Raw genomic sequence first — 57671 nt, forward strand, 5'->3', positions numbered from 1 at the left:
ACATTCTTATCCACCACAATGGCACTACCATTACACTCTGGGCACACTTGGCCGTTCTGTTGAGTCGCTTCAGCAATCGCGGTCGCACATAAAGCAGTTAACGCTTTTTCAGGGTAAACACCACGCCAATCTTCCATTAACCGTAATGTTTCACCTCTGGTCGCTATTTGGAGCTGTTTAAGTGCATGAACATCTCTTAGCCCTTCAACAAACAGTACCAACCACCCTACTGGCGATTCATGCCAACATAGCCCGACTACCGCCAATTGTTCTTCTGCAGACAATAACGCTTTACCACCACCAGACTGAGGATCATAGTTGATTCCTTTAATCGCAAATTTACTCAACAGGGTTTCGATTCTCATGCTGGTTGTGTTCCTTTGTTAATTCTAAAACTTGACCAATTAAACGTTACCCACTTACCGTCTTCCATAATGCGGTCGACAGCTGCGCGGCCTAAAGTTGTTATAAGTTCATCACTCTGAAGGTTGGTAATCACCCCTGTTGGTTTTTCTAAGGTATAACGTTCATCTATCACCAGCAAATCGACATTACTCAAAAAACGAATCAGTGCTGTTTCACTGGTTGCTGAGTCTTGACGGTAAGTATCACGAAATTTAAGCATCAATTCGGCAACAGTGATCACTACCACTGATCGGCGTTGTTGAAGTGCTTGATTGGCAATCGTACACGCTAAGTGGTTTTACCTGTGTGATGTACCCGCAACGTGAACAAGCACGTAAACGCGCCCAACGTTTGAGAGATAAACGCAAAACCAATGGCGTGACCAGTTTCCCTCTCCCATTAAATAATATGGAGATCGAACGGCTAAATGAGATCTGTAAATTCTTCTCTTATCCCAATGCAGCTTGTGATAACGCTGAAGCATTACAACTAATGATCCATCGTATTCATGGTGAGATGGAACAAATCAAACAATCACTAGGTACTTGCCAACATTGTGGTGAGTCATTACCGGAAGGATGTGCAAAATTAAAGACGGGAGGCTTATTTAAAGGTGATGCCCGTTGCTGGCACACCATGAATCGGGTTCGTCTTTCTAATTTTGTTAGTACAACATGCGAATAAGGAATCAAACATGTTCGATTACAACAGCTACCCTACTGTAAACATCTCATATACCACAGAAAACAGCTTAAACGTGACACCGTCACACTATAAAAGCAACTACCTGATTCACCGCCACCAGCAAAAACTTATGCTGAACTTAATGAGCAATCAACGCATCTTTTAATTAGTCACATTGAAGTATTAGAGATGTTTCAAATCACAAGCCGAGCAACAATCTATAAGTGGCGACAAACACGCGGCTTCCCTGAGCCAATCACACTGATGCCCTTACGTTGGTTACGTTCTGCTGTTGAAGAATGGAAAGATAATACCAGTCGGTTTGGAAAGCGGTTTTAGAAGCAAAGCGATCTTGGTGAGAGATCGCTTTGTTGTTTTGGTAATAACAGTCAGGAATAAATTATGGCAAGTATTAACTATGAACATTCATTCGATGATATTCAAGAAGCATTATTTTCGATTTTTCTATTAGCCTCTTTAAAAACCTAATTTTTTCATTGTTACTAATTGTATTCATACTAATTCCAATAACGCTTATAACACCCAATTAAAATGTGTGCCACGCTACTACTGCACTCAATTTGGACGCCGTAAACACTTAACTAAACTCAAAATGCCAAGCGTGGGTAGTCACTCTTCAATTGATTGTTAATACGCCGCATTGCAATAATGAAACTCATAACGAGTATAATTTTGAATCGAACATAAGGACGATTTCTTTGAATTTTCTTACCTGAACGGAACTTTTCACTTCCTTTAACACCTCATCAATGACTATAGCTTCATTTTGGTATGTGTACTCTAGCGGCACAGTTACCAGCAATGTACGTTCGTCATCGTAATTCTTATCATGCTTTTTATTAATTGAAAGAATTATACGCTCAGCTAACGAGTCAATCTCTCTTTTTAAGTGTGCTAAAACTTTCAAAGGCAAAACACTAATTCCATTGTTTCGTGTTGCAATGAAGTATGAAAAGTCATTTTTTGGAGCGCCCGATGTTACCTCAATAATTAGTTCATTTTCGTTATCGGTAATTTTTGCATCATAATTTTCACTTTGAATACCTAACTTAATATATGCATCTTCAGAAACACCTCTAGCCTTAACAAATTGAAATAATGGAATGAATTCTTCTCTCAGGTATTTGTTACACCTATATTTATTAGAAAAATAACCATTTGAGCTAAATCGATAAATCAAATCCTCGGATGACTTCATCTCTATATAGTCTTTAATTATACCTTTAAATTCAGACACGGTAACAGGTTGTTCAAAAACTGAAAGTTCAAAGTCTTCTTTCTGATATGTTTTAATTTTTGGCGGCGCATATTTCAAATTAACATCTAGTTCGAACGACTCTACCAAGCCAACATACACCATCATTAAATCTGGGGCGAAAATGTTATTAAAACCTTCCCTGTGATTATTTATTAAAATATCACCACCAAACAAAAAATACCTTTTAAATATGTTCGTTAATCTTAAAATTAGAATTTCACTCAGTTCGTCTCGTTTAATAGCATTCTCTTGAAAAAAACTAAAGCCCCACAGGAAAAAGTTCTCAATATTTATAACTTCATGCTCGTAAACGTAAACTTTTACATCAAATTCTCTCTTGATATTATTTAAACAGTCATTGATATCAGCATTGAATAAGCGATACTTTTCCCAACCTAACATGCAATATGGTGGTCCTTGTTCAAACAATACAAACGAATGAGACTGTTTGACTTCTTTATCATTGAATTTGCTAATATCGAACACTTACACCTCCTAAGTGTAATAACTTTTATACTATATATATATATTTCTAACTGACTGCTAACAACTTATTAATAAATCCTCCTACTTTCACGTAAAAGAATGCCTCTCAGCACCACAATCATACTCAATTTAATTTATAAACATCATGATATTGATAACGTTTTTATCTTCCAAATGCTTTTTAAACAATGTAGACAGTAATAAATATATTTAATCAGTCTTATTAAAAACGGAACTCAAGCGATAAAATTACTATATTTCATTATAACTGTTTATATATACAACAAATAAAACTAATCCAACACGGCTTAAATCAATAACTAACAAACCTACTTCAAATAACTATCCAACTTCTCAGCATACAACTCATAGCCTTCTAACTGGTCTTTCAACCAATCATGTTTGTTATAAACCGCTAATACCCCACCCAATTCATGGCCAAGCATCTTCTCAACCACATGCGGCATTACGCCAAGTTCTGATGCACCGGTGGATAGTGAACGTCTAAAATCATGAGTGCGCCAATCTTCAATGGGTAAACTATCTCTGATGCGGCGGATATAACGGTTAGCCGCTGAAATGGTTATCGGCTTATCCAGATCACCACCGGGGAAAAGTACATCATCGTAAGTTGCCATTACTCGTTCTAATATCGCCCTTGCTTTAGTGGGAATTGGGCGTCTGATTGGCGTATTGGTTTTACTGAGTTCTTTCGGTACCGTCCATATACCCGCTTCCATATCAAAGTGGCTACGACGCGCAAGGCGTAACTCTGAAAGACGACTACCCCACAACATGGTTAGCTGATGTAATGCTTTATTGGATGAGCTGGCGCGGCTACGTTCGATGGCCAACCAAATCATGCTGAGTTCTGAAAACGTTGGCACTCGAGTACCAACTTCTGGCGCTTTACCTACATGCTGTCTGTTAATGCGGTCTAAGTCTGTTTTCTCAATAATGAACTTACTCTTACAGAAATTTAAACAGGCTCTGAGCTTGGTAAATAATGAATTAGCTGTTTTGGGTTTATCAAGGCTAATGGTATCTAACCACTGCATCCATTCTCTAGCCGGTATCGTTTCTACGTTACGTTCTGGAAATGTGCCAATAAGATAATTTTTGGCAAATGAGCGATAAAGCGCCTGAGTACCCGCTTTTAATTGAGGGACATAATGTTTAAGCCAGTACGCGACACAATCATCTAAGGTGATGAATTCAAGCTCACCCGTTATAGCAATGTTGGGATTTCGACCAGATTCTCTTAATTCCATCATTAATTTATGCTTTCGCCTTGCCTCTTTAAGGCTAGTTACGGGATACTTACCTATACGAATTCTTAAGCTTTTTTTATTAAAGCGGCAACGGTAATGAAAATAGATTTTAGCTTGAGGTGTTATGCGGACAACGAGCCCTTCACCATCACTAATTTCAGCTTTACCGTCATAAGTGTCTTGCTTTGATATAAGATTAAGTTGTCGGTCTGTCAGGCTCATTACGCTATTCCTTTAAAATAGGACACAGGCTCGGATTTTAGGACACGCATTCGGACATTAATGCAAATCCCACGCTGAATTCAATTGGAATTAACTACTGTATATACGAACAGTATATCACAAAAAGCCATAGTTATAACAATCACTTAATACAACACACATGGCTTCTGGAAAATACTATGAACAAGAAAAACGAGCCAACACTATACTGGATTGATTACGAAACCTTTGGTGCCAGTCCAGCGAATGATCGCCCTTGCCAGTTTGCAGGGGTGCGTACCGATATGGAAATGAACATCATCGGTGAGCCTTTGGTGATCTATTGTAAGCCACCAGCCGATTACCTTCCTTCACCTGAAGCCTGTTTGATTACGGGGATCACGCCACAAGAAGCAATGGAGAAAGGTTTATCAGAGCCTGAGTTTATTGCTCAAATTCATGCAGAACTGTCAAAGCCAAATACCTGTGTCATTGGTTATAACAATGTTCGCTTTGATGATGAAGTTACCCGTTATACGTTATACCGTAACTTTTATGACCCGTATGGCTGGGCATGGCAAAACGGTAACTCTCGTTGGGATTTACTCGATATTATGCGTACCTGTTATGCATTGCGTCCTGATGGGCTTAACTGGCCAACAGATGATGAAGGTCGTCCGAGCTTTAAGCTTGAGAAGCTCTCTATCGCCAATGGCATTGAACACGCGAATGCCCATGATGCTATGGCTGATGTGTACGCCACGATTGAGCTGGCGAAGATTTTAAAGCAAAACCAACCTAAGCTGTTTGATTACCTGTTTGAGTTGCGTCATAAGCGTAAATTACAAGATCTGATCGATATTGTTGATCTCACCCCGATTGTGCATGTATCAGGTATGTTCGGTACTGAATGTGGCAATACCAGTTGGATAGTGCCGATGGCGTGGCATCCTGACAATAAAAATGCGGTGATCTGCGTTAACCTTGCCCAAGATCCTACCCCTTTGATTGAGCTTGATGCCGATCAACTGCGTGAGCGTTTATATACCAAACGTATCGATCTTGGCCCTGATGAGTTACCGGTACCGATTAAAGAAGTGCATTTAAATAAGTGTCCTGTGCTTGCACCAGCGAAAACCTTAAAAGCTGAAGATGCGGCGCGGTTGGGAATTGATCGTGAGTTATGCCTTAAACATTTGGCGTTATTAAAGCAGCACCCTGAAATACGCACAAAGTTACTTGAAATGTTCAGTGTTAAACGTGAATACGCCAATAATGGTAACGTTGATACTATGCTTTATGATGGTTTTTTCTCAACAGCTGATCGTTCTACGATGGATATTATTCGTGAAACACCCGTTGATGCACTGGCAACACTTGAAATCAATGTTGAAGATGAGCGTATTAAACCGCTGTTGTTCCGCTATCGTGCGCGTAATTACCCCTTAACGTTAACCTATCAAGAACAGCAACGTTGGAAACATCACTGCCAAGATTTCTTTGAAGAAAACATGGCTAAATATATGGAAAACTTTGAAGCCGCAGCATTAGATTGCCAGTCTAATGAAAATAAAATGAAGATCATGAAATCATTGTATGACTATATTAATAAATTGATGTAATCCATCTAGTTACAGGCTTTCAATGATATCTAGCTCATCATACCCATCGTGTGATGAGCTTTTTTATTATTAATAAGACCCTCTATTTGATGATTATCGAAATTCCGTCAACACTTAATGCTATCGAATGAGGTTGTGTTCGAAGGGTTTACAAATAGGTGACATGATGACGACGAAAACAAAAATAAAATGTTATCGATTTGAAGGCATTGATTTTATTCCTGAAAATAGACAACTTCGATGGCACGACAATCAACAAACACTATTAACTGATGACGAATCCCGCTTTTTAGCCTCATTGTGTTACCTTGCAGGGGAAGTGGTCAGCACAGAATCGATATATCGCTATACCTTTACCTCCCCTAACGCCTACGAAGAAAGCGGAGATCACCATTACGATCTCAATATTTTACTGCTATCACTATCAAAGAAATTACTCCGTAACGGTAAAATGGCGATACCTATCTATATTATTCCGAGTTATGGCTTTCGAGTATCGCTGCCTAATACCACATCAATCCGCAATGAATCCCCGCCACTAAAAACCCGATCTTCATGGCCTGATCGCGTCAAAAAGAGAGCAAAAAAACCGTTTCCTCAAGTTATTAAAACTTATTACCCTATCATCACCACGGCAGTAATCGTTACACTTTCTCTACTGATTGGCTATTTGATTCTGACAACAAGATAACATTAATGCTTGTTTTATAAACTCAAACAAATATAGTTCATTACTCACCGCAAATTAGTGTGACAATTATCATGTTTATTTGTATGATGAATAAAACATTTAAGAGTCGTTGTCACATGAATTACATTCGCTCATTTGCAATCGTTATGATCTGTTTCTTTTTAGGACAAGGTATTCAGCATTTCTCTGGATTACCCGTTCCTGGCAGTATCATTGGTTTGTTTATCCTCTTTTTTGGTCTTGTCACTGGTATCTGTCGTACCGAGTGGGTTGAAAGCACCTGTAACCTATTAATTAAACACATGGCGCTATTATTTGTGCCTGTTGGTGTTGGTTTAATGAATTACTTAGGGGTGATTGAAAACAACGCAGCAATCATTTTTGCAAGCACCCTTGGCAGCACAGTTATTGTTTTAATTGTGATTGGCTTAGCGGTACACCATAAGGAGAAAAACTCATGATCTGGCTAGTGGCAACGTTGGTGTGCTTCTATTCTGCGCGCTATTTGGCAATGAAAATCAAAAACCCTTTTTTCAACCCTCTTTTGATCACCCTTATTGTAATGATTGTGGCACTGAAATGGTTAGATGTGCCTTACCAAACTTATTTCGCTCAAAATGAAGTGATTAACTATTTATTAGGCCCTGCCGTTGTTGCATTAGCGTTTCCTTTGTATCAACAAATTGGACTTATTCGCAGCAAGTGGAAAACTATTTTAACGTCTTGTTTTGTGGGTAGTGTGTTATCTATGACCTTTGGTACTGCAATTGCGTTCTCAATGGGTGCTGATGCTCAACTGGCGGCCAGTATTTTACCAAAATCAATCACTACTCCTCTTGCGATGGCGGCTTCTCAGCAAATTGGGGGGATTCCTGCGATCACTTCTGCGATGGTGATTATTGTTGGGTTATTTGGCGCAGTATTAGGTTACCCGATCATGAAGTTATTCCGCGTTAAGCATCCATTAGCGAAAGGCTTATCGATTGGTACGGTTTCACATGCGCTAGGCACAGCAAAAGCCGTAGAAGAAAACTATCAAGAAGGTGCATTCAGTTCATTAGCATTGGTCATTTGCGGCATTATGACCACACTATTAGCCCCACTGATGTTTCCTTTATTATTACGTATTTTTGGCCATGCTTAATAAACAACACGCTACCGAACACAAAACAAACAAAATGGTCATCTTTTACTAAGTCATTGAAATATTGTATACTTTGTTACAGAAACAAGTGTGACGCCACTCCCAGTAATGTAATAGGTGCAATGGCAAAACAAACAGTGTGATCAAGATCACTTCTAATGAGTTGTGATTCACATAGAATGTTTTGCCATCAACAATGAAGGAGTAACACCCAATGCACGCACGTGTTATAAAAGCATTAAGCTTATTACCTGCTGAATTGGCGTCAGCTTTAAAGCCTATTATCGAAGATTCAAATTTCGACTCAACGATCAGTCCTGAGCAATTCGAATGTTTATTATCAACAACGCAAATGACTGATACTGAACTTCGCTTGGCCCTCCTTCCTCTTGCTGCTGCTTATGCTGTTGTGCCTATTTCTAATTTCTATGTTGGTGCCATTGTTCGTGGCACATCTGGCCGCTTATATTTTGGGGCTAACATGGAATTTGAAAACGCGAGCATGGCTTGTACTATTCATGCCGAGCAATCTGCCATTAGCCATGCATGGATCAAAGGTGAAGTCGGCATTAAAGATGTCACTATCAATTACAGCCCTTGTGGTCACTGTCGTCAGTTTATGAATGAATTAACATCGGCTAACGATATGATTATTCAACTGCCACAACGCGAACCAATGACATTGCAGCAATACTTACCTGATTCATTTGGTCCCCTTGATTTAGGCATTAAAGATGGCTTATTAAGTGACATTGATAATGGTATTAATATCGCAGAAGATTCAGATCTAGCTGCTTGTGCTTGTAAAGCAGCTAATCGTTCACATGCACCTTATTCAAAAAACTTCAGTGGTGTGGCATTAAAAGCACAAGATGGTCGTCTTTTTGAAGGTATGTATGCAGAGAATGCGGCTTTCAACCCTAGCCTACCGCCGTTGCAAGTTGCATTGATTAATATGAATATGTCTAATTATTCACTCGCTGAAATTGCAGAAGCAGCACTAGTAGAAAGTGCTGAAAGTAAAATTAGTCAATTAGCCCGTACGCAAGCATTATTAGAAGCACTTAATCCCGATATACAATTAACGTATGTTGCTTATTAAGTCAGCTATTGATTTAAAAATACTAAAGAGACCGCCTAAGTGGCGGTTTTTTATTGTCTAAACTTGATCAATGTTGGCTATCAAACATCAAAAGCGTATCATCTCGCCACCTATTATTAGAAGCCAATGACAATGACTCAAACACATAACCCTTTGCGAGGCGCTGCATGGATGCTCACAGCTGGTCTCGCGTTTGCAATAGTAAACAGCTTAGCGCAGTACCTTAGTATCAAAATGCATGTTCCTTCCACGTCTGTTGCATTGATCCAATACTTTATTGCATTAATCGCAATGTTGCCTTGGCTACGCACATTAGGTATTCGACAATCGCTTAAAACCAATCACTTTTGGTTACACTGCTTACGGGTGTTTTTTGCGGTTATAGGTATTCAGTTATGGTTATGGGCATTGGCTTACCCTGTTCCAATTTGGCAAGGTATTGCATTGCTGATGATTTCCCCGCTGTTTGCAACAATTGGTTCAGGGTTAATTCTAAAAGAAACCGTTGGTAAAGCGCGTTGGTTAGCAACGTTAGGTGGTTTTGTTGGTGCCATGATTATTCTTGAACCATGGTCTGAAGATTTTAACATCGCGACATTGTTGCCTGTAGGTGCTGCCTTTTTCTGGGCGGCTTATTCATTGATGGTGAAAAAACAATCAAGTAATGAATCACCAACCACGATTGTGATGTACCTGCTCATTCTAATGACACCGTTTAATCTTATTTTAGCTGCGCCTGACTTTACGATGCCAACAGTGAGTTTTAGCTGGTGGTTATTAATTATTGCGGGCTTATTAACAGGCTTAGCGCAATGGGCTATTGCCAAAGCATATGCAGTAGCTGATGCCTCGTTTGTACAGCCGTTTGACCATGCAAAATTACCACTAAACGTGTTAGGCGGTTGGCTAGTCTTTGGTTGGGCTCCACCGGGACGATTATGGCTTGGCGCGGGAATTATTATTCTCTCAGTCGCCTTTATCACCCATTGGGAAAACCGCAAAAAATAACCTTTTTAAAGCCGCTTATGATAAGCGGTTTTTTATTACCTCACGCTATGCTCACACTATGCTCACGCATTAATCACATCAATAGCAAACGATTGCGCAAATGCGGAAATAAGGTATTATTAGTTTTAGATTTCACCTTCTAATGACAAATCGTAAGGAATATCAATGTTTGGTACAGCTACTTGTTCTGATGCAACCCGTGTATTACTGCTTGGCTCTGGTGAGTTGGGTAAAGAAGTTGCTATTGAGTGTCAGCGCCTTGGCCTTGAAGTGATTGCCGTTGACCGTTATGAGAATGCGCCAGCGATGCAGGTAGCACACCGTAGTCATGTGATTGATATGTTAGATGGCGATGCACTTAAACGTATCATTGCCCTTGAAAAGCCGCATTTTGTTGTGCCTGAAATTGAAGCGATTGCTACTGATACTTTAGTTGAACTTGAAAGCCAAGGTGTGAATGTGGTGCCAACCGCAAACGCGACTAAATTAACCATGAACCGTGAAGGTATTCGTCGTCTCGCTGCTGAAACATTAGCAATTCCAACCTCCCCTTACGAGTTTTCAGATCAATACGCTGATTTTGAAGCTTCTGTGCACCGCATTGGTATGCCATGTGTGGTTAAGCCGATCATGAGTTCATCAGGTAAAGGTCAAAGCGTGATCAAAACCACAGCCGATATTGAATCAGCTTGGCAATATGCCCAAGAAGGTGGTCGCGCTGGTGCGGGTCGTGTGATTGTCGAAGGCTTTGTTGATTTTGACTACGAGATCACGTTACTCACAGTACGTGCAGTTGATGGTGTGCATTTCTGTGCCCCAATTGGCCATCGCCAGCAAGATGGTGATTACCGTGAATCATGGCAGCCACAACAAATGTCTGCTGCTGCTCTAAAAGCCGCTGAGGACGTTGCTCAGAAGGTTGTGAATGAATTAGGCGGTTATGGCTTGTTTGGTGTAGAACTGTTTGTTAAGGGTGATACAGTGCTGTTCAGTGAGGTATCCCCTCGCCCACACGATACGGGTATGGTGACACTGATCTCTCAAGAGTTATCAGAATTTGCATTGCATGTCCGTGCTTTTCTAGGAATGTCGATTGGAAATATTACTCACTATGGCGCATCTGCATCTGCGGTTATTCTTGCCGAAGGTATTTCTACCAATATTCGTTTTGATAATCTTACCACTGCGTTATCGCGCCCACAAACTCAAGTAAGACTGTTTGGAAAGCCAGAAATCAATGGCCGCCGTCGTCTTGGGGTTGCGCTTACACGCCGTGATGACATTGACACAGCCGTCACTGATGCCATTGCTACAGCAGCAGACATTAAAGTCATTCTATAGCCTTAGCAGCGCAATAAAGACAACAAATCAAAACAACAAAGGCGTCATCATAACGCCTTTTTTTTCATCTACCTTATTTCAAGCCAATTAGACTTCAATCAGCCACACTTCTTCAGCGAAATGCTCAACACCACGTTGACGACGAGGGTGAGTTTCATCCGCTTCATCTCGTTCTAAATGGGTGATCTTACAACCACTGAATAACATCTCTATTTCAGCCTTAGGCACTGAGAACGGAGGCCCGTCCATTTGTGATTGTGGATAATCTAAGGTTACTAATAAAATACGTCCACCAGGCTTCATCAACTGCAATAAACGCTCAACATAACGTTCACGCATTGATTGCGGCATTGCGATTAATGCAGCGCGATCATACACCACATCAACGGGCTCAACAGGAACAGTAAAATAATCACCTTGGTAAATGGTTATTTCATCAAACGAATACACATGTTCACAGCCGATCCCTGTCACCAATGGCGTATAGAGGTTTTCTGCAAAGAATGCTTTGACGGCGATATCACTTAGCTCAATGCCGACAACATTATTATGACGCGCTGCGAGCCATACCAAATCTTCTGATTTACCGCACATCGGCACTAATACTCGATCATCGCGTTGAGCATTAACACGAGGCCAGTATTTTATTAATAATGGATTAACGTCGGTTAAGTGAAAACCAATCCGATCTTCAGCCCAACGGCTATGCCAAAATTCAGCGTCCATGAATTACCTTTTTTATTATGTTCTCTAATTTGGCGTTAGTTGACCATAACTCGGTATTAATACTCAAGGGTTAAGTGTAGGTAAAGCAGGAAGAGTAGGAAGTACAGGAAGTACAGGAAGTACAGGTAAACAAGGTAAACAAGGCAAACAAGGCAAACAAGGCAAATATACCACTTCACAGTAATCAACAAAAAAGGGATGCCGCAGCATCCCCTTTTTATTGACCACGCTGAGATAGCTAGATCAAAAATCTGTTTTTCAATTTTTCTATCGGAGAGTCATTGAATAACGATTGGAAGCCACTCAGGTTATGAAATTCTGAATAGTTTAATCGAATCACGACGAACCGTTACACCACGGAAAGTTACTGGCTCTAACAACGTCATTAGTTGCTTAGAAACAAAAAACTTACCGCCATAGCTACGATCACCGCCACGATTAACCCAATCAGCAAATTCATCAGCCAGACTGAACATTGAGTTACCGACTAATAAAACTAGAACTTTAGCCACTTCGCTATCGTTCTGACGGTTAAACTCTGCGTCACGAACTTTTTTACGATATTCGTCGACAATTCTTTCAAGGCACTCAAATCTGCTCATATACACCACCATAAAAATCGAGGCGTGGATACTACTGCTCAACTCTCGTTAAATCAAGCCATCTCGGCATGTTTCTTGTGTTTCATCATTAAATTTTGCATTTTAATAACATTATTAATACTAATTGACTAAAACAATCTGTCTTTATCTTCATATTTTGTCATTTTGATAAAGTTTTATTTAAAATACATCTTTATCCGCGCTAGAATAATTCCTTTTACTCATATCGGTAATAAAACATGGATAAGGACGCTAACTTTCATCTCTTGGGTCAACTAAATACTGAATTTAACACCATAACGGCAATGATAGATCTTTATTGCTTACACCATCACCAACCCAATACTGGTAAATTTCAGCGCTGTGCTGATTGTGAACAATTTAGAGCCTACGTTAAACAACGTCTCGACCGCTGTCCTTATGGTGAAAAAAAACCGAGTTGTAAACAGTGCCCTATTCATTGCTATAAGTCACAACAAAAGCTTAATTCACAAACAATCATGCGCTATTCTGGCCCTAAAATGCTAGTTAAACATCCTATTATGGCGATTAGGCACTTAATTCATGATAAACGAGCAGTACCAGAAAGAAACAAACAAATGACATCTAATTACAAAACGAGAAAAGCATTAGTAAACAAGATATAATAAATAAAAGCTGCTTAATGATAGTCTTATCGTAAGCTGTTTTAGTTACGGTAAAAATCAATCACTTCAATTTTTACTGGTGTATTCTTTTTGGTTAGTTCAACGGTAAATTGATCTTCATCAACCACTTTTGCATCTTTTGCCCCTTCACCAACAACACTCACTCCTTCAATTTTGGTGTACAGTTTACTGTAATCATAGTGCATAGTGACCGTAACTTTGGTCGGTGCTGTCGTTGATAATTCAAAGGTACAAATACCTGTTGGGCAAAATACATCAATATCATCAGGTGATGTGACTGACACCGTATCAACGTTTTTAACAGGTGTCGCTGTAACTGTTGCTTCACTACATCCAGCTAATAGCATTGTAGCCGCGACCACAAGAAAACCTAATTGACTTTTTTTCACCGATTCATCCTCGTTTAATTTTATATGCTGTGATACCTATTTAAGGTAAAGAATTCACACCATTGATTGTATTTTTTATTGGCCTAATGCCTGAATTTCATCAACCGTTAAATAGCGCCATTGGCCTTCGTTAACATCTAATGTCACGCAACCAATAGCCTCGCGATGTAAGCCTACAACTTTATTTCCAATGCTTGCAAACATCCGTTTTACTTGATGAAATTTACCTTCAGTAATCGTTAATAACACTTGTTTATCATTAACAATTATTAACGTTGCAGGGGCTGTCAGTTGTGTTTCGCCTTGCAACTTAATACCTTGAGCAAACAACGGTATTGCACTTTCGTCAATCGATTGACGCAATTGAACGCGATAGACTTTAGGGCATAATTTATTGGGAGAAGTAATATTAAATGACCATCGACCATCATCGGTGATCAGCACTAACCCTGTTGTATCAGCATCTAGCCGGCCCACAATATGTAATTCTTGTGGGCGTTCTATATCAATGTAATTGAACAACGATGGGTACACTTCATCAATATTAGAACAAATTGTCTGTGCGGGTTTATGCATTAATAGATAACGAAATGGACGTGGATAAAGACGCTCACCATTCAATGCCACATCATTATTCTCATGTACTTGAGTGGCAATGTCGGTAATCACTTCACCATTAACCGTTACATCACCTTGAGTAATAAAGGTAATGGCTTGCGTTTTCGTGAAGGCGGTACTTTTACAAACAAATTTATCAAGCCGCATAAAAACATCGCTATTTTTAAAGCGATTATTATCCTTGTCCGTCAGTAATAAGCAACACTTACCCCTATATTTAGCAGATCAACCAGCTATCTCGCCTCATAACCATCAAAATAATACTGTTACACCAACATAGTACCTTTTAATACGGTTACAGCTTGACCACTCAGCATAACGCGCTGATTACCCAATAGTTCAACCTTAACTTCACCACCTCGAGATGATGCTTGGTAGCCTGTCAATCGGGTTTTATTTCGCTTATTCCCCCAAAAAACGGCTAATCCACAATGCGCAGCTCCCGTTACAGGATCTTCATTAATCCCGACCCAAGGCCCAAAGTGACGAGAGATGAAATCAGTCGTATCCTGCATTGACGGTGAGGTAACGACCACGGCTGATAACCCTGTCACACTGTTCAATCCATCAAAATTAGGGGTTAATGCCAGTAAATCGACTTCATGAGCAATCTCAATTAATGCTTTACCATTAAAAAAATGACTACTTAGCACTTGGTCTGGTGCTAACCCTAAGTGAGTCAATAATGCTGATGTCGGGGTAAAAGTTGAATCAATTTTTGCGGCAGGAAAATTCATATCAATACCAGTGGCAGTGATCGTTACCACCAGCTCTCCTGATAATGTATGAAAAACCAGTTGTTCGCCCTGTTGAACGTTATAGTGCTGCTGAAGAATATGTGCAACAGCCAATGTACCATGGCCGCATAACTTCACTTCAACTGTTGGCGTAAACCAGCGTAGGTTAAAGTCATCAAGAGATAAAAAAGCCGTTTCTGGCAATGCCATTTCAGCAGCAATTGATAACATTAAGTCATCATTAAGTGCTGTATCAGTAATACATACACCAGCAGGATTGCCTTTAAAAGGCTCTGATGTAAAAGCATCAACTTGATAAATTTCGAGTTCCATACGTTATCCTTAACTAAAGCAATTAGCGTACTACTACACCAGAAAAATCATCTAATAGCTACCAAGCTAAACAACTCACATTTTATTCTCAAGCAGAATAAATCACGATCTACTTCAATAATTTTATTAATTTATTAAATATTGTTTGTTGCATTAGTAAAGCTAGGCTAATATCGCGCAACTTTGGTAATAGAACCATTACCATAATCAAGATAATCTCTTTATAATCATTAGGTTAACAATGTCTTATAACGCTTTATACACTGATTTATCTGGCTACTATGATTTAATGTGTGCTGATATCGATTACCAAGAACAAAGTAATTGTATCCGTAGACTCCACCAGCTATTCGGCAATCAAGGTACTCATTATCTGGATCTTGCTTGTGGTACTGGTCCTCATGTTGAACATTTTATTGGTTATGGTTATCAAGCGAGCGGCTTAGACATTAATCAGCCGATGCTAAATATTGCTCAACAACGCTGCCCACAAGCGACTTTTGTTCAACACGACATGTGTAATTTTACTGTCGATACACCATTAGATTTAATTACCTGTTTCTTATATTCATTGCACTACAACGCTAATATCGAAAAACTGATGCAATGTATTGAAAGTGCCTTTAATGCATTAAGTAAAGACGGTGTTTTCTGTTTCAATGCCGTCGATAAAGATAAAATCGACAATAGCTCTTTTGTGCGCCATACCACTGAGTTTGAAGATAGCCACTTTATGTTCCAATCAGGTTGGCACTACAGCGGTAATGGTGAAAACCAACAATTACAGCTGCAGATTGAAAAAACATGTGACAATGTAACGCAATCTTGGCGTGATAATCACCCTATGGTGGCGATCAATTTTGCTCAACTACAGCAATTACTAACGCCATTTTTTGATGTCACTATGTTTGAACATAGCTACGATAAAATCGTACCTTGGAATGGTCAATCAGGTAATGCTATTTTTGTTTGTGTAAAAAAAGAAAATACTATTATCAACCACGTTATCGACCAACAAGCCGCATAAAAAAAGCCTCGATCAATATATTGATCGAGGCTTCTCTGCTTAACGAATAATATCAGTCTAATACGGTGCCGCTATAACACCGTATTTAGCGAACGACTATTATTTGTTGTTTTCAGCAATAACTATATCAGCCGCTGCTTCTGCAGATGCTTCTTCTACTTTAAGAAAGTTTTCTTTATCACGCTCGTTTAATTCAGAACGGTGAGCAAGTGGTTTTTCTTTTTTCTTGATAATTTGACGCTCTAAACGAGAAAATGCTGCGCTTAGTGCTTCGCTTAATTCTTTTTCATCAGCTGATGCTTCAATATCACCAACACTAGTCTTAACCGCAATTTCGACAATAAATTGACGGCCTGGTTCTAGTTTCATAAATACATTACGGCTATGAAATACAACTTGGAATTTATCGAATTTAGCAAACTCAGATTCAATATGAGCTTCCATGTAATCAGGTAATTCAAAACCTTTAGCAGTTACTTTTAAAGTCATTTTTTCCACCAATAATTTATTAAGTTATTTATTGTTTGTGCTATTAAGATGAACCTAAATTAAAAAACAAAACGTGACACAGATCACACTTTAGAATCATCACGCTCAACGCTGTTCCTAACAATACTCATAAAATCAATTACAAGCGTCACAAAAACGAACAAATAACAATCAATATATATATTTAAAGTTTATAAAAAACACTATATTTATGTCTTTTAATCGAATTTACTCCAGTGAAAAATTTAAATTAATAAAATAAGATCAAAATGTTTAATTTAGTCTATGGTTTATTGCACTAGCCTTTAAATATGACTTAATAACCTATTATGAAAAATTGATTACATATATTTGAGTTTTAACCTTTAGGTTTTAGCTAATGACTTAAATCATAGGCAGCAATAAAATTCTGTTATTGTTCGATGCATCACATTATATCTCTTTAATAAGATGCTCATGCTTTAGCGTTTTTAAATTTAAATTATCATTTGGTATAGAATTATGAATCAGACCTATCCTCTTTTAAAAGGCAATTGGCTTCCTAAAAATAAAGCACACATTGCAGCTTGGATTAAAGATTTAAAAACACGTACGCATTTAACGTCCCATTCAATCGCTCAGCCGATTACAGAATTTAAAGAATTAGTTGAAAGTGATCCTGTACTTCTACGTCTTTCTCAAGATATGTTCAGTGAAGCGAAAAGCCACAAAGAATTAACGCCTTTAGAAACACCTGAAGTTAATGACTTTGATGAGTTTTTAGTTTTACTTAATCATATTATGACCCAAGCACCAGAATGTACTGAGTTTTTAGATCCTAAAACAGGTGCACTTGAGCCTTGTGGTTTAATTGGCTTTCCAATTAATGCCCTACTTGATTGGCCAATGGCAACAGATTCAGGTTATGCGTTCTTTGCTAACGAACTTGTTAACCAACAATTTAAGAAGATTCTGAGTTACTGGAGCTTATACCTTTCATCTCCAGCATCTCGTTCCGTATTGATTGAAAACCATCCAGATCGCATCCCAAAAGTGTTTGGTTGGTTAAGTGATAATGCACAAAAAGAAATGGTTACTGTTGCTTGCCAAGCTGAAGTAAGTGGTTCAGAAAACTACAGTAAACCTTTTGAGCACTTCTTCAATTGCGATCCAACAGATAAACATTACGGCTTTAAATCTTGGGATGATTTCTTTACCCGTACTTTTAAAGACGGTGTAAGACCGGTTGCTGAAGGTGATGATGTTATTGCTAACGCCTGTGAATCAGCACCGCTACAAGTTGTTACTAATGTTGCTAAGTCTTCAAGCTTCTGGCTTAAAGGTCAGCCTTACTCATTAGAAAACATGATGGATTTTGATCCTTTAGCTGAGCAATTTGTCGGTGGTACTGTCTACCAAGCATTCTTGAGTGCATTAAGCTATCACCGCTGGAACAGCCCAGTCAGTGGTACAGTTAAGAAAACTTACATGGTTAACGGTTCATACTACTTAGGAAATCGTTACCAAGGCTTTAATAACCCAGACGGTGCTGATGATAGCGCGCCAAATAATTCACAACCATTCTTAACCGCAGTGGCAACACGCGCAGTGATCTTTATTGAATCAGATAATCCTAAAATTGGTTTAATGTGTTTCATCGCTATTGGTATGGCTGAAGTGTCTTCATGTGCAGTAACGGTTGAAGAAGGCCAACACATTAATAAAGGTGACGAATTAGGCATGTTCCACTTTGGTGGTTCAACACATTGTCTAATCTTCAAACCAGATGTAGAGCTTGAGTTTGATTTCCACAATACAGCGCCAGGCCTTGATGCAACGAATATCCCAGTATGTTCTCGCATTGCGACAATAAAGAATAAATAATTCTGTAGCGTACGTATTTATAAAGACGACTTCAAATACCAAGGCAGCCTAATTATAGGCTGCTTTTTTTATGCCTTTACCTGCCAACCAGAACGCGTTTTAATGAAAATAACTTGCTGCTGGTTACTACTGATATCCCCTGCTTTATAGTGTCCATACTCTATTGAGAGCGCATGTAAGCCTAAACCTGAATCACGCGTATCTTCTTTGATCTTATGACTCTCTTGATTTTGAAGAAAGCGAATGTCGTAACTCACCTCTGCTATATATTGATCATATTTTTTATATCCACTGACTTTAGCAAAATTATCAACGCTCAAGACTGTGCTCGCTTTAGAGGATAGTGCCGCAGAATAAAAGGCTTTTTCTAATGTGGTGTCATTAGGGATCTCTGTACACCCAGCCAAGACAGGAAAAATTGCGAAACTAATATACTTTTTCATACCAACATCCTTTGTCAGCAACAAATACGAAATATAATTCATATTAAATGACGATACTCATAATGACAAAGGAAAATTGATTTTATACTCCTTTTATGTGTCACAAACACGAATAATGATCAATATCTCGGTAATCCCACCCACTGTAACCGATACCACAAAATACTTTAGCTTATCAACCATTCTATTGAGTCACTCAGCAATGTTAAATTATACCTCTTTATTTAACATTGATATTAAGTGTAATTATTTGCATGTTAAATATGTTTGGTTTCAAAACATGCTTCTTTATGTGACCCATGTTTTAAAACAATACATTTAGTGTAACCGCTACCACTAACTTGTAATTGATCACAGTCAGGGCCTCAATATCAAGTAATAATAAGAAAAAATAAAAAAGGCCCTACATCATGTCATCACAATCTATTAGCTTAAAAACCAAATTCAGTTACGGAATTGGCGCATTAGGAAAAGACTTTGCTTGTGCCCCTATCTATATCTTTCTTATGTATTACTTCACTGATATTGCTGGAATATCTGCAGCATTTGTCGGTACTATTTTCTTAGCCGCACGGATTATTGATGCAATTACTGACCCGATGATGGGAATGGTTGTGGATAATACTCGCTCACGATTTGGTAAATTTCGACCATGGATTATCATCGGTACAGTCATTAATGCAGTCGTATTAATTGGTTTATTTAGCACTCACTTATTTGAAGGCACAGCCTTATACGTGTATGCCGCAGCCGCTTACATTTTATGGGGATTAACTTACACCATTATGGATATTCCTTATTGGTCAATGATCCCTGCCCTTTCAAGCTCTCGTCCTGAAAGAGAAAAATTAGTGGTATGGCCACGCTTATTTGCAAGCCTTGCATGGTTTATTACCGGTACTTATGGGCTGTATATCATTACAACTCTTGGTGATGGTAATGAAGGCAAAGGTTTTCAAATTGCAGCAATACTTATCGCTATTTTCTTTATATTTAGCGCACTTATTACGGCTAAAAATGTTAAAGAACATATTAATGTATCCGCCCAAACTACCAGCAAATTCACAATCAAAGATGTTCTGAAGATTATTAACTGCAACGATCAACTCAAAGTATTAATTGCTACGGTATTGGCGTTTCAAATGGCGAATATGCTCGTTGGTGGTTTTGCAATTTACTACTTTACTTATGCGCTAGGTAATAAAGAATTGTTTCCTGCTTATATGATGGTGGCAGGTATTGCCGAAGTTGTTGGTGTGTTCTTATTCCCACGTTTAGCTAACGTTATTCCCCGTAAATTACTATGGATTATTGCGTGTACTATGCCAATAATATCTTGTGCGATATTACTCGGAATGAATATTTTTGTACCCGGAAATTTACTGCTTATTGGCCTATCTGGTGCAGCAATCAAATTTGGCGTAGGTATTGCCAATGCACTCCAAACAGTAATGCTATCTGATGTGGTTGACTATGGTGAGTTTAAGACAGGTCGTCGCAGCGAAAGTATTATTTTCTCGATTCAAACTATGCTGGTGAAATTTGCAGGAGCATTTGGTGGTTTTATTGTTGGGGTTGGTTTATCACTTATTGGCTACCAAGCTAACCAAGCTCAAGCTGCAGATACTCTTCTAGGCATTCAGTGGTTAATGATTGGTTTACCTGCCGCATTAATGTTGATCAGCGCGATTGTTTATAAACGCTACTATCACCTACACGATGGTTTTAATCCTGCTGATTTTAAACAATCACCGCCAGTAATAATAAACCAAAAACCGTTTTCAACTACTGTTTAATCTTTATTACACAGTCTAAATATACTTTTTATGAGCCGTCAATAGTCGGCTCATTACTTGTTTTAATGAGGTCATCCATGCGTTCTTTCTCTGATATTATTGCAAGCCAAGATTGGCAAAACCAACTTGTGGTTAAGCTTAATACTCTAGCTCCCCATAGCCCGTTACATAGTTATCGCTCAGTGGATGATGCGCAGCAACAGTGCCATTCTAGTCGTCAAACGCTCAATGGTATGTGGGATTTTGCGTTATATCCAAGCCCTCAAGCAGTTCCACATACAATGGCTGACTGTGCATTTAATACTCAACAACATCATTGGCAACCGATCGTAGTTCCAAGCAACTGGCAGCTACAAGGGTATGACAAACCGATTTATACCAATGTAAAATACCCTTTTGCTAATACACCGCCTATTGTTCCTCAAGATAACCCAACGGGTTGCTATCGCCGTTATTTCACTTTAACCGCAGATGATATTAGCCAGCAGACTCGACTGATATTTGAAGGCGTTAATTCAGCCTTTCATTTATGGTGTAATGGTCGCTGGATTGGTTATTCACAAGACAGCCGTTTACCCGCTGAATTTGATCTAAGCGATGCCGTTCACGAAGGCGAAAACCTATTAAGTGTCATGGTAGTACGTTGGTCTGATGGCTCATATTTAGAAGATCAAGATATGTGGTGGTTAAGTGGTATTTTCCGTGATGTGTTTATATATCATAAACCGCATCTCGCTATTGCTGATGTATTTGTTCAACCTCAACTTGATGCTTTATACCAAGACGCCACTCTAGTCATTACCACTAAATTAACGCAAGTAAGTGATAGTTACAGTGTCACGGTTTCTCTGTTTGATGCAAATAATCATCCTGTCGAACTTCACGGTGAAACTAACGTTCATACCGCCGCTTATGATGTCGATGAAAAAGGGGCTTGGCGCGATCAAACAGAACATCGATTACACATTAGCCAACCTCAACAATGGAATGCCGAAACACCTTATCTTTATCGCGCAGTAATCGCCTTATATGATGGCGAATGTTTAATCGAATGCGAAAGTTATGCGGTAGGTTTTCGTAATATTGCCATTACTAATGGCCAACTGGTTGTTAATGGTAAACCACTATTAATTAGAGGGGTTAATCGACACGAGCATCACCCTACCACTGGACATTACATCACTGAAGCATCAATGCTTGAAGATATTAAATTGATGAAGCAGTACAACTTTAATGCCGTACGCACAGCACACTACCCTAATCATCCTCATTGGTATGAACTATGTGATCAATATGGTTTATATGTCGTTGATGAAGCTAATATTGAAACCCATGGCCAATCTCCAATGTGTCGGTTATCAAACGATCCAATGTGGAATAGTGCTTATATGCAGCGCATGATGGCAATGGTTGAACGGGACAAAAACCATCCTTCGATCATCATTTGGTCTTTAGGAAATGAATCAGGTATTGGTTTTAATCACCATGCAATGTATCAATGGACTAAACATCGCGATCCTTCCCGTCCAGTACAATATGAAGGTGGCGGTGCGAATACAACAGCAACCGACATTATCTGTCCAATGTACGCCCGTGTTGATCAACACATTGATCATCCAAGCGTGCCTAAATATGCGCTTAAAAATTGGATCAGCCAGCCTAATGAACAACGTCCGCTGATCTTATGTGAATATGCGCATGCTATGGGTAATAGCTTAGGTAGTTTTAATAAATATTGGCAGGCTTTCCGTAAATTTCCACGTTTACAAGGTGGCTTTATCTGGGATTGGGTAGATCAAGGCTTAACCAAAACCAGTGCCGATGGCCAGCAATATTGGGCCTATGGTGGTGATTTTGATGATACTATCAATGATCGCCAATTTTGTATTAATGGCTTAGTATTTCCAGATCGCACACCACACCCTGCTTTATTTGAAGTAAAGAAAGCACAGCAATTCTTCCAATTTGAGTTCACACCACAACAGCAATTACATGTTCATAGTGAATTATTGTTCAGTACTAGTAAATACACTGAATTACATTGGAAAATTCAGCAACAAGGTACAACAGTCACTCAAGGTATGTTAGTGCTAGAACTTGCACCACAGGCAAGCATTGAAATAGATTTTAGCCCTTATATGATTGGCTTTGATCCAAGCTTAAATTACTACTTAGATATTGAAGTAATATTAACTCAATCTGTTAGCTGGGCTGATGCTGGTCATGTCGTTGCTAATGAACAATATTTACTTCAACAAGCACGCAATACACCGACGTTGCCTTTAACAGATTGTGATTCAACCGTTAATTATCATCAGCAACATCAACAACTGATCGTTACTGCTGCCAATAATAAATTTAATTTTAATTTGACCACCGGTTATCTAGAAACATGGCTTCAACAAGGTACTGCGGTGATCCTATCGCCATTTAAAGATAACTTTTACCGTGCACCGTTAGATAATGATATTGGCACCAGTGAAGTTGATCGTGTCGATCCCAATACATGGATGGCGCAATGGCAACATGCGGGATTAGATAAGATAGAAACCCACTGCCAACAAGTTGAATTCCATCAAGATCATCACGGATCATTAATTGTCTGCGCTCATTTTACTCATTTTACATTGTCACAAAAAACCATTAACACACAATGGCGTTATATTATTCAATCAAGTGGCAAACTCACTATTGATGTAACCGTTGATCGCGATATTAATCTACCGAGTTTACCCAGAGTTGGTATTAGTGTAGATATTCCATTAACAGATACGGTGTCATGGTTTGGTCGCGGCCCACATGAGAACTACCCTGATCGTATTTTAGCAGCACACATTGATCGTTATACATTACCAATATCAGCAATGCATACCGATTATATCTACCCAACAGATAACGGATTACGCTGTGATACTCAGCAAGCAACAATTAATCATTTAACGATTGATGGTCAATTCCATTTTGCTATTAGTCATTATTCACAACAACAATTGGCACAAGCTCACCATACTTATGAGTTACAGCCCGATGATTGCTTACATCTACATCTTGATAGTGAATATATGGGCATTGGTGGTGATGATTCTTGGAGCCCTAGTGTACATCCGGAGTTTTTATTAACGGCTCCACGTTATCAATACCAATTAACGTTTACAGCACTGTCATAATCATGGAGAAACATAAAGTGACGACTTTACAATCTTCTTCACCAATCTATTCATTAATTGGTACTCGTAGCCAAATACTGATCACTGTGAATGATGTTGCTGACATTGTTTACTATGGGTCACGATTATCTAATACCGATGATAACGCATTACAACAGATGGTTATTGGGCTTGAACGCCCGATCCCATTTGGCCGTTTAGATAGTGATATTCCAATTTCGATTAATCCTCAATTAGGTCGCGGTAATTTTGGATCGCCTGCACTTGAAGGTTTTCGTAATAGTGGTTTAGATTGGTCGCCAGTCTTTATCGTAACAAACGTTACTCAAGAAGATCATCGTTTAGTGATCGAAAGCCACGATCAACAAGCGCAACTCAACTGGCAAACAGATATTAAGCTCGATAGTAACGACATCTTGCAAATATCCCAGACACTGATGAACCATGGTAACAATGATTATCATGTTACACGTTATGCGAATACCGTCCCTATTGCCGATAATGCCAATGAAATATTGTCTTTCTATGGTCGTTGGATAAAGGAATTTCAGCAACACCGCAGTATGTTAAACCATGGTGGTTACATTCAAGAAAACCGTCGAGGACGCACATCACATGAACACTATCCAGCACTGATTGTTGGTGATCACGGATTTGGTGAAGATCACGGTCAAGTGTGGGGAGCACATTTAGCATGGAGCGGTAATCACCGTATACGAGTAGATGTTAAAGCTGATGGCCGTCGTGTACTTCAAGCTGAGGCGTTGTATTTACCCGGAGAAATAACATTACAACCACAACAATCATTAACCACACCAACCTTGTACATGAGCTATAGCCAACACGGGCTTAGCGCTATGAGTCAACAATTCCATCAGCATATACGAACTTCCATATTGAAAGATCGCCTACATAAACCACGTCCTATTCACCTTAATACTTGGGAAGGAATCTACTTTGATCATAATCCTGAGTATATTTCAGCAATGGCCACCGAAGCAGCCGCAATGGGTGTTGAACGTTTTATTATTGATGATGGTTGGTTTTGTGGCCGCAATGACGATACTTCATCATTGGGTGATTGGTTTATTGATAAAATGAAGTACCCCAATGGGCTAACACCTATAATTGAACATGTTCATCAATTGGGAATGGAATTTGGATTATGGTTTGAGCCTGAAATGATCAATAAAGACTCTGACTTATATCGCCAATACCCAGAATGGTTATTGGCTGTTGACGGATATGAACAGCCAACAGGTCGCCATCAGTATACTATTGATCTACAAAATCCAGCGGCATTTGAATATATATTTGAGCGTTTAGATCATTTTCTTTCGCATTATGCAATTGACTATATCAAATGGGACATGAACCGTGAGATTGTTCAACCTGCACATAATAATCGTTCCGCAGGTTGTAAGCAGGTTGCACAATATTATGCGCTATTACATAAACTTAATACGAAACATCCTAACGTTGAGATTGAGTCATGTGCAGCTGGTGGCGGTCGTATTGACTATGAAGTATTAAAACATACTCATCGCTTTTGGTGCTCGGATAATAATGATCCATTAGAACGACAAGCGATTCAGCGAGGCATGAGCTATTTTTACCCTCCCGAAGTAATGGGAACTCACATTGGATCTCACACTAGCCACACAACTCACCGTACCCATAGTATGAATTTTCGAGGTAATACAGCTTTATTTGGTCATATGGGTTTGGAACTTGATCCCGTTAAAGCTTCTAATGATGAAAAACAGGTATTTCGTTATTATATTCAATTATATAAAAAATGGCGTAGCTTACTTCACACAGGAAAAAATTATCGCTTAAGTTTTAATGATAATACCGCATTGCAAGGTAATATGGTGGTTTCATCGTCACAATCACAAGCCTTAATTAGCATTAATCAATTAACGATGCCGACTTATTGTTTATCTGGCCGGTTATATATTCCAGGATTGCACTCAAATAAAAACTACCGTATCACTATTATTGATCAACCCGAAAATCTCAATAAAATAGTTAATCGACAACCTCCATGGCTGGCAAGCCAACAATTGTTTAACGGTGAATGGTTACAAACTGTTGGCCTAACATTACCGATAATGGATCCAGAATCGTCGTTGTTATTGCAATTTAAAGCGTTGTAATTTTCATAAAAAGCACTGCCAACCAGTGCTTTTTCTTCTTCCTTCCAAATTACACTATATTTATCAAATAATTATTTTAATATTCAGTATCTTATGTAACAAAACCGATTTATAATAACAGGTTCATTTTATAACAAACGACGATATTATCTGCCACCCGATTGATTAATACAGCTGTGGCATTTAATTTGAGAGTATCTATGGCAACAATTAAAGATGTTGCTCGTGAGGCTGGCGTCTCTGTAGCAACGGTATCTCGAGTATTAAACCACTCACCTAAAGCAAGTAAAGCCTCTGTTCTTGCTGTAACGACTGCAATTACGCACTTAAATTACCAGCCGAACCCAGCAGCGCGGGCTCTTGCTAGCCATCATACAAATACAGTGGGTGTATTAGTCGGTGATGTCTCTGATCCCTTCTTTGGCACATTAGTAAAAGCCGTTGACACTGTCGCTCAACAAAATGGCAAAAACCTCTTAATTGGGAATGGTTACCATCGAGCAGAAGATGAAAGAAAAGCCATCAATTTACTCATCAACAGCCGCTGTGATGCACTCGTTATTCATTCAAAGGGACTTTCAGATCAAGCGCTCATTGATTATGCACAACAAGTAAAATCTTTAGTCTTAATTAATCGCTATATTCCAGAACTAGCAGATCGTTGTATTTCACTCAATAATTCTAAAGGTACCTATATTGCGACTGAATACCTTATTCGTCACGGCCACACACATATTGCTTATATCAACTCATCACACGATATAGAAGATGCGACCCAACGATTACAAGGTTATAAAGACGCACTAGCCGCCTATAATATAGACTTGAATGAAAGCTACATAGAAACTACCGAACCGTATATTGAAGGTGGCGAGCAAGCGATGACAAACTTGCTATCAAAATCGTTACCCATCTCAGCCGTTATTACTTACAACGATAATATGGCAGCAGGTGCAATCAATATTCTTGAGGATAATGAGATTAAAGTACCCGACAATATTTCTGTCATAGGCTTTGATGACGGTTTAATCGCTCGGTATGTACGTCCACAATTAACGACTGTTCGGTATCCTATCTACCTCATGGCAGAAGAAGCAACTAAATTAGCGTTAAATTTAATCAATGTTAATAATATACATGCTATTCCACGTATTTTTTCACCAACACTTGTCAGACGTAACTCAGTTATAAATAAAATATAAAATTAATGTGCTTATTTATAATAAAAATATAAAACCAATGGCTAATAAGCAACATTGGTTTTCACTCTGACTTATAGGTTATTATTATATTGTCTTTATATATATTCCTACTATTTATATGACGGTATATGCTTTTAAAAAAATAATTTATATTTAGTCGTATTTTAGGGATTAAACCTTTAAATATTGGCTGGAGTTGTCTACAATTCGTTTGTTTAGAGAATACCAATAAGGCATCCTCCTTATAATTACATCGTTAAAGAGATTTTATTTATGAGTAACATGCCTATGAATGGTGTTTATCGTGCTGTTTTTAAAGCGAATATTGTTATGAGCCAGTCATTCATGGAAGAGCGTTATCAATTACATAAAAATGATAAATCCTTAACGCTAGAAAAGGTAAAAATCTCAGATAAAACTAACTATAGAGAAGCAATATTGACGGGATCATCAACAGATATCTACAATAAGGTACAAGAAATAATTATATCCATACAATAAATATTAATGCTTAATATAAAAATATCTTTTATTAAAATCTCTTCCTATATATTAAAAATTATATTTATAAATACTTACGACCTTTATGATAATATTTTTTATCGTAATCATTAATCTCTCTTGATACACGACAAGGATTACCCATTGCGACAACATTACTTGGAATATCCTTTGTCACAATACTACCAGCACCAATTACAGTATTATCGCCAATAGAAACACCGGGTAAAATAACACAGCTCGCTCCAATCCAAACATTATTCCCTATTGTCACTGGAATATTAAATTGTGTAACCTGCTGACGTAATAGTGGATCAATCGGATGCCCTGCAGTGGCTATAGTGACATTAGGACCAATCATGACATTACTACCAATATAAATATGGGTATCATCAACCAAGGTTAAATTAAAATTTACATACACATTACGACCCAAATGCGTATGTTTACCCCAGTTAGCATGTAATGGTGGTTCGATATAGCACCCCTCCCCTATTTCAGCAAATAGTTGCTGCATAAGCTCAGCACGTTTTGCTATTTCTGATGGTCGTGTATGATTAAAATCATAAAGCACTTCTAAACACGCTAATTGACGTTCAGCAAGTGCATCATCACAAACGTAAACCTGCTGGCTATGCAGTTTATCTTCAGGGTTAGTTTTCATTATTTATCACCTTGGTATTATTAAGCTAAAGCTACCATATATGGCTTTGATTATTCTAATAATACAACGATAATTCGTCTCAAAAATGGAGATCGATCACTCAACCATATTGCGGCGATTATTGTTGCAACTTGATACATAAAATCACATGCTAAAACAACTATTCTCGATTACAATTATCGTCTCTTTGAGCCAGTTTTAATGTCAATCATGGGTGTTACCTTTCACATTGTTTCCGTCTTATTATTAAGCCCAATATTAGTTATATCATCATCAATATATGCAGCAACAAAGACCACCAATGACACTCAACTTACTGCAAAAATCACGCTTGGACGTTATTTATTTAATGACAATCGATTATCTAAAACAGGAAATCGTAGTTGTGCCTTGTGCCATGCGTCAGATTTAGGATGGACCAACCGTTTTGCTAAAGTACCCGATATTAATGGCAACCCAACGACCTTAAATACGCCATCGTTACTTAATAGCGTAATGCTATCGACATTTATGCAGCGCCAACCTCATTTAACAACGCTAGAAGATACAATTAAATTACCATTATTCTCTTTGCACCCACCAGAAATGGGCATGACTCATTCGTTGTTGCTAACGCGATTAGCACAAGCAAATAATGTATATCAGCCACTTTTTCAAGCCAGTTTTAGTGATCAAACGATCACGACACCAAAAGTCATTGATGCATTAAGTCAGTATGTTGCCACCATTACTGATACCAATACAGCCTATCACGCTTTTATTAATGGTGATCAAACTGCACTTAATCGTCAGCAACAACAAGGATTGGCTTTGTTCACTAGCCCGCGACTTAATTGTTCTCAATGTCATGGTGGACCTTTATTAAATCAACCCCAAGACGGCGATAGGCTCTATTACAATACCGGTCTATATGGCATTAAAAATAATATTGGTGAATATAGTTACCCTCAACATGAAATTGGATTGCGGCAATTTACACAACAAAAAATAGATGATGGTAAATTTCGTATTCCATCATTAATTAATGTAATGAACACTGGCCCATGGGGGCATGATGGCAGTTTTAATCGTCTTGAGGCTGTCATTGATAGTTATGCTGCGGGTGGACGTATCATCACTATAGGTCCGAATAAAGGCGATGGACGTAGGCACCCTAACAAAGATCAGCACCTACAAGGTTTCACACTAACAACAACTGATAAACAGGCATTATTAGCCTTTTTTTCTAGTTTAAATATCCGTGATATGAGTAAAGATCCCATGCATCAAACCCCTTTTTGCCAAATTATTCCACTAAAAACTAAGCGAGATTTACCAGATTGTATTGCGCCTTTCCCTCTTCAACAACAAGAATAAAATCATGAAAAAAACACTGTCAGTATTAATCACTCTTGCAGCGAGTTCATCTGTAATGGCTGCGCTTCAAATCCCTTCGGAGGCTGAAATTAAGGGCCGTAATACCTATTTCATTGCTCCTTATAAAGCAACATGCGATGTTAAACCTATCCATCAAGTCACCGCAAATACGGCGGAAGAAGCAATACAGCTAGAACAAATATTCGATGAATCATTAGGTTATTCACTAACTCTTAATGCTAAAGGACAAGCATATATTCAATTAGCGATTAAAGAGTGGAATGAAAAAATGGTGTTTGCGACTAATCCTGATGTTAAATTAACGATCAGGGGGGCAGATATAAAGGGTCAATACATTACTAATCAGTATTGTCTTGAGCAAAATCTCGCATTACATCACGTTAATACCCATGAATGGGGCAGTTATTTAGTTGAATTACACGGTCAGCCCAATCAAATAATTAGCTTACGTATTGTTAAAGAATCAGAATGACAAAAGGCCTGCACGAATGCAGGCCTTTATTTTATTTTTACAGGTTAAGGATTACAGCTTACGCCATACGCCCCACTCACCTGTTGTTCCTGGTTCTTCGCCTACTGTGTTCCAGTATGCTTTCCAGCTAATGCCGTCGTGGATTGCTACGTCATTTTCGTTATATGTTTTCGTTGCAGACCAAGCTGAAACGTCTGGCGTTTCACCTTCAGTGATCACTTGTGTCCACACATTAGCTACACCAGGTTCTTCACCTTGTGTCCACCAACCTGCTTTCCAGTTTTTATCACCGTGCATTACCATATCGCCAGCAACGTAAGTTGCAGATTTGTCCCAGCTACCTTTAGGTAATTCAGTCTCAGGACCTTCAGGATCAACAACAGGAGGTAGCGGCTCAAGATCTTTAAAGATACTTAATGCAAAACCATACTTCTCAGCTTCTACCCATACTTGGTTTGCATGAATATTATTCGCATTAAATTCGTATTTATCTGCTGCTTGATTCCAAACACCAATGAACAATTTATCTGATGCTAATACGTTTACTTGATCTGCTAATGTTTGTGCCCATGTTGCTTGGTTAGCAGCAGTAATCACTAAACGCTGATCTAATACTTCAGCACCTGTAACAGGAGCCATTAAACGGAAACGTACTGTATCGCCAACAACAGGAGTGAAGCCTGGCTTAACAAAGAAACCTGGGATAGCGTGTAAATCGCCACCGATTACTGGTGGTATAATTTCGCCATTACCTTGCTTAATCGTAATATCACTACAGTTGTAGAAACCTTCACCTGCTGGATCGATACGCTGCCAGCGAGAGAATAGAACAACCTCTTCACCAATACGATCTTTTGGCAATTTCACTTTAAAGTTATAAGTATCGTAAGGGGTTGCTTCTGTTGGCTCAACATTACCAACTTCATCAACTAATTCTAGATCGTCCCAAATCAGTGGTTTTGACTTATCGTAATCAGGTTTAGTGATGTAGAACTGCCAGAATGATGGATTATGTGTCGCTGTTGCAACCCATTTAAAATCAAACTCGCCATTTTCATCAAGAGTGATTTCTGTTTTCTGCCACTCATTATGGGGAATATCTAGACCTGCTTTTTTCTCATCGCCACCTGCACATAATAAACCATCAACAACTTGTTTTTTTACTTCTTCGATATTGTTGTAGTCAGCCGTTAACGCAGCGTTTTCATTTTTTTGTGTAAATGGGTGCGCACCAGACTTATCCCAAAGGACCTGACAAGCAGCATTTGGAATATTATTCTGCCAGTAACCACCGTCACGATCACAAATTTCAGTACGTGATGGCGGGAAATCAGCCCAACCATGCGCATTAACAGCACCTACTGCTGCAAGGTTAGTAGCAATAAGCGCTACCGCTAAAGATATTTTTTTTAGTTTTAAAGGCATGTTTTTCTCATTTATTGATAAAGCACTGTCTACCTATGTGAGCCTATAGGCACTAACAATGCGATCGCGTTAATTTTTGTGTAGTGGAATATACATAATCAATCATGGACTAAAGAAATAGATTACCGATTCAATATATAACCAATAATTATACATACCATAAGCTTATGATATATAAGAAAATAAAAAACGCTACTTTCAATAAAAGAAATACCTTGTTACAAATGCACTTTTTTACTTCTCACCTTGTACTATTACATTGCTGATAATTACCACTGAACGTTTATTTTATAACGGATATTAAAACGGAATAGATATAGAAAGAGTATTATTTACTCCAAAAATATCAACCTACGCAGTGTTTATTATTGCAAACCCCCTAATAACTAACATTTTATAATAACAGCAAGTTATTAGTTCTTTTATCAGTAAATAAATCAAACAAAAACAAGTATAAAAAACCATTGTTATATTAAAAATAAGATATAAATACTATTTTTAAACATTAAAGCAACTGTATCGTCGATTAAATTTGTAATACTTGGATTTTTAGACAACTCTACTTATAAGTAACGAAGATATAGGAGAGGTATCATGGATATGTCATTAATCTGTAGCTTACAATTAACCCAGCTAAGTAAGCATGCTGTGAATGAGCTTGCTCCCTCATTTCAATCTTTACCTCAAACACCCCACGCAGATGGTGGATATCGCTTACGTCGTTATTCCATCGTCCGTATTCATAATGGTAAGGTAGATCACTTACCTCCAACAGACTTTGTACAATCTAGTGATATTAATCATTTTCAAGGTAATGTTGTGCGTCATTTTGAAACTTTAGACGACGATCTTATTGATTGTGATGGCATGCTTGAGATGTGTAAATTATTTCAGCAAGCAAATGCATTACCTGATGATCAACCGATTGAAATTCATCAAATGCGTATTGCGACACTCAGTGGTGAAACACCCGCTTCACCTGAAGGTATTCATCAGGATGGTTTTGAGCATATTGCTGTGATTGGAATTGATCGTCACAATATTAAAGGTGGTGAGTTCTTAGTTTATAAAGAGAAAACCGCATCACCTTTTCTATGTACAACATTACAACATGGTGAAATGGCAATTTTAGCCGATGATATTTTATGGCATAACGCTCACCCGATTAAGGCGATAAAAAAACATCAGCAAGGTTACTGGGATGTCTTTGTTCTGACCACAAAGGAGATCCAACATGACGTTTGATCCCTCTATTAATCGTTTATTATTTCCAGCGCTACATCAGCATATTAATGACCGTCCGGTGTATTTCTTTGACGGACCCGGCGGTTCACAAGTTCCTCAATCCGTTTTAGATGCCATGAACCATTATTTAGGGCATTTTAATTCAAACTTAGGCGGTGCTTTCTTCTCTAGTACTAAAACGACAGCATTATTGACTAAAGCGCGTCAAGTCGCACAAACATTGGTTAATGCACCATCAGCAAACAATATGGTGTTTGGCGCGAATATGACCACACTGACTTTTCAATTAAGTCGCGTGATTAGTCGTGATTGGCAACTCGGTGATGAAGTTATTGTCACGGCACTCGATCATTATTCTAACGTTTCAAGTTGGCAACAAGCCGCTGAAGATAAAGGTGCAACAGTACATCAAGTGCGTTTAGATGAAACTAACTGTGATATAGATTATGATCATTTCACTTCATTACTCAATTCACGCACTAAATTAGTCGCCGTCACTTACGCTTCTAACGTAACGGGTTCATTAGTTGATATTAAACGAATTATTACTGCAGCCCATGCCGTTGGCGCACAAGTCTATATTGATGCCGTACATTATGCGCCCCATCGCTTAATTGATGTACAACAGTTAGACTGTGATTTTCTGGTTTGTTCTGCTTACAAGTTTTTTGGGCCTCACCTTGGTATTGCGTATATTGCTCCACAATGGCTTCAAACGCTGCGCCCTTATAAAGTAGAACCTGCGCCTAATGATGGACCTGCACGTTTTGAGACAGGTACTCAAAATTTTGAAAGCTTGGCGGGGTTTATTGCGGCGGTGGAATATTTAGCCCATTACAGCCGTACATTAGACACCCAGCCATTATCCCTTCGACAGCATTTAAGCCGTAGTTTTAATCATTACCAAGCTTATGAAAATACCCTAAGTCAGCATTTTCTATCCCATTTACAGCGCTATAGCAACATCACATTATTTGGCTTAAAAGACCATCAACAACGTACACCCACTTTTGCAATACGAATTGACAATGTAATGCCAGCCGACGTGGCTGCCCATCTTGGCGATCACAATATTTGTGTTTGGCATGGCCATTTTTATGCGCAAGGATTATGCAAACAATTAGATCTGCTTAATAAAGGTGGCGTGATCCGTATTGGCTGTATGCATTACAATACTCATCATGAAATCGATACTTTATTTGAGGTATTAGATTGCTTTCTAACAGTACGGTAATTATGTTTGTTTGTTTGAAGTATTGTTTTGGCTTAATTAACTTGTACGGACATCCTATCGGATAACTTTATTAAAGGCTAATATAAGGTGTTACTCTTTATCGTCTGTAATGCTACCAATATATCGATGTGCAATAACAATACAACGATCAATACTTATTAGTTATTTTTTCATTTTGATAACAAAAAAGTCTCTTTAAGCATAATTTGTTGAAGAACGTCCCAATATAAAGAGAGATAATGTGCTAATTCTACAATTTATAATTAACGCATTAACTATTATCTTACATCAGTAATAGTATGATATTATTGTAAAACCCGCTCCGAATCGGTACAAAAATGAATCAGTCTCAACAACTACTCGATATTAGTACTTACGCTCTACTACATCTAGAATTTAAAAAACTTGATAAACGCCTAACTCAGACTGAGCAAAATAATTTACTTGTTCAGTATCTAAAGCGGATCATTAAAGATGATAGGTATCGTGCAGTTAAGAAATCAACCAAAAGTTGGTTATTACGCGGTAGAAAGATGGGTGCCTGTTTAGAATCAATACTTAATAATGATCGAGAACGTATACTACAAACCAGTTCAACTGATCTTTATCGCTTTGTTGATCTTATTGAAGAGGTTGAAGCTCAATTACAAACTAAAGTACAATATTCATTAGCACATAATATCAATCTTAAAGCCCGTTTCGGTAAAGTATTGGTTTGTGTCGTTGATGAAGATTTAACATCCAGTTTTGATGATGATGGACTCATGATAAAATCAACGCAGATTTTATTTATTGGCAGCCTTGAGCACAAAGATATCTTTTCTAATGCCATTGATCAAAGTGGTTATTTCCAATCCGTAATTGCATATGAAGATGAAAGTCACCTTCGTGTTGAACTCTTTAGGCTCTAATTTTACACATCGTTGCAGCTTAACAATACCAATGAGTCAGCCTGTATGACTTACTCATTGGTTAATGAATATTTCAAATTGATCACGATGTAAAAACCAATCCAATATCAGAATCACCCTACTTATTTTATTTATTTATTCGAAAAAATGCATCTCTCGCTGCGACAAAAGACAATCCTTCTAGTAAATAATCAATATTATCGCAATCCTCATTCACCATTAGTTTTGTCGCTATTTGTTTTACGATATAGCATTTAGCGGGGATTTGAGGCTGATCATGGCTAGCATTAAAAAATCGTGAATCATTGATTGATAACGATACTGCTCGTTGAGTATCAATATCAATTTCGACGGCTAAAACATCACCTACTTGAGGTAAATACGATAAATTATCAGCTGTAATATACTTTCTTGCTGGCAGAATATTTTGGTCTGATTGTAGATCAATAAAATTAACTATTAATGAAATCATTGGATTATTTAACATTATAGTACCTTATCTAATCGTTTTTTTTATTATATCGACTTAAAGATAATACGCTGACAGCTAAAACATAATTATTATTTTTCATAAAATAGCGGATAAATAATAGTTATCTTTACTTATAAAAAACAGAAACTGCGTCAAATAAATATCAGATCTGTAACACATCGCTTTCTTGTTCAGATCTTATTATTTTATGACTTATAGAAACGTTCTACTTAACGATTTTTACACTCTTTCATTGTTTAACTATATAAACAACAAATATAAAAAATGCCAGCCTAAGCCAGCATTTTTCTTAGTTTATCAAAGAATGATAAATTAGATAGCTACAACGTTTGCAGCTTGAAGACCTTTTTGGCCTTGTTCTACTTCGAAAGACACTTTCTGGCCTTCTGCCAAGGTCTTAAAGCCTTCAGAAGCGATAGCACGGAAGTGAACGAATACGTCAGCACCGCCGTTGTCTTGAGTAATGAAACCAAAACCTTTCTCTTCGTTAAACCATTTTACTAAACCAGTAGATGTATTAGACATGTAATGCCCCTTATATAGGTGATTAATTAACCGCTAAAATGCGATGTATTAAGTGGTTAAATTATTAATGTTACTGCCAAAACAAGGGAAACACTGAGGTACAAAACGATAACGTTGATGTAGCTAAAGGTTTAACTGTGACTTGGTGTTGCATTTAATTTAATAACGCTCTGAATAACAGAACGAGACAGATAATAGCAGCTGTTCATTTTTTGTACAATGTTTATATTGGCAATAGTCTCAATATAATCAATAAAAAAAATAACCTATTGAATTTAATATAGTTATAATTAAAAATCAATATTATTCCTTTTTCGCGTACAAATACTGCTTTATAAAACATCGTATTTCACTACATCTAGTTACTTAGCTTAAATCCTCATCATCAGCTTATCCCCTCTTAATTATAATCACATGACTCAGGTTAATTTATATCCATCACTTACAGATACAAATAAATACCAAAAAACTACTGTATAAGGATTTGAGATCTGACTCAAAATTTCATATCGCAATAAAATTGTATTGCAAATAGTCATCTATAAACATAGTAATAAAATCCACACCAAACAAAAGTATAAACATAAAAAACAATCACTTAAAACAAAATATCAACAGACTATCTCTCACTGTATTTGTCTTATAAACCATATATGACCGATAAATAACGCTTGCATCCAAACTCAATTAAAACTACTGTATGTACATACAGCATGTATATATAACCACTGTCGGAGATGGCACCATGAAAGCACTAATACAGACTCAAGAATTTATTACGGCTTCTGACGTTTACAAAGCCACATTGAGTTCTCATGCAGATATTTCTCCATCTCCACCAAGAATCGTTCCAATTGAAGTAAGTTATAGCGAGCACCAACAAGCACAACTAGCCTATTTTTTACGCCTTCTAAAACAAGCTAATCAAGAAAATCGGTGGATCATGTTTATCGGCCAAGACGCACTATTAGATAAGCGTTTATTAATCAATGCAGGTATTGATATTAATAAAGTGCTATTACTTAAGAATATGAAAAATCAAAGTAAACATTTACTAATGGTGAAAGCATTAGAAATGGGAAATTGTTCTGCCGTTATCGTTACTGGTGAAATTGAAGCATTTAACACCCCAATTATCACTATGGCAGCAGAACAAAGTAAAACCTTAGCTTTCATATTAAATCAGAACGTTAAAGCACAATTAACGTTCCATTAAGTTAATTTACAAGCATAATTGTTGTGATTAAGTTGCAACCGCACAAATATCGCATAAAGTTAATAATATAATACAAACAAAAAAAGTACTTTTATTTGAAAAAGCATTCCATAAAATAATAAAAATAATAAAAATAGCTTTTACGCATAATTAAAATCCATATAATCAGGGAAATTTAAATTTAAATACTAGGTTTCAGAATGGATAATAAGCTCGGATTTGGTGCATTAACTGCATTTGTAATCGGCTCAATGATTGGTGCGGGGGTCTTTAGTCTGCCACAAAATATGGCAGCTGTTGCCAGTCCCGCAGCGGTTATGATCGGCTGGACTATTACGGGTGTGGGCATGATATTCCTTGCTATGTCTTTTCAAGTTTTATCATTACTAAAACCCAATATTAATAGTGGTGTTTTTGGTTACGCACAAGCTGGTTTTGGCGATTTTGTTGGCTTTTGTTCTGCTTGGGGCTACTGGCTCAGTGCAATGCTTGCCAATGTTTCATACCTAGTGATCGTATTCAGTACCTTAGGGATGTTCTTTGATAAGCCAGGACATATCATTTTTGGTATGGGTAATACTTGGCAATCTATTGTTGGCGCTTCTATTTTATTATGGCTCGTATATGCGTCTGTAAGACGTGGCGTACAAACAGCGGCAACAATTAATGCTATTACTACCGTTGCTAAATTAATTCCTCTCGTATTATTTATTTTCGTTACATTAATTGCATTTAAATGGCACACATTTACGTTTGATTTTACTGGCTTAGAATTTGGTCCTCAGCATGACCTACTTAGCCAAGTAAAAGGTACCATGCTTATTACTGTGTGGGTATTTATTGGCGTCGAAGGTGCTGTTATCGTATCCTCACGCGCACGTAACCGCCGTGATATTGGTCGAGCCACCATTCTAGGCTTGCTAACCGCACTCGTCATTTATGTCTTTGTAACACTACTTTCTATGGGTGTTATTTCTACCCCTGAATTAGCTAAATTCCAAAACCCATCAATGGCGCTAGTACTTGAGCATATTCTTGGCCCATGGGGTTCGATTATTATTGGTTGTGGCTTGTTAGTTTCAGTAAGTGGCGCATTTTTAAGTTGGACAGTATTGGCAACAGAAGCACCATTACTTGCCGCACAAAATAATATGTTTCCAAAATCTTATGCTAAAGAAAATAGCGCAGGCACATCGATTAAAGCGCTTAACTTAACCATCATTTGTATCCAAATTTCATTATTTGCAGTCATCTATGCGGGTGGTACTTATAACTCATTACTGATTATTGCTTCAGAAATGATCTTAGTCCCCTATTTTCTTGTTGCTGCTTATACCCTTAAACTTGCCATTAAAACTAAAAATCGTGGCATGTTATTATTTATTGGTTCGGGAGCAACGATTTATGGTATTTGGTTACTTTATGCTTCAGGCTTAAGTCACTTGTTATTAGCGTCTTTATTATACTTACCTGGCCTTTATTTCTTCATCAAAGCCAAGAAAGAATTAAACCAACCTTATTTTGTAGGTAAAGAACGTATTTTTGTTGTTCTACTGATTCTATTATCTATCTTTGCTATCTATATGGTTGCTACTGGACATATTGTACTAGAGAGTTAATCTTTTTCAGGGAGCAAAAAGCCGTGTATCACATACTTTCAACTAGAAAGTGTATACACGGCTTTTTATTAGGCTTTTTTCTTATTTAAGTTGCTGATGTTCCCAACTTATTTCAATTCGATTACGCCCCATTTTTTTAGCTTTTAATAACGCTAAATCAGCACGCTTAATCAGATCTTCACAGGTTTCATCTACTAATTCAGCAACACCTAAACTACAGGTTAGATTAAATTCACGATCAAAACCCCAATCTTTAGTTGCGATTGTCTCTCGAATATCCTCTGCAATTTCAACAGCAGTCCTCATATTGGTTTCAGGACAGAAAACCACAAACTCCTCCCCACCCCAACGCGCAAACACATCAGATCGACGAACTAACGTCTCAACAGTTGCTGCAAATTTAACTAATACTTCATCACCAAAACTATGACCATAAGTATCATTAACGGATTTAAAATGATCCAGATCGATAAAAATCATTGAAAAAGGGATCTGATTACGCTGAGTTTGAATCGTTATTTCTTCTGCCCATTCAGTGACTGTATGCCTATTCCTTATCCGTGTTAATGGATCAGTACAAGCTAAATATTCAAATTTCAAACTCTTATTATACAGTAGTCGATTTGCATCTCGTAAACGCAGACTACGTTCTTCTGTATTTTTTATTTTTTTCTGAAGAATAAATCGCTCGATAATAATAACTATAACAGCAGTAATAACCCATAACAGTAACAATAATTTAACTAAAGATGATTCTGTTATCCACTCCCCATAAAATACAATTCGATTTAATTTAATCGCATAATAAGACTCTTTAACATAACTGCCTGTCGCGATTTCAATAATCGAAATATTATCAAATTGCCGATTTGATTTATCTACAGGTATATTATTTTCAGCTATCCACCATGATAAAACCTGAAAAGTACGTAATGGAAAAACTTGTAATCCAGCATCGATACCAGGTGAATATTCAATTGCATTAAATTTTAGTGAGAGTGGATCATCGGTCTTCGCATAGGCTGGATCAAAATTACGCAAATAAACACGAATACGTTCACCGTTAAGTGGGCTTGTATAATCGATATCAAGTCCTACTGAGTGATAAGAACTTAAATCAATGCCCTCTTCAATCGAGTCAGTTAACGAAATAGCAATTTCACAAAATGGCCACTTTGCCTGATTAATAATATTACATTCTAATAATACATCATTTTTTCGAAGACCTAACGTTGCTGTTGTTGCCCCATTTTGTATTGAATCATCAATAATTTTATATTTACTATTCTTAGGCGTAACAATATATTCCGTCTTTGCTCCACCAAGAACAAACCATCCATATGCAGCAAGGGTAAAACAGACTAAAAATAAGACAATTAATCGAAGCCATTGATTTAACCCCGTCATAAGCACCTCAGAAAGACATTAAATACCACGAAACAAAAGCAAAAATTGACACACAAGAGCGACAAACTAGCAGACAACATTAAGTTAAACAACTCATTTAAATCAAAGAACTATCATTATAATAAAACAAACTTATAACTAGTTTCATATGCATAAAAAAACGCCACTATATAAGCGGCGTCTATGGTATTTTGATGTTGCTATAATTTTTATTTATCGTCTACGCTGGGCATTTTTACCCCGATTTTGGTGAATCTTACTCTTTGATTTTGCACGGCGTTTTTCTGCAGATGCACCACGATGAACAGATACGGTTTCAATTAAGCTTGGATCCGGTTCATAGCCTTCAAGCCATTGCTGTGGTAAACGTGTATTTAATAGCTCTTCAATGGCTTTTAATGCCCATTCTTCGTCAAGGCTCATTAATGTAATCGCATGACCTATATTTCCAGCTCGTCCTGTACGGCCAATTCGATGGACATAATCTTCAGCATTAAATGGCAAGTCAAAGTTAACAACATACTCTAGCTGTTGGATATCTAAACCACGAGCAGCGACATCCGTTGCGACTAATACCCGCACTTTACCCGCTTTAAAATCATCCAGTGCACGTTGACGAGCACCTTGACTTTTATCGCCATTAATAGAGACAGCTTTAATACCATCTAAACCTAAACTTTTCGCAAGTTCATCTGAGCCTTGTTTAGTTTTAGTGAACACTAGCACTTGTTGCCAATTACGCGAGCCAATTAAATACGCCAATAATTCTGATTTTCTTTTTTTATCTACGGGATAAACCATTTGTTGGACAGTATCTGCCGCAATGTTTTCAGGGGTAACTTCGACCATTTTAGGATCGGTTAAAATACTAAAGGCTAACTTTTTAACTTGTTTTGAAAATGTAGCAGAGAAAAATAAGGTTTGGCGCTTTGCAGGCATACGTTTCATGATACGGTTAATATCAATAATAAAACCCATATCCAACATACGATCGGCTTCATCAAGCACAAACGTTTCTACATTTGCCAATGAAACATTACCCACAAAAACATGATCAAGTAAGCGTCCAGGTGTCGCAATTAAAATATCAACACCAGCTCTTAATGCTTTAATTTGAACATTCATGCTCGTGCCGCCATAAGCAACAGCAACTTTCAAATCACTGTATTTACCATACGCAATAAAACTATCAAACACTTGCTGTGCCAATTCTCGCGTAGGCGTGATCACTAAAGCACGAATTTTCGCACCTTGTTGAGGAGCACCCTGTTCAACTAATGGCGGCAATGTCATTAACCGTTGTAAAATAGGGAGCGCAAATGCTGCTGTTTTTCCGGTGCCTGTTTGTGCCCCGGCCATCACATCATCCCCGACTAATGCTAATGGGATCGCTTGCACTTGAACATCTGTTGGTTGTTCATAACCTAACTCTGTAACAACTTGCAATAATTTAGGGTGAAGGCCGAGCGTTTCAAACGACATAGTGTATTCCTAGCAATAAATACGCTTATACCAATAGAGAGGCATAAGAAAACAAGCGCGGATTCTAACACAACAAAAAAAGCACTTCGCTATGAAGTGCTTTTCGTTACGAAATAAATATTTTCGCCTTATACCATAATTACTGTTTGATATTTAAGAATGCAGCCCCTCGAACACCACCAGCATCACCATGTTTAGCTTTCACAATTTTAGGCGCTTGTGCGACAGACAGTAAATATTTAGGCAAACGCTTTGGTAATTCATCATAAATTAATTCAAAGTTTGATAAGCCACCACCTAATACTACAACATGAGGATCAACACCGGTAAACAGGTTAGCAAAGCACATCGCTAACACTTCCATAAAACGATCAACGTGCTGTTGTGCTTTTTCATCACCTGCCGCATTACGTTCAATAATCTCAATTGCTTTTAGTTTCTCACCATAATAGTGCGCATAAATTTGCTCAAAACCACGACCTGATAAATAATTATCAATACAGCCTTTTTGACCACAACCACAATCAAATAATGGAGCTTGCTCACCCATGTATAGCCATGCATCTAACGGTAAACGTGCATGGCCAAACTCACCACCCACATGGTTCAAACCTGAGAAAACTTTACCGTTAAATACCATACCGCCACCGAAACCAGTACCGAGAATTAATCCAAGTACTGACGGGGCATCTTTATGCTCATCATCCCACGCTTCAGACAGCGCAAAACAATTCGCATCATTATCAAGGCTAACACTACGACCCAGTTTTACTTCCAAATCTTTACGTAAGGTACGGCCTTTTGCTGATGGTATATTTGATGTTAATACTGTCCCATCACGCGCATCTTCAATACCTGGAATACCAAGCCCTACCGCACCTTCACAACCAAATTTCACGTCAGCCGCTGTAATAATAGAGACAATAGTATCAATCAGTTTATCGTAATCATCACTCGGTGTCGGAACACGTTCTGTTGCTACGCGTTCTAGTTTTTCATTAAATGCACCAAATTCAATTTTAGTTCCGCCTACATCAAAGCCGTAGTACATCCTATTCTCCTACAAATAATGTTTTAACCACACCGTGAGTTTATAACTCATTAAATATACTGAAAATTATCCACATTTAGACTGAAAATGACTGTGATCTACGACGAGTTCAGCAGTTATTGTTTAGCTTGACTTTAATATTATTCAATCGATATCACATCTTTGATAGGCATGTTTCATCAATCGACATGAATTTTTCCAATATAGATAACGATGAGTGTTCTGGTAATTGGCGGTTCATTTTCCCCGCAATATAGTTTTCACGAAAAACATCAAACCATAAATCTAACAACTCAGCATTATGGTGTTCACCAAATAAATCAATAATACGTGCGGCCACTTCAGCTGTTCCTAACTGATTTTCTTTTGATGCTTCACGCATTTTATAACGTGAGGGTTTCTCTGGATTAATGGATAATAATGGGAAACGATCAAGATATGGACTCTTACGGAACATTTTTTTCGCTTCTGCCCAACTACCATCTAGCATAATAAATAATGGTCGTTTTCCATCTTCAAGCGTAACCGTCGTGACTTCTCGTTCTGGCGCATATTCGGCGGGAAAAACAATATAAGGTTGCCATTGAGGATCATCTAATAATGCTAACATTTCAGCATTAGGCTCAGTGCGAGACCAAATATAGGCAAATGTATCTTCAAATACATCGGCAATTAAACGCCCCGTATTACTTGGCTTTAAAATCTCATCATCAAACATGACCAGCAAAAAAGCCGCATTTGATGTCGCTAATGGGCGATGTTCACAAATACACAAATGCGTACGCAACATGCACTGACGGCAGCGTTGGACTTTAGAGCCACGAGCAAGAAAAGGACGAGTGGAACGAGCAAGACGTTCTTCATAAAGTGTATGTATAGCATGGATGCGCATAGCGACTAACCTAAACAGGAAAAACGCCTGCATTTTACAGAAACCGTACTAAACATACAGTCATAATCTATATTACAGGATTAGCCGCATAGTATTGGTTATTTTATCGCCGTATTTTGAACTGGTTGCGCTAAAATAAACTCACCTTTACTATTAATATAACAATCATCATTATTAATAATCGTTGTGGTATTACGCCCCTGTTTCTTTGATTCGTATAACGCTAAATCAGATTTTTCTAACCATGATTTATAATCCGTTATCTTAGGGTTCCATTCACAAACACCTAAACTAATGGTGACTTTAGCAACGCCCCGCTGGTCATCAAATACGGTTTCTTGTTCAATCCGATTACGTAATCTTTCGGTGAAATATCCAGCAAGTTCAGCAGATGTACCGGGTAAAATAATACCAAACTCCTCACCACCATAACGCCCAGCAATATCCGTTTGGCGTTTAGTTCGGCGTAATACATCAGCAATCACTTTAATTACCCCATCCCCTGCCACATGACCATAGGTATCATTAACACGTTTAAAATGGTCAATATCAAACATCACTAACGTTGCGGGTATTTGGGTTTGCTGGCAAGACTCAAATGCATCAGCTAAACAATTTTCCCAATGACCTCGATTGTATAGCTGGGTTAAACGATCGGTAATGCTTAAATGTGTTAACTGCTTATTAGATTCATGAAGATGATTTTTATTCTTGGCGATATCAGTCACATCAGTAATCGTTAAACAAATATGCGTACATTCACCCGATAATGAGCGTAATGGTGTTAATGTCATATTTTGGTACATCGTGTCTGAACTGTCCGAGATTGGACAAAAATTCAAAAACCGAAACACCCATGGTCGATCTTCCCATGCTGAAAATGAACGCATTCGCAACTTAAACGTCGATTGTATTTTATTCTGTAACCATGTTTTGGGTAAATCAGGCACTATATCAAATAATGATTTACCTATAATTTGAACACTAGAAATACCACTATAAGCCTGCATAAAAGTATTCCATGCACAGACATTATAGTTATGATCTAATATCACAACACCCGCATCAAAATTATCTAACACTTGTACCGTTAAGTGAAAATCAGCTAAAGATATTTCGTTCAATGTAATGATTCCGTCACTTTATTATTAATCACGTTTAGAGAATGACTGTCCATAATAAATAAGACTTCACACTCAACATCTAACATTTCAGCTTTATAAGTATATTCAATGGTAAAAAAAGTCTGTGCGTCACAATAAGTATGATGCAAATTCATATACTCTTCTAACACGATAGGCTGACGAACAGAAAAAGGAATCGCTATTTGCTCTGATAATGCCACCAAAAAAGATGAGACCATTAAGTTCGCAATATCAATCACGACTTCATTTTTATATTCATCGGTTTGACTAAACCCTAGTTTATCACCAAATAAATGAATATCTTTACCATGTAATTCAACCAATGCTTCGCCATGAATACCACCACCAACAAAACGCTGTGTGATCGCGATTAATTCGCTACCATTGCCATTACGAATATCTGCAATCGCCATGGATAAGTCACTGCTTTTCATGAACGCTACATTAGGGAGTGGCATCTTGATAAAATCACCGAGATGATCAGAAATAATTGCAGCACCACGACCTAACGCAATATTGGCTAATTCACGCATACTTTCAATAGGATCATGAACTAAATGCGTATCTGATGTGATAAATGTATCACTATCAAATACTAGCCCTAAATGTTGAGACAGTTTAGTGAGTTCATCATTATCAAAAGGTTTAGATAAAAAATAATCAGCCCCTAATGCTAAACATCTTTCCATCGCTGTTAGTTGAACATCAGCAGATAACACAATAATCGTGGTATTAAAGTCACGTACAGGTAAAGATTTTAATACACTAAAACCATCCATTACTGGCATAGTTAAATCTAAAAACATAATATCAATATCAACATTTTTTAGACAGCTCAGTCCCTCTTTTCCATTTTCAGCATAGAAAAAAGTAGCATTACTGCATAGTTGTAATAACCGAGTAATTGATTTATGTACCAATACTGAATCATCACAAATGAGAATATTTATATTTTTAATCACTAAAATAATCACTTACCCACAAAAACTTGATTTAGTATAAAGCAAAGCAACATTGCGCATCGAATTAAATTATGCATTCAGTGACATACATCTAAATATTGACCTTACTTCCAAATAACCATCGTCAAAATCGAACCATTACAACCTAAAGTCTACAAATTACTGTCACTTTGCCAACACTTAAATAGCGCCAATTAGGATAACTAAACATAAAATCTTACAAAATAGTTACCCATGGACATTTTTATAATAGAATCACTGCATAATTTTATAGCAGTCAGTGGATAACAAACATGAAAGCTCTTCGTTGGATTGTCGGTCGTATCATCCTTATACTTAATGCAATTTTTTCACCACAAGGTATGCAACGCTCAGAGGCTGAGCAACAAGCCGTTGATGCTGCAGTGGCTAATATGCAGCTCTATCAATTTGAAACCTGCCCTTTTTGTGTCAAAGTACGTCGCCATGCTAAACGTTTAAATATCCCACTTGCAACGCGTGATGCTAAAGTTGCCCCTTGGGATAAAGAACTATTAGAACAAGGTGGAAAACGTAAAGTTCCTTGTTTACGTATTGAAGAAAATGACCAAATTATCTGGATGTATGAATCCAATGATATTATTGCGTATTTAGATAAACGTTTTGCTTAACGTTACCGATAAGTACCACAATAACTTCAAATAAGTATTCAAGTCTTGGTGTTATAAGCCGATATGCATTTATTACACTTTTATAGCTGTAGTAAAGCTGCATAATTATCGGCTTTTAACTGCTTAATTTTTAACTTACTGGTTATAAATAAGTTTTACAGGACTGTCTATGAGAAAAAATCACACCATTACTACTGACGATATTTTAATTAAATTATGTCATTCTTTGGCCGATGTATTATCCCGCGCGACAGAAAGTCAGATTAACTATTCGCCAATGGTACAAAAAATCAATAAAACCAGTTTAAAACCAGATATTGGCTGTTTTGTTTTATTTGATGGTGGCTTCACAGGTTTAGTTGTGACTAATTTCTCTGCATCCGCCGCGATGGAACTGTATCAAAATTATATGCTACGAATGGGGTTCACTGATTCCGAGCTTGCCATTCATCATACCGCTGATGATGTAGCCAATATTTTAGGGGAATTAATGAACCAGGTCGTTGGTGACTTTACAGGAAAAATTGGTAGAGAATTAAAGATATCAATTACTCAAAACCAACCTAAAATGTTAGCGCTACATAAACAAATTATTTTATCCGTTGATACTAATCTTGATCGCCCTCAAGTACGGCGTGTTAGTTTTACAACAGCAAATAATAATATTTTCTATCTTGAACTTGCGATGGATAAAACAGAGTTTATTCAGATCGAAGAATTTGAACTAGATGAACAAGATTCTGACTCTATTTTTGAAACAGCCTACGCTGCTCAACAACAAAATCAACAAGCCTCAGCGACTAAAAACATTAAAGATAATAACGAAAACCAACATTTACTTGATCAACTTGGGTTATAAAAATCCACAACAATTTCAATAAGTAGGTAACTTTAATAATAATATTGTTATCTACTTACTTTTCCTGCGATGTAAATACGACTTATTGTTGATAATAACTTTAAATATGTGATCAAAAACGTTATTAAGTTTCATAATGGAATTTACAAAATACTCAAATCCGTATAATTTCGACACCACTTTCAGCTTGTAGGTTTTAGTAATGTCTCAACATCGTGTTGCCAGTTTTGAATTTGGTCGAATTATCGCAACCATCGCCATTATCGCTTTGCATAGCCAAATTTTCATGCAAACACCGTTATTTAATGGACAACCATTACTCGGAATGGGACTTAACCAAGTTAGTCGCTTCGCTGTACCGTTATTTTTTATTATGGCGGGTTATTTTATTCAACCTCGCTTAACAACAGAACGTTTCCCTTACCTATGGCGCTATGCTCGCCCATTACTTATCATGTGGGTATCATGGAGCGTAATTTATCTTATTCTACCGTTTAACTTTCATATTGTAGCCACAGAAGGTTATTTTGCTGAGCGTACTTTTTATTGGCAAAAACTGCTTACAACACCATTAAATACTCTATTTGAAGGTGGATTAGTCCATCTTTGGTATATACCAGGCTTACTCAGTGGTTTAACGGTTATTACACTCTTACTGCGCTTTAAGTTAGCACGTTTCATTATTCCAGTTGCAACGGCACTCTTTATTTTTGGTTTAATGGCGGGTAGTTATGCCCAAATGACTGATTTAAGCTCACCAATCTTCACTCGTAACGGTCCATTCTTTAGTACCTTTATGATTATGCTTGGGTTTGAGATTCGTCGTCGCGATATTAGCGTTAGCTTAAAATACAGCATCATTTTGATGGTCATTGGTTTTGGCTTATTCATCGGTGAAGCGAATTACCTATCCCTGCAAGAAAATGGCTCTTTTTTCCATGATTTCCTGTTTGGAACACCACTGTGGGCATTAGGTATTTTCTTTATTTTATTAGCAAAACCGAATCTAGGTGACCATAAAATCACCCACTCATTGAGTAAAGATGTATTAGGTATTTACTTATGCCACCTTATTATTGTGATTTATTACCTAAATATCGTCAGAATTTTGGACATTAATCCAACTATTTCCAGTATTTTTGCTGTACCTGTCGTATTTATCGTATCAACAATGATTGTTCGCGGACTACGTAAAACGCCACTGGCGAGATTTCTAGTACGGTAACTTTTTGATCTAATATAATAAAAATTTAAAGTCCTTATGATCGTCTGATCATAAGGATTTTTTATCTTCATCATTCACTCCCCCCACTGACTCTCAGCTAATAACATTATCAAAAGAGACTCTAAAACATCATTTTCAGTGCAAATAATGTTTAATTCCAAAATAAAATTCGAAACGACAACACGATTTTGAAATCAGCTCATTGCGCATAGTAACTACATACCGATAACATTATTAACAACTCTAGTGCTTTATATTGATAAGGGAATAATCAATGACCAAACTGCATCCGCTATCTTTCATTATTGGCTGTACACTCGCAGCAAATAGTTATGCCATGACCCCTCAGCCAGATCCTGACACTGTCGGTGGTTATGTCATTGAGCGTTCTGAAATTGACGCTGCTGAAAATTCAAAAACGCTCGATCCTATGTACGATGTATGGGCTAAAGCATTAGCCACAGCCTCCAATGCTACAGTAGAAGCGATTGCTCCAGGACTAAGCACTAACCCTGATAATGTAAAACGGGTTGAGCGAGTTTTCCCTGAAACTGAGTGGAATTACCTTACTCAAATGGCGGCACCTGAATATACTTATACCCGCTTTTTACGTGCAATCGGCAAATTCCCTGCATTCTGTGGCGAATATACAGATGGGCGTGATGCCGATGCCATTTGTAAAAAATCGATTGTCACCGCTTTTGCACATTTCTCCCAAGAAACTGGCGGCCATATTAGTATTGAAAACGTCTCTGATAACCCATTAGGGCTTGAAGAGTGGCAACAAGCATTAGTCCATGTTCGAGAAATGGGCTGGTCTGAAGGTCAACCGGGTTACACCACAGGCTGTGGTCAAGATGATTGGCAAAATAAGCGTTGGCCTTGTGCTGAAGGACAAGGTTACTTTGGTCGTGGCGCAAAACAACTCTCCTACCACTTTAACTATGGTGCCTTTTCTGAGGTGATGTTTGATGGTGATGCAACGGTATTACTGAATAACCCGGGACTGGTTGCCGATTCTTGGCTTAATCTTGCATCAGCTATTTGGTTCTTCTTAACCCCTCAAGCACCTAAGCCTGCCATGTTACATGTTATAGATCGCACATGGGTTCCTTCTCAACGTGAAAAAGATGCAGGGATTGGCTATGGCTTTGGTACCACGATTAACGTAATCAATGGTGGTATTGAATGTGGCGAACAAAACAAAGATAAAGGCCAACCCGTTAACCGTATTCGTTATTGGGAAGGTTTAGTTGAAAACTACCAAATTCCTGTAAAGAGTGATGAAACCAACACCTGCTGGCAACAAACACCTTATGGTAGTTTGAATCTAAATGGTGCAACGGATGTGCTCTATACTAACTGGGATGCAAATTGGAAATACTATCCTGATCGTCCAGGTGGTGTCTCATTTGAATGTGAGTTAGTCGGTTTCCAAACCGCTTATTCAGCTCTAGTCGCAGGTGATTATGAAAAATGTGTCACTAATTTCTATGGCTCACATGCTAACTGGCCAGCAGTGCGTGTGGTTGATAAATTAGACCCAGATACGGGTGGCGGCACAACAGATCCAACAGACCCACCGATTGATGGTGTTGCGAGTTGGGATGAAAATAAAGTCTATACTGGCGGTGAACAAGTCGCTTACAAAGGTGCTATTTATGAAGCGCAATGGTGGACACAAAGCAACCAGCCTGATTTAGGTGGTCCGTGGAAACTCATTAAAGCGGCAACAGATGATACTGTTACGCCACCAGTAACACCACCGACTGATGAAACGGTCACACTACCGGTAACGCCACCGCCAACAGACGAAAAACCCTCACCTGATTTATCTACCGATGCCGCGGCGTGGGAAAGTAATGCGGTTTATGGTGGTAATGATAAAGTCAGCTACCAAGGTAAAATATACCAAGCTAAATGGTGGAGCCAAGGTAATACCCCAACAGCGGGCGATCCATGGGCTTTGTTACCTTAAAAAAATCATCTAAGTCATTCACCGACTTTTGACACCCATAAAAATGGCTTTGATGTGGTTATTACACCCAATCAAGGCCATTTTTTATGATTAATAATAACGACTACTGCAACTATTTTGTTGCAGCATCAAACACCAGTTTGCCTAAACGATATAACCGTTTTGCTTGTTCACTATAATCAATCGTTTCACCTTGGGCGCGACGACGATTTAACTGGGTATTAATGCCATCTTGATAAACCTGTTGTAACTGTGATTGTAAGCTATCGAGATTATAGGGAATACGATCACTACTAACAGAAAATGGCAGAATGTACTCAGCCTGCATCACCTCGCGGTTATAGTTAACTGCATCACCAATAATACGTCCTTTGTCTGTCTGCGGTGACTCCAGATCATACGGCGGTAGCCATTCATCAACGGGTTTAAGTTTATCGACTTGGTTAACCAGCATGATCACTTTCGGAGCTTTTCGATGTTGATTCGCAGGTTGTTTATAAAATGCATCTAATGCTGCTTTCAACATAACATCTAATTGACGTGACGATTGGTTGGCTTTTAATACCCAAATAACCACATCACTTTCGGTCATTTGTTTTAGCAATTTTTTCTCAGTATCAACTGAGCCATCAATACCCGGTAAATCAATCAGGTTGATTAAATCTAGCCCTTCAACTTCGCATTTATAGGTTGTGGCTTTATCTGTTGATGGTAATGCACTCACTTCTGCAGCAATTTCACCCAATAACCCATTAATAACGGATGATTTACCCGCACTCACTTGACCAACAACCGCCACACGCAAAGGCTCAACCGCAATAGCTGTTGCTTGCTGATCGTGATCTTGAAGTTTACTAGGTAAAACCGCTGCATCATCAAGCTTAAAGCGACCGCTGTATAAATCAATCGCAACCGATGCGACCTCTTGCAATAACGTGGCTTTTAATTTGCTTTGAACTTCAGCACTAACATCATCAAATAACTTACCAACCACTAATCCACGTACTTCCGCTAACCATCCTGTTGGTGTGGCTATGCGGAATAAACGATAAACATCATAAGCACTTTTTGCATAGCCCATTTTATCTTTAATCGCATAACCTTGCTTCAAGCTCGTTAAGGTGATCTTCTCAGAAAAAGGGACATGTTGTTGTAAAAAATGACGATAACGACGACTAACTTCTTCAACCATCATTAAAAATTCAGGGGCTGTAAAAGCTAATTTTTGTGAACTCGATTGTTGGTGATACTGCGCAGCAACATCTGCAACCAAGACATAAGCATGAGCTTGTAAACTTTCCCATGCCGAATCTTCGGCTAGCTGTTTATCAATCACCAACGTCATTTGTTGCCACACTTGCTGATCGTGCTCACTCCATTGTGGGTTAGCGGCTACATGTAATGGTGCAATGTCATCTATAACAGCATCAGCAACAACACGTTTACGACGCAACCACCAATAAGGTAAGAAGGCCACTAAACAACCACCAGCAATAATGGCGAAAAATAACAGCCATTGCCCTTGTTGAATGAGATCAACCACACCAAAGCCTGCTAATACAATCACAGGTAAACAAATAGACAACATCAATAACGGTAAAAAACCATCAGAAAGTTGATTGATTAACTGGTAACTTTTACTCACCCGTTTCATTCGTTATCCTTTTTAGGTGCCGATTTACCTAATTGTTGTCGATCAGCAACCTGTTTTACGGTCGTAAATGCTTGTTGATAAGCCAGCTTAATTTGATCTTTGGAAATCGACTCACCTTTACTGCGATGATATAAATACATACAAGCAGCACGACCAATCGCATAAGTAGATGAAAAACTCATTGCAGCGGCGGTCGCACTTCCTACGGTTTGTCCATAAGCAGGAATAAATTTAACTAACTGGTTAAGCCCTAATTTAGATAAGTATTGCAGCAAAAAACCCGATCCCAACATGCCAACGAATTCTGCGTAATCTTTTTTATTCCAACTGACACCATATTGATTAGCAAGACTATGAAGCATCTTGCCTTGAATAGCAGGTACACTGAATAACCCCACAGCAGGGATTGCATCACTGGCTCCCGCAGCACCGGCATACCATAGAACCTCTTGGCGCAATTGGTAAAAATTTTGTTCTTCGCGGTTAGTATGGGCTTGTTGATTGGATAACAAACTCAACATCGGAAGCGCATCAGTTAATGCATGATGTAATCCATCAATACCTATAAATTGCTCATCATCAGGGATTAAATCCACCACAATCGGTTGATACATAGTGGCGGTCTCTGATTGCCACTGTGCGGGTTTTATTCCCCACACCTCCATCACTCGCTGATGATTATAGTCAATCGCACGTTGGCGTTCTTGAGGATCAACGATACTGTTAACCGCAGTATGGATAACCAATAAATGTTTGATCACCCCACTGCGTTTAATTTGCTTAAGTGCCGTCAATAAACCCGATTGTTCTGGCTCTTCTGCTTTCATAACCACCATTAAGGCATGGCTTTTACCACTACACATCGCAATATCTTCGGCAGGATCGTAATCCGCCTCACCCAACCCACGAGTATCAAGAAAACACACTAACGGATTTTCAGCAGGATAAAGATAATGGTGGGCAGTACGAGTGCAAGGTTGAAAACCATTACCGATCTCCACCAAACTATCACCGGTTAGTGTTTGAATTATTGTTGATTTTCCCGCACCTGTTTTACCTAATAACCATAACGTCGGAATGTGCTTTTGCCATTCATCAAACGCAGATTCTAAATCAGGATTCACGGTGGGATTTATATATTGGTAAACTTTCTTAAAGAAGCGATTCATATCACCTTCACACAGCAGATAGTAAAACAGTTATATACCGAGCTTGATATATAACCATTTAATCAGTATTAGCAACATAGCACTAAATGAAAAAAAGAGAATAACCTTAATGACTATTCTCTTCTTTTATAAACCAATGATTGTAGTTTATGACCGTTAATTAGTCGTCTGAGTGATCAATAAAATACTGCTCACGACTTGAACTCACTAAACTCGACACCACAATTGCCATATAAAACACCCCGACAATCGCTTCAAGATAGGCAAATACTTTAGCAATCGGTGTGATAGGTAAAATATCACCGTAACCCAAGGTGGTTAAAGTCACAAAACTAAAATATGCAGCATCGGCAAAGTTCTCATGCCACGATCCCTTACTGATACCATGGAATGAACCCGGTAAGAAATGAATAAGAATTAAATAGCCAATCGCCCACATTAAACCAAGCAATAAAAACAACGCCATTGATCCAATGATCTTGTTGCTATTAATCGAACCGGTAAATAATATTTGGCGCATGATTGAACGAAATGTGCCAAAGAAGAAAATAAACATCAAGAACAACATGATGATTTCTATTTCCTCAATGCCTAAGACAGCGCGAGTAACCACCGCCACCAACCATGCCACCACTAATGATGATAAAAAACGAAACCAATTTTTATCAAAACGTAGGCTCAGAAGACAGATACCAAAAGTAATCAGTGTAAAAACTTCAAGCATATATTGTAAAAAACCTGACGTAATCACTTTCTCTAACGACGCACTGATCAATAAAAAAACCAGCGCTAACGTTAAATAGAAAAAGTTATTTTGCGTATTAATTCGTTGGCTCTTTTCATTCAGCTTTTTACTCAACATTAATCAGTATTCCTTATTGTTCTTCATATCCGGTTAGTTCCATAAACCCTTTGCCTTTTTGTGACCCCGTCACCTTTATTGGTCCTTCCCAATATGGAAACATAAAATGTAACCATTGATCTCGTCGTACAACATTCGTCTGAAGTCTTAATCCTTGTGATGGCACCTCAATTAACCAACTTAATGGAAATGAAATGCCACTTACCTCAAGAAAATGCAAAGGTTTCATGCGGATTTGATTATTATCTAATTCAACCACTTTTCCATCTGGCCATGAACGCGAACCAATGAAGTAAGGTCTTTGACCCTTCTCTCGTAGCTGCGACACCATCAATGCACTGCCATCTTCAAGATGTATCGAGAACCAATCCCATCCCTGTTGTTTAGCGCTGAGCATACTACTGCTCCACTCGCGATCAAACCAACCGCGTCCGTTCACTTTATATTGCTTACCGTCGAGTTCAATAACACCATCAAGGTCTAAAAATGGTGCACTATAATAGTAAGAGGCAATACCCAGTAACGGATGTTTTTGGCTGTATCCCTTGTCACCTTGTAAAACGATCGCACCTCTTTGCTTGATATTTAATCGAGCTAACATGTCATCATCAGAAAATTCAAGCTGTCCCGGAAAAGGATTACTTGTCGGCGCACGCCATGACCAATTATCTAGCCAAGCTCGAAAAGGTTTAAGGCTTACCCCTGCTTGCCCTATTCCACCACGGGCAAACCTTTCTGTTGCCCATATTTTCTCTTTTGTTGTTATCACCGCATGTGCCATATACATTTGTGGCGTTTTCCAACCTGTTAAATCATCATCACTGGTTGCCATACGGAATAGCGTCCATTGCACAGCGATCTCTTTCCCTGTTTCTGTTTTAAGGTTGGCAGTGAGGTACCACCATTCAGCAAGATATTCAGGATGCTCACCATAATCTCGAGGAAAAACGATTGGCTCTCCTTTAACGACAGGCTCAAATACAAAATCTTGAGATTGCGTTAATGTTTTCACTGAATTACTTCGAGTCGGCTTATTATCGCACCCACTTAATATCATCGCTATTGTTAGTATTATTGGTAAACAAAGCAAATGCCAACGACATTTCAGAGTTGAACTTCTCATTAAAATGACTCTCGCAAAGATAAAATCGCCGAACGATGAACCAAACGCCATACTGGCCATGCTCCTGCTACTAATAATACCAATAAAGCAGTGCCTAACGTCATAAAGTAATTATATGGGAAATACTGCACTTGCATTGTCCAACCAAAGGAATACTTCAATACAACATCAATCAATAGTTGTGCTAAAAGTAATCCTAACGGTAAAGCCATTAATGCTGTCACTAAGCCAATAACAAGCAATTGCCCGCCACCGAGTAACGATAATTCTATCCCCGTCATTCCCATACAGCGTAATAATGAAAACTGCCGTTGTCGTGAAATTTCACCCGCAATCGTCGCAAAGAACAAACCACAAATAGCAATAAATAGCGTTAAATTACCTAACGTCGATGTCACCACAAAAGTGCGATCAAACACGGTCATCGCTTGTTTCATTAACGCAGCATTATTCCGTACCCGCTCTGGCTGTAATCTAAAACGCTCGCCTAATTTAGCTAATAATGCCTCGGAACTTGTACCATTTTTCAAATGAATAGCGAGTCCAACTTGCCCAGAATGAGGCCAAAAACGTTGCCATTTTTGCTGTGATATTAAAACTTGTCCGTAAGGGTTACCATAATCATAATAAATACCAACAACACGCCAGCCTTTATTCATAGGTGCAGGAAGATTAATCATATCCCCCGGTTGCCAATGATGTTTCAATGCCATAGATTCACTGACCATCACAGCACGCTCATGATGTAGTTGTTGCCAATAATTATTTATACCTTCTTTCACCGAAAGTGCTTTTTGCTCTCCGGTAGTTTGACCAATACTCATTACTTGGATCGTACCATTATTTGAACGCGTTTCTTTTTGCCAACTCCACCACACTTGCTCAACATCAGGTTGTTCTTGAAGCCACTTTGAAATACGTGGTGCCATATTCATTGATGGACGAATATAAATATCAGCAGCTAAACGTTGTTCAAGCCAATTTTCAGTCGTATTACGAAAACTACCAACCATTGTTTCCATGCCAATGTTAGAAGCCAACGCCAGCATAAATGCCATTGCTGCTATACCGCGATAACTTAAACTTGCAGCAGCATCAAAGAAGAACCAACGCATACGGGCTCGACGACTCATTCGCCCTAAGAAGTTAAACAATAACCATAATAAATAGGGCATCATTAAACCTGACGCAATCAAAATAAAAGCGATTAAAGCAAAACCCGCGAGCTGCCCATGAGGTAACTTATAAACAACAAAAGCCCCAGCCATAAAAATACAAGAAAGTAATGCTTGCCATGCAAACTCTCGTCCACTAAAACGCACTAATGCTAAATGGGTCGCTAACCTTGCTGGTGGTGATTTTAATAATCGAACCAATGGCCACGTGCACGCAAACGCACAGCCAAAGACGGCAATGGCTAAACTTGCAGCGCCCCACTGCCAATTCCAATGCACTTGTAGACTAACATTTGCGCTATATAAATCATTTAATGATGCTGCAACGGACGGCAATAATTGTTGTGCTAACAGTAAACCAATAATATTTCCGCCAACAAGGCCAAGTAAGACCCATAAACACAGCTCACCAATTAATGCGCCTGCGAGTTGAGTGCCATTAACACCCAATTGACGTAACATGCCCACTAAAGGTTGTCGTTGTGCTAGAGATAACGACATCGCTTGATAAAAAATAAATAACCCAACAACAAACGCAAGCATCCCCATCGCAAATAAGTTTAAGTGAAATGCATTGGTTAACGGCTCTAATTTAGCGCTTTGTTGCCGTTCAAGTGTTAACCCTGGTGGTAAAATATGGGTTAGTTTCAACAACTGCTTACTGCTCATTTCACCACAGACAACAGCACTAAAACCAGAACTAGGCTGTAACTCACGCAACAAAGCAATATCCGCTACCATGCGAGAATCATTCATTCGACTATCATTGATCACTTCTAAAGGACCAATTTTACGTCCAGAATCAAGTGTGAGCATATCGCCAGTTTTGATACCAATATAATTAGCTAAATACTCCCCTAACATAATCGGATATGGCGGCTGCATTAATTTTAATAATTTAA

The 57671-nt window shown here is 38.2% G+C and carries 53 protein-coding genes and 1 pseudogene (1 of these 54 cut by a window edge); 28 read left to right on the forward strand and 26 right to left on the reverse strand.

The annotated features are described in order from the left end of the window. Both BTO21_RS05500 and BTO21_RS05505 read right to left on the reverse strand, forming a co-directional pair. A pseudogene (locus tag BTO21_RS05500) lies at positions 1-365 on the reverse strand (hypothetical protein); the annotation flags it as partial. Then, positions 362-625: a P-loop NTPase family protein gene (locus tag BTO21_RS05505; RefSeq protein WP_205068422.1), complete on the reverse strand. Its 264-nt coding sequence runs from the start codon at positions 623-625 to the stop codon at positions 362-364. The pseudogene BTO21_RS05500 and the gene BTO21_RS05505, both read right to left, overlap by 4 nt. 44 nt (positions 626-669) lie before the next feature. Between BTO21_RS05505 and BTO21_RS05510 the strand changes: the two genes are divergently transcribed. Both BTO21_RS05510 and BTO21_RS20040 read left to right on the forward strand, forming a co-directional pair. Next, the gene (locus BTO21_RS05510) at positions 670-1089 is read left to right on the forward strand and encodes a hypothetical protein (protein WP_332840393.1); all 420 of its coding nucleotides are present in this window, start codon (positions 670-672) and stop codon (positions 1087-1089) included. A gap of 189 nt (positions 1090-1278) precedes the next feature. Further along, positions 1279-1428, forward strand: coding sequence for a helix-turn-helix transcriptional regulator (locus BTO21_RS20040; protein WP_158259517.1), 150 nt, complete (start codon positions 1279-1281; stop codon positions 1426-1428). A gap of 337 nt (positions 1429-1765) precedes the next feature. Here BTO21_RS20040 and BTO21_RS05515 read toward each other — a convergent pair whose 3' ends face one another. Both BTO21_RS05515 and BTO21_RS05520 read right to left on the reverse strand, forming a co-directional pair. Continuing rightward, a complete protein-coding gene (locus tag BTO21_RS05515; RefSeq protein WP_045029209.1) occupies positions 1766-2854 on the reverse strand; it encodes a hypothetical protein in 1089 nt (362 codons plus the stop codon). Between the two features lie 329 nt (positions 2855-3183). Continuing rightward, entirely contained in the window at positions 3184-4347 is a 1164-nt protein-coding gene (locus BTO21_RS05520) for a tyrosine-type recombinase/integrase (protein ID WP_045029208.1), read from the reverse strand. A gap of 179 nt (positions 4348-4526) precedes the next feature. Here BTO21_RS05520 and sbcB point away from each other — a divergent pair, with 179 nt between their 5' ends. From sbcB to purT, 7 genes are all read left to right on the forward strand, one after another. Beyond that, entirely contained in the window at positions 4527-5948 is a 1422-nt protein-coding gene (gene sbcB, locus BTO21_RS05525; protein ID WP_045029207.1) for an exodeoxyribonuclease I, read from the forward strand. A gap of 166 nt (positions 5949-6114) precedes the next feature. Continuing rightward, entirely contained in the window at positions 6115-6639 is a 525-nt protein-coding gene (locus BTO21_RS05530) for a hypothetical protein (protein ID WP_045029206.1), read from the forward strand. 116 nt (positions 6640-6755) lie between these two features. After that, the gene (locus BTO21_RS05535; RefSeq protein WP_045029205.1) at positions 6756-7100 is read left to right on the forward strand and encodes a CidA/LrgA family protein; all 345 of its coding nucleotides are present in this window, start codon (positions 6756-6758) and stop codon (positions 7098-7100) included. After that, on the forward strand, positions 7097-7783 hold the full coding sequence (locus BTO21_RS05540; protein ID WP_045029204.1) for a CidB/LrgB family autolysis modulator: 687 nt from the start codon (positions 7097-7099) through the stop codon (positions 7781-7783). The genes BTO21_RS05535 and BTO21_RS05540 overlap by 4 nt, the downstream gene beginning before the upstream one ends. Positions 7784-7997: 214 nt before the next feature. Beyond that, positions 7998-8885, forward strand: a complete 888-nt coding sequence (gene cdd / locus BTO21_RS05545; RefSeq protein ID WP_065195479.1) for a cytidine deaminase — start codon at positions 7998-8000, stop codon at positions 8883-8885. Between the two features lie 132 nt (positions 8886-9017). Then, a complete protein-coding gene (locus BTO21_RS05550) occupies positions 9018-9893 on the forward strand; it encodes a DMT family transporter (RefSeq protein ID WP_045029215.1) in 876 nt (291 codons plus the stop codon). Positions 9894-10058: 165 nt separating this feature from the next. Then, complete coding sequence (gene purT, locus BTO21_RS05555; RefSeq protein WP_045029203.1) at positions 10059-11234, forward strand: formate-dependent phosphoribosylglycinamide formyltransferase; 1176 nt, start codon at positions 10059-10061, stop codon at positions 11232-11234. An 87-nt stretch (positions 11235-11321) separates the two neighbouring features. On the opposite strand, the gene BTO21_RS05560 is transcribed toward purT, so the two are convergent. Continuing rightward, entirely contained in the window at positions 11322-11960 is a 639-nt protein-coding gene (locus BTO21_RS05560) for a thiopurine S-methyltransferase (protein ID WP_045029202.1), read from the reverse strand. A gap of 308 nt (positions 11961-12268) precedes the next feature. After that, positions 12269-12562, reverse strand: coding sequence for a hypothetical protein (locus BTO21_RS05565; RefSeq protein ID WP_005367981.1), 294 nt, complete (start codon positions 12560-12562; stop codon positions 12269-12271). Positions 12563-12801: 239 nt separating this feature from the next. On the opposite strand from BTO21_RS05565, the gene BTO21_RS05570 reads away from it, so the two are divergent. Continuing rightward, a complete protein-coding gene (locus BTO21_RS05570) occupies positions 12802-13209 on the forward strand; it encodes a nitrous oxide-stimulated promoter family protein (RefSeq protein ID WP_065193744.1) in 408 nt (135 codons plus the stop codon). A 41-nt stretch (positions 13210-13250) separates the two neighbouring features. On the opposite strand, the gene BTO21_RS05575 is transcribed toward BTO21_RS05570, so the two are convergent. The 3 genes from BTO21_RS05575 to BTO21_RS05585 form a co-directional block, all read right to left on the reverse strand. Next, a complete protein-coding gene (locus tag BTO21_RS05575) occupies positions 13251-13619 on the reverse strand; it encodes a hypothetical protein (RefSeq protein WP_045029201.1) in 369 nt (122 codons plus the stop codon). 75 nt (positions 13620-13694) lie between these two features. Next, positions 13695-14384, reverse strand: a complete 690-nt coding sequence (locus tag BTO21_RS05580) for a pseudouridine synthase (protein ID WP_045029200.1) — start codon at positions 14382-14384, stop codon at positions 13695-13697. Positions 14385-14503: 119 nt separating this feature from the next. Next, positions 14504-15307: a PhzF family phenazine biosynthesis protein gene (locus tag BTO21_RS05585; protein ID WP_045029199.1), complete on the reverse strand. Its 804-nt coding sequence runs from the start codon at positions 15305-15307 to the stop codon at positions 14504-14506. A 241-nt stretch (positions 15308-15548) separates the two neighbouring features. Here BTO21_RS05585 and BTO21_RS05590 point away from each other — a divergent pair, with 241 nt between their 5' ends. Further along, positions 15549-16334 carry a class I SAM-dependent DNA methyltransferase gene (locus BTO21_RS05590; RefSeq protein WP_045029198.1) on the forward strand — a complete coding sequence of 262 codons (786 nt, stop codon included), beginning with the start codon at positions 15549-15551 and terminating at the stop codon, positions 16332-16334. Positions 16335-16433: 99 nt separating this feature from the next. Here the strand turns inward: BTO21_RS05590 and hpf are convergent, their stop codons facing one another. Then, on the reverse strand, positions 16434-16823 hold the full coding sequence (gene hpf, locus BTO21_RS05595; protein WP_045029197.1) for a ribosome hibernation-promoting factor, HPF/YfiA family: 390 nt from the start codon (positions 16821-16823) through the stop codon (positions 16434-16436). Positions 16824-17324: 501 nt separating this feature from the next. Here hpf and BTO21_RS05600 point away from each other — a divergent pair. Further along, a complete protein-coding gene (locus BTO21_RS05600) occupies positions 17325-18686 on the forward strand; it encodes a phosphatidylserine decarboxylase family protein (RefSeq protein ID WP_045029196.1) in 1362 nt (453 codons plus the stop codon). 68 nt (positions 18687-18754) lie between these two features. Here the strand turns inward: BTO21_RS05600 and BTO21_RS05605 are convergent, their stop codons facing one another. Beyond that, positions 18755-19129 carry a hypothetical protein gene (locus BTO21_RS05605; RefSeq protein WP_045029195.1) on the reverse strand — a complete coding sequence of 125 codons (375 nt, stop codon included), beginning with the start codon at positions 19127-19129 and terminating at the stop codon, positions 18755-18757. A 410-nt stretch (positions 19130-19539) separates the two neighbouring features. Here BTO21_RS05605 and melB point away from each other — a divergent pair, with 410 nt between their 5' ends. The 5 genes from melB (at position 19540) to BTO21_RS05630 (ending at position 27954) form a co-directional block, all read left to right on the forward strand. After that, a complete protein-coding gene (gene melB, locus BTO21_RS05610; protein WP_045029194.1) occupies positions 19540-20925 on the forward strand; it encodes a melibiose:sodium transporter MelB in 1386 nt (461 codons plus the stop codon). A gap of 77 nt (positions 20926-21002) precedes the next feature. Further along, positions 21003-24092 (forward strand): beta-galactosidase, encoded by a 3090-nt coding sequence (locus tag BTO21_RS05615; protein ID WP_045029193.1) that lies wholly within the window; start codon positions 21003-21005, stop codon positions 24090-24092. A 17-nt stretch (positions 24093-24109) separates the two neighbouring features. Next, positions 24110-26251, forward strand: a complete 2142-nt coding sequence (locus tag BTO21_RS05620; RefSeq protein ID WP_239997997.1) for an alpha-galactosidase — start codon at positions 24110-24112, stop codon at positions 26249-26251. Positions 26252-26451: 200 nt separating this feature from the next. Beyond that, complete coding sequence (locus BTO21_RS05625) at positions 26452-27453, forward strand: substrate-binding domain-containing protein (protein ID WP_045029191.1); 1002 nt, start codon at positions 26452-26454, stop codon at positions 27451-27453. A gap of 273 nt (positions 27454-27726) precedes the next feature. Further along, positions 27727-27954 carry a hypothetical protein gene (locus BTO21_RS05630; RefSeq protein WP_045029190.1) on the forward strand — a complete coding sequence of 76 codons (228 nt, stop codon included), beginning with the start codon at positions 27727-27729 and terminating at the stop codon, positions 27952-27954. Positions 27955-28018: 64 nt separating this feature from the next. Here BTO21_RS05630 and BTO21_RS05635 read toward each other — a convergent pair whose 3' ends face one another. Beyond that, positions 28019-28618 (reverse strand): sugar O-acetyltransferase, encoded by a 600-nt coding sequence (locus BTO21_RS05635; protein ID WP_065193752.1) that lies wholly within the window; start codon positions 28616-28618, stop codon positions 28019-28021. Positions 28619-28819: 201 nt separating this feature from the next. On the opposite strand from BTO21_RS05635, the gene BTO21_RS05640 reads away from it, so the two are divergent. Both BTO21_RS05640 and BTO21_RS05645 read left to right on the forward strand, forming a co-directional pair. Continuing rightward, the gene (locus BTO21_RS05640; RefSeq protein WP_239997996.1) at positions 28820-29974 is read left to right on the forward strand and encodes a cytochrome-c peroxidase; all 1155 of its coding nucleotides are present in this window, start codon (positions 28820-28822) and stop codon (positions 29972-29974) included. A gap of 4 nt (positions 29975-29978) precedes the next feature. Continuing rightward, positions 29979-30467, forward strand: a complete 489-nt coding sequence (locus tag BTO21_RS05645; RefSeq protein WP_045029189.1) for a hypothetical protein — start codon at positions 29979-29981, stop codon at positions 30465-30467. Between the two features lie 51 nt (positions 30468-30518). Here BTO21_RS05645 and BTO21_RS05650 read toward each other — a convergent pair whose 3' ends face one another. Next, positions 30519-31892, reverse strand: a complete 1374-nt coding sequence (locus BTO21_RS05650) for a lytic polysaccharide monooxygenase (RefSeq protein ID WP_105026722.1) — start codon at positions 31890-31892, stop codon at positions 30519-30521. 594 nt (positions 31893-32486) lie between these two features. Here BTO21_RS05650 and BTO21_RS05655 point away from each other — a divergent pair. The 3 genes from BTO21_RS05655 (at position 32487) to BTO21_RS05665 (ending at position 35282) form a co-directional block, all read left to right on the forward strand. Then, entirely contained in the window at positions 32487-33137 is a 651-nt protein-coding gene (locus tag BTO21_RS05655; RefSeq protein ID WP_045029187.1) for a 2OG-Fe dioxygenase family protein, read from the forward strand. Continuing rightward, entirely contained in the window at positions 33127-34371 is a 1245-nt protein-coding gene (locus BTO21_RS05660) for a cysteine desulfurase-like protein (RefSeq protein WP_045029186.1), read from the forward strand. Before BTO21_RS05655 ends, BTO21_RS05660 begins: the two co-directional genes overlap by 11 nt. A 338-nt stretch (positions 34372-34709) precedes the next feature. Then, entirely contained in the window at positions 34710-35282 is a 573-nt protein-coding gene (locus tag BTO21_RS05665; protein WP_045029185.1) for a DUF2913 family protein, read from the forward strand. A 127-nt stretch (positions 35283-35409) separates the two neighbouring features. On the opposite strand, the gene BTO21_RS05670 is transcribed toward BTO21_RS05665, so the two are convergent. After that, complete coding sequence (locus tag BTO21_RS05670) at positions 35410-35769, reverse strand: hypothetical protein (RefSeq protein ID WP_045029184.1); 360 nt, start codon at positions 35767-35769, stop codon at positions 35410-35412. A 318-nt stretch (positions 35770-36087) separates the two neighbouring features. Then, positions 36088-36300: a transcription antiterminator/RNA stability regulator CspE gene (gene cspE, locus BTO21_RS05675; protein ID WP_045029183.1), complete on the reverse strand. Its 213-nt coding sequence runs from the start codon at positions 36298-36300 to the stop codon at positions 36088-36090. A 745-nt stretch (positions 36301-37045) separates the two neighbouring features. Here cspE and BTO21_RS05680 point away from each other — a divergent pair. Then, positions 37046-37516 (forward strand): cell division inhibitor SulA, encoded by a 471-nt coding sequence (locus BTO21_RS05680; RefSeq protein ID WP_045029182.1) that lies wholly within the window; start codon positions 37046-37048, stop codon positions 37514-37516. A 200-nt stretch (positions 37517-37716) separates the two neighbouring features. After that, a complete protein-coding gene (locus tag BTO21_RS05685) occupies positions 37717-39135 on the forward strand; it encodes a basic amino acid/polyamine antiporter (RefSeq protein WP_045029181.1) in 1419 nt (472 codons plus the stop codon). A gap of 81 nt (positions 39136-39216) precedes the next feature. Here BTO21_RS05685 and BTO21_RS05690 read toward each other — a convergent pair whose 3' ends face one another. The 6 genes from BTO21_RS05690 to BTO21_RS05715 form a co-directional block, all read right to left on the reverse strand. After that, positions 39217-40542 (reverse strand): GGDEF domain-containing protein, encoded by a 1326-nt coding sequence (locus BTO21_RS05690; protein WP_105026723.1) that lies wholly within the window; start codon positions 40540-40542, stop codon positions 39217-39219. Positions 40543-40755: 213 nt separating this feature from the next. Then, the gene (locus tag BTO21_RS05695; RefSeq protein WP_045029180.1) at positions 40756-42024 is read right to left on the reverse strand and encodes a DEAD/DEAH box helicase; all 1269 of its coding nucleotides are present in this window, start codon (positions 42022-42024) and stop codon (positions 40756-40758) included. A gap of 139 nt (positions 42025-42163) precedes the next feature. Further along, the gene (nagK, locus tag BTO21_RS05700) at positions 42164-43075 is read right to left on the reverse strand and encodes an N-acetylglucosamine kinase (RefSeq protein WP_045029179.1); all 912 of its coding nucleotides are present in this window, start codon (positions 43073-43075) and stop codon (positions 42164-42166) included. A 154-nt stretch (positions 43076-43229) separates the two neighbouring features. Beyond that, positions 43230-43967: a tRNA-uridine aminocarboxypropyltransferase gene (locus BTO21_RS05705; RefSeq protein WP_045029178.1), complete on the reverse strand. Its 738-nt coding sequence runs from the start codon at positions 43965-43967 to the stop codon at positions 43230-43232. A 98-nt stretch (positions 43968-44065) separates the two neighbouring features. Further along, positions 44066-45091, reverse strand: a complete 1026-nt coding sequence (locus tag BTO21_RS05710; protein WP_045029177.1) for a sensor domain-containing diguanylate cyclase — start codon at positions 45089-45091, stop codon at positions 44066-44068. Next, positions 45088-46074: a response regulator gene (locus BTO21_RS05715; protein ID WP_105026820.1), complete on the reverse strand. Its 987-nt coding sequence runs from the start codon at positions 46072-46074 to the stop codon at positions 45088-45090. Before BTO21_RS05715 ends, BTO21_RS05710 begins: the two co-directional genes overlap by 4 nt. A 293-nt stretch (positions 46075-46367) precedes the next feature. Between BTO21_RS05715 and BTO21_RS05720 the strand changes: the two genes are divergently transcribed. The 4 genes from BTO21_RS05720 to BTO21_RS05735 all read left to right on the forward strand — a co-directional run bounded on the left by BTO21_RS05720 (position 46368) and on the right by BTO21_RS05735 (position 50786). Beyond that, positions 46368-46724 carry a glutaredoxin family protein gene (locus BTO21_RS05720; RefSeq protein ID WP_045029176.1) on the forward strand — a complete coding sequence of 119 codons (357 nt, stop codon included), beginning with the start codon at positions 46368-46370 and terminating at the stop codon, positions 46722-46724. Positions 46725-46893: 169 nt separating this feature from the next. Then, positions 46894-47583: a DUF3334 family protein gene (locus BTO21_RS05725; protein WP_045029175.1), complete on the forward strand. Its 690-nt coding sequence runs from the start codon at positions 46894-46896 to the stop codon at positions 47581-47583. Between the two features lie 202 nt (positions 47584-47785). Then, positions 47786-48808, forward strand: coding sequence for an acyltransferase (locus BTO21_RS05730; RefSeq protein ID WP_045029174.1), 1023 nt, complete (start codon positions 47786-47788; stop codon positions 48806-48808). Between the two features lie 274 nt (positions 48809-49082). Beyond that, on the forward strand, positions 49083-50786 hold the full coding sequence (locus BTO21_RS05735) for a chitinase (protein WP_045029173.1): 1704 nt from the start codon (positions 49083-49085) through the stop codon (positions 50784-50786). 112 nt (positions 50787-50898) lie between these two features. Here the strand turns inward: BTO21_RS05735 and BTO21_RS05740 are convergent, their stop codons facing one another. The 5 genes from BTO21_RS05740 to BTO21_RS05760 form a co-directional block, all read right to left on the reverse strand. Next, the gene (locus BTO21_RS05740; protein ID WP_045029172.1) at positions 50899-52440 is read right to left on the reverse strand and encodes a GTPase family protein; all 1542 of its coding nucleotides are present in this window, start codon (positions 52438-52440) and stop codon (positions 50899-50901) included. Then, the gene (locus BTO21_RS05745; protein WP_045029171.1) at positions 52437-53609 is read right to left on the reverse strand and encodes a YcjF family protein; all 1173 of its coding nucleotides are present in this window, start codon (positions 53607-53609) and stop codon (positions 52437-52439) included. Before BTO21_RS05745 ends, BTO21_RS05740 begins: the two co-directional genes overlap by 4 nt. A 160-nt stretch (positions 53610-53769) precedes the next feature. After that, positions 53770-54471 carry a potassium channel family protein gene (locus BTO21_RS05750; protein ID WP_045029170.1) on the reverse strand — a complete coding sequence of 234 codons (702 nt, stop codon included), beginning with the start codon at positions 54469-54471 and terminating at the stop codon, positions 53770-53772. A gap of 13 nt (positions 54472-54484) precedes the next feature. Next, positions 54485-55483: a lipocalin-like domain-containing protein gene (locus BTO21_RS05755; RefSeq protein WP_328282471.1), complete on the reverse strand. Its 999-nt coding sequence runs from the start codon at positions 55481-55483 to the stop codon at positions 54485-54487. A 110-nt stretch (positions 55484-55593) separates the two neighbouring features. Next, positions 55594-57671 carry the 3' portion of an ABC transporter permease gene (locus BTO21_RS05760; RefSeq protein ID WP_045029169.1) on the reverse strand. The gene runs 382 nt beyond the window's last position, so only the last 2078 of its 2460 coding nucleotides appear in the window; its start codon lies off the right edge, out of view — the gene reads right to left on this strand; it ends in the stop codon at positions 55594-55596.

The organism is Photobacterium phosphoreum, from assembly GCF_002954725.1.
In the GTDB taxonomy this organism is placed as follows: Bacteria; Pseudomonadota; Gammaproteobacteria; order Enterobacterales; family Vibrionaceae; genus Photobacterium; species Photobacterium phosphoreum.

What these genes read in the sequence shown, in the direction of transcription:
- BTO21_RS05505 (WP_205068422.1), bottom strand. Translation starts at nt 625, where the DNA reads ATGCTTAAATTTCGTGATACTTACCGTCAAGACTCAGCAACCAGTGAA.
- BTO21_RS20040 (WP_158259517.1), top strand. Translation starts at nt 1,279, where the DNA reads ATGTTTCAAATCACAAGCCGAGCAACAATCTATAAGTGGCGACAAACA.
- BTO21_RS05520 (WP_045029208.1), bottom strand. Translation starts at nt 4,347, where the DNA reads ATGAGCCTGACAGACCGACAACTTAATCTTATATCAAAGCAAGACACT.
- sbcB (WP_045029207.1), top strand. Translation starts at nt 4,527, where the DNA reads ATGAACAAGAAAAACGAGCCAACACTATACTGGATTGATTACGAAACC.
- BTO21_RS05530 (WP_045029206.1), top strand. Translation starts at nt 6,115, where the DNA reads ATGACGACGAAAACAAAAATAAAATGTTATCGATTTGAAGGCATTGAT.
- BTO21_RS05535 (WP_045029205.1), top strand. Translation starts at nt 6,756, where the DNA reads ATGAATTACATTCGCTCATTTGCAATCGTTATGATCTGTTTCTTTTTA.
- BTO21_RS05540 (WP_045029204.1), top strand. Translation starts at nt 7,097, where the DNA reads ATGATCTGGCTAGTGGCAACGTTGGTGTGCTTCTATTCTGCGCGCTAT.
- cdd (WP_065195479.1), top strand. Translation starts at nt 7,998, where the DNA reads ATGCACGCACGTGTTATAAAAGCATTAAGCTTATTACCTGCTGAATTG.
- BTO21_RS05550 (WP_045029215.1), top strand. Translation starts at nt 9,018, where the DNA reads ATGACTCAAACACATAACCCTTTGCGAGGCGCTGCATGGATGCTCACA.
- purT (WP_045029203.1), top strand. Translation starts at nt 10,059, where the DNA reads ATGTTTGGTACAGCTACTTGTTCTGATGCAACCCGTGTATTACTGCTT.
- BTO21_RS05560 (WP_045029202.1), bottom strand. Translation starts at nt 11,960, where the DNA reads ATGGACGCTGAATTTTGGCATAGCCGTTGGGCTGAAGATCGGATTGGT.
- BTO21_RS05565 (WP_005367981.1), bottom strand. Translation starts at nt 12,562, where the DNA reads ATGAGCAGATTTGAGTGCCTTGAAAGAATTGTCGACGAATATCGTAAA.
- BTO21_RS05570 (WP_065193744.1), top strand. Translation starts at nt 12,802, where the DNA reads ATGGATAAGGACGCTAACTTTCATCTCTTGGGTCAACTAAATACTGAA.
- BTO21_RS05580 (WP_045029200.1), bottom strand. Translation starts at nt 14,384, where the DNA reads ATGCGGCTTGATAAATTTGTTTGTAAAAGTACCGCCTTCACGAAAACG.
- BTO21_RS05585 (WP_045029199.1), bottom strand. Translation starts at nt 15,307, where the DNA reads ATGGAACTCGAAATTTATCAAGTTGATGCTTTTACATCAGAGCCTTTT.
- BTO21_RS05590 (WP_045029198.1), top strand. Translation starts at nt 15,549, where the DNA reads ATGTCTTATAACGCTTTATACACTGATTTATCTGGCTACTATGATTTA.
- hpf (WP_045029197.1), bottom strand. Translation starts at nt 16,823, where the DNA reads ATGACTTTAAAAGTAACTGCTAAAGGTTTTGAATTACCTGATTACATG.
- BTO21_RS05600 (WP_045029196.1), top strand. Translation starts at nt 17,325, where the DNA reads ATGAATCAGACCTATCCTCTTTTAAAAGGCAATTGGCTTCCTAAAAAT.
- BTO21_RS05605 (WP_045029195.1), bottom strand. Translation starts at nt 19,129, where the DNA reads ATGAAAAAGTATATTAGTTTCGCAATTTTTCCTGTCTTGGCTGGGTGT.
- melB (WP_045029194.1), top strand. Translation starts at nt 19,540, where the DNA reads ATGTCATCACAATCTATTAGCTTAAAAACCAAATTCAGTTACGGAATT.
- BTO21_RS05615 (WP_045029193.1), top strand. Translation starts at nt 21,003, where the DNA reads ATGCGTTCTTTCTCTGATATTATTGCAAGCCAAGATTGGCAAAACCAA.
- BTO21_RS05625 (WP_045029191.1), top strand. Translation starts at nt 26,452, where the DNA reads ATGGCAACAATTAAAGATGTTGCTCGTGAGGCTGGCGTCTCTGTAGCA.
- BTO21_RS05630 (WP_045029190.1), top strand. Translation starts at nt 27,727, where the DNA reads ATGAGTAACATGCCTATGAATGGTGTTTATCGTGCTGTTTTTAAAGCG.
- BTO21_RS05635 (WP_065193752.1), bottom strand. Translation starts at nt 28,618, where the DNA reads ATGAAAACTAACCCTGAAGATAAACTGCATAGCCAGCAGGTTTACGTT.
- BTO21_RS05640 (WP_239997996.1), top strand. Translation starts at nt 28,820, where the DNA reads ATGTCAATCATGGGTGTTACCTTTCACATTGTTTCCGTCTTATTATTA.
- BTO21_RS05645 (WP_045029189.1), top strand. Translation starts at nt 29,979, where the DNA reads ATGAAAAAAACACTGTCAGTATTAATCACTCTTGCAGCGAGTTCATCT.
- BTO21_RS05650 (WP_105026722.1), bottom strand. Translation starts at nt 31,892, where the DNA reads ATGCCTTTAAAACTAAAAAAAATATCTTTAGCGGTAGCGCTTATTGCT.
- BTO21_RS05655 (WP_045029187.1), top strand. Translation starts at nt 32,487, where the DNA reads ATGGATATGTCATTAATCTGTAGCTTACAATTAACCCAGCTAAGTAAG.
- BTO21_RS05660 (WP_045029186.1), top strand. Translation starts at nt 33,127, where the DNA reads ATGACGTTTGATCCCTCTATTAATCGTTTATTATTTCCAGCGCTACAT.
- BTO21_RS05665 (WP_045029185.1), top strand. Translation starts at nt 34,710, where the DNA reads ATGAATCAGTCTCAACAACTACTCGATATTAGTACTTACGCTCTACTA.
- BTO21_RS05670 (WP_045029184.1), bottom strand. Translation starts at nt 35,769, where the DNA reads ATGTTAAATAATCCAATGATTTCATTAATAGTTAATTTTATTGATCTA.
- cspE (WP_045029183.1), bottom strand. Translation starts at nt 36,300, where the DNA reads ATGTCTAATACATCTACTGGTTTAGTAAAATGGTTTAACGAAGAGAAA.
- BTO21_RS05680 (WP_045029182.1), top strand. Translation starts at nt 37,046, where the DNA reads ATGAAAGCACTAATACAGACTCAAGAATTTATTACGGCTTCTGACGTT.
- BTO21_RS05685 (WP_045029181.1), top strand. Translation starts at nt 37,717, where the DNA reads ATGGATAATAAGCTCGGATTTGGTGCATTAACTGCATTTGTAATCGGC.
- BTO21_RS05690 (WP_105026723.1), bottom strand. Translation starts at nt 40,542, where the DNA reads ATGACGGGGTTAAATCAATGGCTTCGATTAATTGTCTTATTTTTAGTC.
- BTO21_RS05695 (WP_045029180.1), bottom strand. Translation starts at nt 42,024, where the DNA reads ATGTCGTTTGAAACGCTCGGCCTTCACCCTAAATTATTGCAAGTTGTT.
- nagK (WP_045029179.1), bottom strand. Translation starts at nt 43,075, where the DNA reads ATGTACTACGGCTTTGATGTAGGCGGAACTAAAATTGAATTTGGTGCA.
- BTO21_RS05705 (WP_045029178.1), bottom strand. Translation starts at nt 43,967, where the DNA reads ATGCGCATCCATGCTATACATACACTTTATGAAGAACGTCTTGCTCGT.
- BTO21_RS05720 (WP_045029176.1), top strand. Translation starts at nt 46,368, where the DNA reads ATGAAAGCTCTTCGTTGGATTGTCGGTCGTATCATCCTTATACTTAAT.
- BTO21_RS05725 (WP_045029175.1), top strand. Translation starts at nt 46,894, where the DNA reads ATGAGAAAAAATCACACCATTACTACTGACGATATTTTAATTAAATTA.
- BTO21_RS05730 (WP_045029174.1), top strand. Translation starts at nt 47,786, where the DNA reads ATGTCTCAACATCGTGTTGCCAGTTTTGAATTTGGTCGAATTATCGCA.
- BTO21_RS05735 (WP_045029173.1), top strand. Translation starts at nt 49,083, where the DNA reads ATGACCAAACTGCATCCGCTATCTTTCATTATTGGCTGTACACTCGCA.
- BTO21_RS05740 (WP_045029172.1), bottom strand. Translation starts at nt 52,440, where the DNA reads ATGAAACGGGTGAGTAAAAGTTACCAGTTAATCAATCAACTTTCTGAT.
- BTO21_RS05745 (WP_045029171.1), bottom strand. Translation starts at nt 53,609, where the DNA reads ATGAATCGCTTCTTTAAGAAAGTTTACCAATATATAAATCCCACCGTG.
- BTO21_RS05750 (WP_045029170.1), bottom strand. Translation starts at nt 54,471, where the DNA reads ATGTTGAGTAAAAAGCTGAATGAAAAGAGCCAACGAATTAATACGCAA.